The organism is Flagellimonas oceani (assembly GCF_011068285.1).
Classification (GTDB): Bacteria; Bacteroidota; Bacteroidia; order Flavobacteriales; family Flavobacteriaceae; genus Flagellimonas; species Flagellimonas oceani.
The window spans coordinates 3,466,030-3,523,700 of sequence record NZ_CP049616.1 but is presented as its reverse complement, the minus strand read 5'-3'; the positions used below and the strand labels follow the sequence as shown (position 1 = coordinate 3,523,700).

Here is a 57,671-nt window from a genome sequence, read left to right as displayed (position 1 = left end):
TGCAGGCAAAGACCTGCAAGGTGCAAGAGTAGGTCAAGGAATTGATCCAAACGCACATTTTTCACCAAGAGTAGGTTTTAATTGGGATGTAAAGGGAGATAGAACTACGCAGATAAGAGGTGGTTTGGGAATATTTACTTCCAGAGTTCCTTTGGTATGGCCAGGAGGAACATATAATAACAATGGTATTACTGCAGGATTCATCCAGCTTACAGGAGATGATGTTCCGGATTTCAACCCGGACCCTACAGGTCAATTGGCCATACCAGAACCAGGTACTGGATCTGTTGGTGGACAAATCGACCTATTTGCTCCTGATTTCAAGCTGCCTCAGGTTTTCAAAACAAATATTGCTGTTGACCAAAGATTGCCAGGTGATGTAATCTTTTCAGCGGACTTTATCTGGAATGATAATATTACAGCAGTTGCCTATGAAAACCTAAATCTTAGAGGTCCTCAGTTCATTACTACAGGAGCTGGATCAAGACCTAATTATGGTTATGCGTCTATAGACAACACTTATAGTGATATATATTTGGCCACCAATACAGGAGCAGGAAGTTCTTATAACATAACAGGTACATTGTCAAAGAACTTTTACAGTCCAAAATTGGATATTACTGCCCAGGCATCTTATTCCTACGGAGAAGCAGATGGGATTTTAGATGGTACTTCTTCCCAAAACAGTTCCCAATTTAGAAACTTGGAAACGGTTAATGGATCAAACAGACCTGATTTATCTATTTCGGATTTTTCTCCTGGACATCGTGTAATTGCAAATTCTACTTTTGAGTTTAAATGGTCAGATAACCTTAAGACAAGATTGGGCCTATTTTATGAAGGAGCTGAAGGATCGCCATTTAGCTATGTTTATAACGGAAGTGGTTTATTATCCGATACAGGATCATTCTCAGCTTTAATTTATGTGCCTGCCAATGAAGCAGAGGCCAATTTGATTGATTCTGATGACCTGAGTGCAGCACAACAATGGAGCGCATTAAATGCAGTTATTGAAGGAGATGATTACTTGAGCAGCAGAAGGGGAAAATTTGCAGAGCGTAATGCTGACCGTTCGGATTGGACCCACATCATTGATTTGAAATTTGCACAAGAATTTGGAATCAAATTTGGCGAGAACACCCATAAATTGGAATTTACTGCAGACATCTTCAACTTTACCAATTTATTGAACAAGGAATGGGGCGTAAGAACTTTTTCTAACTTTAACCAAGTACAATTGTTGAATTTTGAAGGTTTTGCCGATGACGGTACAACACCTCAGTTTACTTTTGACCCAGGTGTTGAAGAAACAAGAAATATTATTGATGATACTGGATTGCAATCATCAAGATGGCAGATGCAGTTAGGGCTTAGGTATAGCTTTAACTAGTATTCAATGATTTTCTATAAACCCTGCCATACGGCAGGGTTTTTTTATGCCCAAAATTCCGTATTTTTAGACCACACAAACTTTACCTAATGGAAATCATAAAGAACCTACACTCGTATTTGGCCTATGTGGTGCTGGCCGTTTTAGTAATTGCCGTAATCAACGCCATAGCTGGCTGGTTGGGCAAAAAGGACTTCACCCTACAAAAAGACCTTCGTATTAGCTTATTTGCGCTTATTTTAAGCCATATTCAATTGGTGGTAGGGCTACTGTTGTATTTTACTTCTGGTAATGGTTTTAAAGCAATTAAGACCTTGGGCATGGGCGGGTTGAATGCTCCTGCGCGTTTGTTGGCCGTGGAGCACCCCTTTATCAACATCATAGCTTTGGTTTTGATCACCATAGGTTGGTCCCGTCACAAAAAATTGATGGAAAGCGAGCGAAAGTTTAAGACCATCTCTATTTTTTATGGACTTGGATTGCTACTGATTTTAAGCCGTATTCCTTGGGGACAATGGTTTGCATAAAGTAATTCCCGCGGAGGCGGGAATCTTATACAGTTTACTAAGTAACTTTTCCTTAAATGGTCACGTAATTAACCTCCGAGATTATTATGTGATCTAGGAGATTTATTTTCATTATTGCAGCAGCTTTTTCCATACGTTCCGTAAATGCGATGTCCGCCTCACTTGGCTCTAATTTGCCAGAAGGATGGTTATGACAGAGAATTATCTTCTTGCATTTTTTGGAGACAGGCATGCTTAAAACATCTACAGGATCAACAATATTTCGGTTGCTTGTGCCAATGGTCACCAATTCGATGTACTCAATGTCATTTGCCACATTGAGCCCAATGGTCCAAAAATATTCTTTTTGCCTGTGGAGCTTGTTTTGTCGCCACAATACCTTCTGCCTAATACGGGCAATATCATCGGTGCCGGATATATGCTTGTCCTCGTCTTTGGGAAGTCGTACTGTCATGAGTTAAAGATAGAAAATGTTTTGTTTGTGCTGTCACTCCACCTCCTTCAACAAAAATAAATACGCAGGAAAGTGGTCGCTATACCCGGCCGTATAACTGCCGCCCGAGTAGGTACGCAAGGGATAGCCCTTAAAGCGTCCTTTGTCCGTTCGGATAAATTCAGGTGCAAAAATGCCCGCTTTCCAGAAGGAGAGGGTAGTTCTGTCTTCAGTCACCAAATTGGACGTCATAAATAGTTGGTCGAACAGGTTCCATTTGTCTTGGTAGGCCAATGAACCAATTCCTTTTTTGAACATCGCTTCCATAGGGTTGTACAGGCTGATACTATCCAACTGACGTTTTTTGCCCTTGGTTTTCAGGATTTTTTTCAAGCTGTCATCGATTGGGTCGTCGTTTAAATCGCCCATAGCTATGATTTTTGCATCCAAATCCAATTCTTGAATGGAATCTATGATACGTTTGTTCAGCAAAGCCGCCCTTACCCGCAATGGCGAACTCTTCGCAGCCCCGCCTCTTCGGGAGGGCCAATGGTTCACGATAAAATAGATGTTTTCACGGTCCATAGTGCCACCCACCACCAATTGATCACGGGTGTACTTCCTTTCGCTCATTTCATCAAACAATAATAGCCGATGACTTTTAAACGACGATGGGATAAACGCTGCCTTTTTGTAAAGTAGCGCCACATCAATGCCGCGCGCATCTGGGGAATCAAAATGGATGATACCATAATCCTTCTCCCTTAAATTGGGATGTTGCACTAAATCTTCAAGCACATCCAGATTTTCCACTTCACAAAGCCCCACAATGTCCGGTGAGGTTTTGGAGGTGTCTTCTCCAATTTTAGAGATGACGTTGGATAGGTTTTCAATTTTTTGAAGATATCGCTCCCGCGTCCAATGATAACTTCCCTCGGGAGTGCGATCATCATCAAAAGTGAGCGAATCGTTTACCGTGTCGAACAAGTTTTCACAGTTGTAAAAAGCAATCGTTCTTAAGGTGTATGTCTTGGACTTTTGTCCATAAAGTGAGGTCGATATTAATACAAGTAGGCATATTAATAATCGCATTTTATTTTGATTTTGTAGCTAAAATATGTAGAATTGTTCGCTTTTTCGCAGTTTGTACAGCAATTACAACCCCTTTTTTATTACTTAACCTACAATAAGCTATGAGGCTAGCCATAGTATTGGCCGCGCTTTGTTGTTGTAAATCGCTGTGTGGACAACAAAGTACCCGGATTACAGGGCAATTGATGGAAAAGGGCTCGAATGCCCCTATTTCAAATGCTACGATTACCCTTGAGAGTAGTTTGCAAGAATTCGCAACAGACTCCAATGGCGGGTTCGAAATCAATTTGACTTCAACCGGAGAGCAAATGCTCCAGATTTCCGCTCTGGATTTTGTTTCGAAGCGATTCTCGGTCTATTTGGACCGAAACCCGATTGATTTGGGAACCATTTATCTGGAAAGGGATATTGCTAGAGAACAAACGGATAATTTGATTTCACTGACGGATGGTGATCTTTCCGATGATTTTGAATCCATTTCCAGTTCGATGGGATTGTTGCAATCCACTAGGGACATATTTCTGAACCGTGCCGCTTTTGATTTTGGTCAGGCATTTTTTAAGATCCGTGGTTACGATTCGCGAAACGGTACCGTGTTGATCAACGGCGTTCCGATGAACAAATTTTTTGATGGCAGGCCACAATGGAACAATTGGGGAGGGCTGAACGACGTCGTCCGAAATCAGGAATTTACGAATAGTCTAACCTTGAACCCATACACTTTTGGTGGAATTTTGGGCAACACCAATATCAACACTCGACCTTCTGGAATGAGGCCTGGATTGCGTTTGTCCTCATCAATGTCCAACAGAACCTATCGCGGCAGGTTGATGGCGACTTACAATTCAGGGGAGAAACCAAGCGGGCTGGCCTATTCCGTATCCGCTTCGCGACGATGGGCCAAAGAAGGTTTTGTGGATGGCACTTTGTATGATGCCTACTCGGGTTTTGGAGCCATAGAGTACCAGTTCAACCCACAAAACAGCATCACTTTTACGGCGATATTGGCGCGAAACCGACGGGGACGTTCTTCCGCTCTTACCGAAGAGGTTTTTGATTTGATGGGTGGACAGTACAACCCGTATTGGGGCGAGCAAGACGGTAAAATTCGTAACTCTAGGGAGCGAGAGGTTTTTGAACCCCTGTTTCTGCTCAATTATTCACTGGAAAAAAAGAAATTCAATCTTAATGTAGGCCTGGCCTATCAAACAGGAATCAATTCCAGAAGCAGGCTAGGCTATTACAATGCGCCGAATCCCGACCCGACGTATTATCGCTATTTGCCCAGTTACCACATCAACAGTTCCATTGGAGCGGATTTTATCAATGCAAACTTGGCAAAAGAAGCCTTTTTGGAAAATCCACAGCTCGATTGGGGGCAACTGTACACGGCGAATGCCAACAATGGCGAAAAAGCAGCCTACTTACTTTATGATGATGTTGCCCAGAACACGACCATTTCAGGCGCGACTAACTTTAATTATGTGATGAGCGATTTCATCAAATTAGGGTTTGGCGGCAATTACAGAAGCACAACATCGGAGAACTATGCAGAGATTCAAGATTTGTTGGGAGCAACATATCACGAGGATATGGACACCTTCTCCAGCACCTTGAACGATGTTGACGGGGCACTACAGAAAACCGAAGGTGAAAAGTTCAATTACCATTACAATCTGGATGCCTCACAAATGGATGGCTTCGCTCAAATACAACTGACTTCCAACAAATGGGATGGATTTGTATCAGCTTCGTATTCCAGTTTCAATGTGCAGCGCAATGGACTCTTCAAAAACGAGCGCTATTTGGAAAATTCCTTTGGAACAGGAGAAAAAGTATCTTTTTCCAATCTGGCATATAAAGGTGGATTCACGTATTTTTTGACAGGAAGACATTGGTTTACGACCAATGCTGGAATGGTGGAACGACCACCCATTGTTCAGAACATATTCATCAATCCAAGGGAAAACAACGAAATAGTTCCCGAGCTTCAAAAAGAGGTGGTAAGCAGTGCGGATGTAAACTATTTTGTACGTCTACCTAGCTTAACGGGGCGAATCAGTGCATTTTACACGCGGTTTCAGCATACCACCGATATCAATTTCTTTTTTGTGGATTCAGGACTGGGGTCCGATTTTGTGCAGGAAGTGATTACAGGTTTGGACAGGCTTCACAAAGGCATCGAGTTCGGATTTGAATACGAAACATCTTCCAGCGTAAAATTGACTGCAGCAGGAAATGTGGGCCATTATGTATATGCAAGCGACCCATCCGTACAAATCAATTTTGATACGGCAGGTGCAGAGGAAGACCTCATTGCTGCCGAAGGAAACATAGATTTGGGCATTGCCACGCTCAAGGATTTAAAACTGGCCCAAGGGCCACAAACCGCCCTTGCATTGGGAGTTTCCTACAGAGCGCCAAAATATTGGTGGATAAGTGGGACCACCAATTACCTCACGAACAATTATAGCAACCTATCCACCATTACCAGAACCTCCAGTTTTCTGATGGATCCAGAAACGGGCGAACCCTTTCCTGATGCTTCGGTAGAGAATGTTTCCAAATTGCTCAAGCAAAACAAACTGGACGATATCTATTTGCTCAATCTGGTCGGGGGCAAATCTTGGCTGATTGATGGCAAGTACATCAGCTTCTTTGCCAGCATCAACAATGTTTTTGATACGGTTTTCCGCACAGGTGGCTACGAGCAGAGCAGAAATGGAAATTTTGGGCAATTGAAACAGGATAATCAAAGTGGTTCGCCCTCTTTCGCCCCAAAATATTGGTACAGCTACGGAAGAACCTACTTTTTGAATTTGGCCATTAGCTTTTAATCTACTTCTTATGAAAAATGTGATTTTTAAAATTTTGGGAACCGGTGTTGTGATGAGCCTTTTATGTTGTGTGGATGGAAGAGAGTTTGATGAAATTGAAGGAGATTGTACAACAGGAATGGAGGCAAACATCACTTTTGCCGAGTTGGATTCCTTGGTGCAAGATGACGTTATTCAGATTCAAGCAGATTTGATTTTGGAAGGCTACGTGATTTCATCCGACCGAGCGGGAAATTTTTTCGGGGTACTTTACCTGCAAGATGCATTGAGCAATCCTTCAAACGGAATTCAGCTGGAAATTGATTTGAGGGAATCACATTTGCAGTTCCCGGAGGGGAGCAAAATTTTGGTAAAACTGAAAGACCTTTATCTGGGCAAAAAAGGAAGCAACATCAGAATCGGCAGCGTTTTCTCGTCTTTTGGAAATCTTTCGATAGGAAGATTGCCTTCGGGCAAAGTGTTTGATCATCTTTTGGTTTCCTGTGATACCGCAGGGCCTACAGAACCATTGATTACCACCATATCCGAAATGGACAGTTTGCCATCGAACATATTGGTGCAATTGGAAAGTGTTGAATTTGTTGAAGAAATTTTGGGCGAAACCTATGCTGTTGCCCAAGAAGAAACGGAAAGAACACTAGTGGATTGCGAAGAAAACGGGATTACGCTTGTGAACAGCGGGTATGCCGATTTTCAAGCGGAAGCATTGCCCGAAGCAAACGGTACACTAATCGCGATTTTGACCAAAGATGGTAAAACGCAGCAACTAATAATTAGAACCTTGGAGGATGTAAACTTTACCGAAGAGCGTTGTCCGGAGATTATCACGGAATTCACTTCCAATCAGATTTTTATTTCAGAATTGGCCGACCCGGACAACAATGCCGGTGCCCGTTTTGTGGAGCTGTATAACGCATCATCCGAACCATTGGATTTAAACTTGTGGACGCTTCGCAGATATACCAACGATAATATTGAGGTAAGCTCCACAATTGATTTGTCAGGTTTCATTATCGGTGCCGAGAGTACGTTGGTAATTTCTCCCAATGCAGCGGAGTTTGAACTGGTCTATGGCTTTGCTCCCGATTTGGGTGTATCCACCAATAGCCCCGCAGATTCCAATGGGGATGATAATTTGGAGTTGGTGGACCCCTTCGGGACCGTAATCGATGTATTTGGTGTAATTGGAGAAGATGGTTCAGGAACCAATCACGAGTTCGAAGATGGACGTGCCATCCGTAATCCTAACATTTTGGAAGGAAATCCAGTGTACACTTTTAGTGAATGGAACATTTTTAACGATTCGGGTGAAGCTGGCACCACGGATTTACCCCAAAATGCCCCCGAGGATTTTACCCCAGGGGTTCGGGATTAAATTCTTAGAACGCTTTATACCCAAACTTCTGTCCACCTACCGAGGCATCGGCCATAAGACCTGCCTTGGGCAGTGCAAATACAGCCACGCCATCTTTGTATTTGGCATTGAATGCAATTCCAGATTTTAAAGCCACGGCAGAGGTTTCAGCAGCAAACTGGAACTTCTCGGTCTTAAAGCGTTCCAGGTCAACATCGGTTTCAAAGAAAATTACTTCAATGATGGCCTGTCCACCAGCTTGCAGGCCAATGTTCAGTTTTTTAAGGTCGGCCATGCCCACAGCGGTGCCATTTTCATAAACCACACCGTTACCGGAGGCACCACCAATGATAAAACCTCCTTTTCCGACATTGGGAAAAATTACGTAACCGGCAGAATTTTCAAAAAATCCATCCAAGTTGGGAGCGGCCTCCAAAAGTGTTGTTTTGGCCTTTTCGGCATCGGCCATTATTTTTTGGTCCTTTTTGTTTTGGGCTGATATGGAAATCGTCAACAAAAAAAGGGCAAGCGTTACAATAGATTTTATGCGTTTCATAGTGTCTCATTTTTTAGGTTATTCAAAATTAAAGAAAGAACCCCTTCCAATCTGGAAAGGGTTTGCTAATTAGTGTTAAGAAAAGCCTATAGTTTTCCCATCACATTTCGGGGAAATCCTCGTCTTCCATCACTTCTTCCATCTGTAGCACGTGCCTTTCCATATGCCCTGCGATAAAAACGATGAGCTGGGCGGCATCAACAGTGCCAAAAGGTAAAGTGGCGTAACGGTTTCTTAAATCATCATCCGTATTTTCTACATAGTCCATAAGTTCTTGGCGTATGGCAAGCAATGCAGCCAAAGTCTCCTCCGTGGAACCATACTGTCCGCTTGGTTCAAATGGTTCTGCGGTTTTAACCTTTTGACTCCTATCGGCTATCATGGGCATAATTTGGTCGTCCTTAAAAACAAGGGAATCTTTTAGTTCGGGTTTGGGGCCTTCGGCCACGCTTTTGTGAAGCGTTTCCACAAACATTTTTTCGGTCAGGGCAAGATGTTCCACGTTTTCGGCGATAGACCACGAAGTAGGGTCAGGCTTATAATCAAGCTGTTCATCAGAGAGTCCATCGAGTACCTGTTTCATGTGCTCCCGTGTCTCTGTCAAATGTTTCATGATCCATTCTCTGTCATTTTTATCGAGATTGGTTCCGGAATCCTTGGAAAAGCTAAATAATAAAAGAATAACTAGAGGAAAGATTAATTTTTTCATGTGCAGTTGTGTTTAATGTTTAGAATACAGTTTCCTAATGATTAGTGTTTTAAAGGTAATTTAAATACCAATATCAAAGAATATATTCCTGAATGCACCGAGAAATTATTAAATTTAGGAAAGCAAGTAAGTGCTTTTATACACGTAAGATTCAAATGGAACAAAATAGACTATAGCTATTATTTAATAGTATTTTAATATTGATTATCTATTGTTTAAAGCATCTATCTTATAACTTTACAGGAGATATTTATTAACACACAACTATAAGATCATGAGTAAAGAATTGGCTAACGGAGCAGACGAGGGCATGTGTCCTTTTTTGAACGGCGAACTAAAGCAAGTGGCAGGAAGCGGCACCCAAAATCAAGATTGGTGGCCCAATAGACTCAAGTTGGAGATTTTAGGACAGCATTCGAATAAAACAAACCCGTTTGGGGAGGAATTCAACTATGCGGAAGAATTCAAAAAATTGGATTATGCAGCATTGAAAAAAGACCTTCTGGAGGTAATGACCGATTCGAAGGATTGGTGGCCGGCAGATTTTGGAAGTTATGCCGGATTGTTCATTCGTATGGCCTGGCACAGTGCCGGTACCTATCGTGCCGGTGATGGACGCGGTGGAGGTGGACGTGGACAACAACGTTTTGCACCGCTGAATTCTTGGCCGGACAACGTTAGCTTGGACAAAGCACGTCGTTTGTTATGGCCCGTCAAACAAAAATATGGCAAGAAAATTTCTTGGTCAGACCTTATGATATTGGCCGGAAACGTGGCCTTGGAGTCCACAGGGTTCCGCACTTTTGGCTTTGCAGGAGGTCGTGAGGACGTCTGGGAGCCTGATCAGGATGTGTATTGGGGAAGCGAAACAGAATGGTTGGCCTTGAGTGACACTCCCAACAGCCGTTACTCGCACAACAAAGAGGAGCGTGATTTGGAAAACCCGCTTGCCGCCGTGCAAATGGGATTGATTTACGTAAACCCTGAGGGGCCTGACGCAAATCCCGACCCGATAGCTGCCGCACATGATATTAGAGAGACCTTTAAGCGCATGGCCATGAACGATGAGGAAACCGTGGCGCTGATAGCTGGTGGACATACCATAGGTAAGACCCATGGTAATGGAGACCCAGAGTTGGTAGGTGCAGATCCTGAATCTGAAGATTTGGCATTGCAAGGATTGGGATGGGTCAACAAAAATGGCTCAGGAAAAGGGGCACACGCATTTACTTCTGGATTGGAAGTCACCTGGACCTCTACTCCGGTACAATGGAGCAACGATTTCTTTAAGTTTCTGTTTAAATTCGAATGGGAATTGACGAAAAGTCCAGCAGGGGCACATCAATGGGTGGCCAAGGATGCCGATGCCATTATTCCCGATGCCCATGGCGGACCGAACAAGAAACCGACCATGTTGACTACCGACCTGTCGCTTCGTTTTGACCCTGAATACGAAAAAATTTCCCGTAGATTCCTAGAGGATCCTCAAGCCTTTGCAGATGCGTATGCCCGTGCTTGGTTTAAGTTGACGCACCGTGATATGGGACCACGTTCCCGTTATTTGGGTCCAGAGGTGCCAAAAGAAGAATTGGATTGGCAAGACCCTATTCCAGCTGTCGATTATACTTTGGTAGATGAAGCTGATGTAAAAGAGCTGAAGGAAAAAGTATTGTCATCTGGTCTATCCATTTCTGATTTGGTGTATACCGCTTGGGCATCCGCTTCCACTTTCCGTGGCGGTGATAAGCGTGGCGGAGCCAACGGAGCACGTATCAATTTAGAACCCATGAATGGTTGGGAAGTCAATAAAGACACTGGAAAAGTGATTTCTGCACTTGAAGGCATCAAGAATGAATTTAACAAAAATGCCGGTGGAGGAAAGAAAATTTCCTTGGCTGATATGATCGTGTTGGCCGGTAGTGCCGCTGTTGAAAAAGCGGCCAACGCTGCTGGTTCTTCGATTGAGGTGCCATTTAACCCTGGCCGTAATGATGCAAAACAGGAACAGACAGAAATTGAGTCCACCAACTATCTTGAGCCAAAATACGACGGGTTCCGCAACTACGTTAAGGAAGGAGTAAAGGTACAGGCAGAACACCTTTTGGTGGACAAAGCTCAATTGCTTACCCTTACTGTACCCGAAATGACGGCCCTGGTAGGAGGATTACGTGTGTTGGGCGCCAATTTTGATGGTTCAGAGAAAGGTGTGTTCACCGATAGAGTAGGCGTGTTGAGCAACGATTTCTTTGTAAACCTATTGGATATGGGTACCGAATGGAAAGCCATAAATGAGGAAAAATCATTGTACGAAGGAAGCGACCGTGAGTCCGGCGAAGTAAAATGGACCGGTACACGTGTGGACTTGGTATTTGGTTCCAACTCTATTTTGCGTGCCGTGGCCGAAGTGTATGCAGCAGAAGATGGAAAACAAAAATTTGTTGAAGACTTTGTAGCGGCATGGACCAAAGTAATGAACCTAGACCGCTTTGATTTGGATTAAACCGTTCAAGGCAAAAAATAGAAAAGGAAAATTAATTGCAAATGCTGCCATGGCCCGTTCGGTTATGGCAGTTTTTTTATAACTTTCAATCACCTATGAGCAATAAGGAAGAACTCTTCGACAACATACGCAACGGTAATCTGAAAACCGTTGTCAACCTATTGGAAAACAATCCAAAACTTTTGGAAACCAAAGACCAGAGAGGCTCTACCCCATTGTTGTTGGCCGCCTATTATGGGCATGATGACATGGTGGAATTTTTGTTGGACCACGGAGCCACAGTGGATGCCTTGGATGGATCTGGAAACACGGCCTTAATGGGCGTTTGCTTTAAAGGTTACACCGATATTGCAAAAAAATTGATAGATGCCGGGGCCAATGTCAGTCAAAAAAATGCCATGGGCGCCACCTGTCTTATCTATGCCGTAACCTTTAACCGTAAGGAGATTGCAGAAATGCTTTTAAAACATGGAGCGGATACCTCCATAAAAGACAATAGGGGAAAAACCGCAATGGATCTTGTTTTGGAACAGGGGAACACAGAATTGGAAGAACTTTTAAAAAAATACTAGATGTCCACCACCTTGAAACTTGCTTTGATTCAGACCGATTTGTACTGGGAAGACCCGGTCAGCAACCGAAAAATGTTTGAAGAAAAGATAGAGGGCATTTCAAGCGATGTGGATTTGATCGTATTGCCCGAAATGTTCACCACAGGTTTTACCATGAAGCCAGAGAAGATTTTACTTTCCGAAAGCAAGGGAACATTCGATTGGATGAAAAAGATCGCCCAACAAAGCAACACGGCTCTAATTGGGAGCATTATCTTTCAAGAAAACGGAAAGTTCTTCAACCGGTTGTTCTTTGTATCACCGGACGGAACAGTTGAAGCCTACGATAAAAAGCACACATTTACGCTGGCAGGCGAAGATGAAGTGTACGAGGCAGGTAGTGAAAAACTCATTTTTGAATACAAAGGATTCAAAATTTGTCCAATGATCTGTTATGATCTTAGATTCCCGGTCTGGTCCAGAAATGTGGAAGACTACGATGTGCTGATCTATGTGGCCAACTGGCCAAGCAAAAGAATCAATGCTTGGGATACACTGCTTAAGGCAAGGGCCATCGAGAATATGGCGTACTGTGTTGGGGTAAACCGGACCGGTACGGACGGTTTGGATTACGAATATCCGGGGCATTCAGGAATTTACGATGTGCTCGGCGAACCATTGGCCTTCTCCAAAGACGAAGAAATTCTGTATGCCACCCTGAACAAAGAGCATGTGACATCCACCAGAAAGCAACTACGATTTTTAGAAGACCGGGACCGCTTTAGTTTGATAGGATAAAGGTTTCCTCCTTTTCCCAGTTGGCCCTGATTTCGATTGTTCCAGGATAATAGCTAATGTCCTCTGGCTGTCTTTTTTCAAGATAATTTCCCGTATCCAATTTGCCGTTCCCGTTTTCATCAAAAATAACACGGGCCACATAATTACCCGGATTCAAGTTGTTGAACTCGAAAGGTTGGGGCTCTGTTGCAAAAATCTCACGTTGTACCTCACCTTTTTCGTTGGTCAGCTGAACAATTACGGGAAAGTTGACATCACCGCTCAAGATCATTCTCAAATTCCCATAATCTGCAAAGCTGCTGGTGGATAGATTATAGGCCAAAGTATCGTTTTGGATACCAAAAAAATCCGTGATCGAACCCGGTAAAAGCGAAAAGGAATACTTTTGGTTGGGCTCGGTTTCAAAATCAAAATCTATTTTGTTTTGAAGGGTGTCCAGTTCGTAGGTATAGGCTGCAGGAATGGAGTCGCTCACCATTAACGAGATATTGCTGGTGTCCAATGCAGTAATTGGCGTATTGGCCAAAATACTGAAAGTATCCTCAAAATTGAATTTTCCGTTCACGGAGGCCGATAATTTTAAGGAATCCATGGGCAAGTTCCGCATTTTCACAGTAAACGTATCCAAAACCTGAACTTTATCGTTTCTGATGGTAAAAATGATGGAGTCCAAATCTGTAGGGGTAAACCAATAATTTAGGGTATCCTTGTTTCTTTCCTTTAAAAGTGTAGTATTTACCGTGTCCGGCAAGGTCGTCAAGGTTTCGATCACCATGTCCCTATAATCGCCTTGATACCCAAATATAATCTTGTTCTTGGCTGCCAGACTTGGCACAGAAGGTTTGTAATTTAATTGTTCACGGAACAGGTTGAGCCCATAAATGGAATCAGTTGGCAGCGTAATGGTGTCCTCAATAAAACCAATTTTATCCTGGCCCTGGTCGAACATGTTGTTTTTGTTCACGTCCTTCAACCCGAACAGGGCATACTTTCCGGCCTTTAGGTTCCTCAGCTCAAAAAAGGGAAGGCTATCTCCGGTATTGGTAATGTACAAGGGCGGCTGTTTGTAAATGGTGGAATCGGTGTAGGCACTATCAATTTCATACAGCATTACACTTATAAACTCATCTGCCTTTCTGTTGATCGCATCTTTTACCGCACCGCTCAAGGTAAGGGAATCCAGATAATCCCCGGTAGAGAAAACGTAGCTCAAAAAGCTATTGGGATTGCCCTCGTTGTTATCCACGATACTTTGCCCAAAATTAATGGTGTAGGTAGTGTTTTCCCGTAGTGTGTCCTTTATCACCACCTCAATATATTTGCTCGGAGCGCCCATAGGAGTTATGGTAGCGGGGTTCTTAAACGGAGGGGAGACCACCAACTGGTTCTGTACATCTTCCAATTTGATGAGCTCATCAAAATAGAGACGTATTTTTTTCGCCTTAAAATTTGTGCTGAAGTTTTCCGGTTCCGCCCGTACCAATTTAGGGGGTGTAATATCTTTGGGGCCACCGCTCGGGGAACCCCGTTTGGCACATTGCCATAGGGCTAGGACCATAAAGGCAACAAAAAGAAATCCCAACAGTTTTTTTAAGTACACCATGCCTAAAAATAATGTGGGACAAAGAAACAACTAATTTGAAAAACGGGATGCCGCATTGGCAAAATTTAACCCTCTGGCACCATGGCCATGCTCAACACGGAGACGGTTATGTTTTTTTGACGCAAAAGTGTTTGTGCACACGATTCTATTGTGGCGCCAGTGGTGATCACATCGTCCACCAAGAGTACGTGCTTAAAATCTCGGCGGTTTGATGCATTGAGCTCAAAAGCATCTTTGGAGCTTTCCCAACGGCTCTGTCTACCTTTTTTGGTCTGTGTTTTTATGTTCTTTGTTTTGATCAACCAATCATCGCAATAGGCCGCGCCGATTTGTTCCGCAATGGTTTTGGCAAAAAGGGCCACTTGGTTGTATCCCCGTTTTTTTAACTTTTTTGGGTGAAGTGGAACAGGCACCACCACATCAATGTCTTTTAATTGCCCATTTTCCATTAAAAGGGTGCCGCACCATTCACCCAAAAAGCCTCCTATCTGTTCCTGATTTTTGTATTTGAGCCAGTGCAATAAATTTTTAACAAGGCCATTTTTTGAGAAGAAAACAAAAGATGCGGCCTTTTTTATCGGAATTCTACCATAAAATATGCGGTCCACTGCGTTTTCTTCCAGATAGTTATGATCGGTGAGTGGCACATCATGTCGACAAACGGCACACAAAATATGCTCTTCCCTAAATAATTGGGCATTACATCCAAAACATACCCTTGGCAATAGGATGTTGTTAATCTCGTTTATTATCTTAGCCAACCTTTTTGGTGTCAAATCTTATACAATTTTAGCGTAGTCTGTCAACCCCATGAACTCCCAAGATAATAATTTCAACTACAAAATTATCTTTGCCGCAATGGCAGCGGTCATCGTGGGTATACTTATCGCCTTTTATTACAGCTATGCACAGTCCAAAAACCAAATGATCTATTTGGAAGAGGAGAAGTCACTTTTGGTAAAGGATTTGACATTGATGCGAACAGAGGTGGATCGGCTGTCCGGATTGAACGAGGTAAACGAAATTGAACTGCAAACCTCACGTTTTCGGGTACAGCAACTATTGGACTCCGTGGGAAGGTTGAATTTTAGTATCACCAAACTGAAGGATACCAGAAAGGAACTTCGGAAACTCGAATTGCGATTTGACAGTCTTAAGCTAAAGAACAACTTTTTGCGCTACAATAATAGTTTGTTGGCCAGCAAATACGATGAAACCATCAAGCAGTTGGAAGAACTCCGGGGCAAGGCCAGCAATATGCAGCGCACGGAATCGTTGCTTCGCGAGACCAACAAGGAGCTCACTAGGGAGCTTCGTATCAAAAGCTACCTGAAACTCCAAGATGCCGAGGGAAGCGGATTTCGATTAAGGGCGGGCAGGCCCATTAAAACCAACAAGGCTTCCGTAATCGAAAAATTGAGAGGGTGCGTTACCATTTTGAGCGACGCCAGCTCCAGAGGGGACATTAAGGTGCTCTACCTACAGTTTTTGGACCCGAATATGGCCATTATCGAGGATAACGCCAATACCATTTCCGTAAGTGGCAACACATACAGCAAAAAGGTAGAGATCGTTTATACCGGAAAGGAAATCAGTATTTGTGATGCCATCACCGTTCCAGAGGGCTCTTTGGTCGAGGGAATTTATACCCTAAATGTGTTCGAGGACGAAAGATTGTTGGCCTCGACGGAATTTCAGCTGAAATAGCATACTACTTTTTGGGTAAAATTCTATTTTTGCCCAATGGCAAATCAGGAAGACATTTTTAAGAAGGTTATCTCCCACGCAAAGGAGTACGGTTATGTATTTCAATCCAGTGAGATCTATGATGGACTCAGTGCAGTTTACGACTACGGTCAAAACGGTGCCGAGCTAAAGAAAAACATTCGCGAATATTGGTGGAAGGCCATGGTGCAGCTCAATGAGAACATCGTGGGCATCGATGCCGCTATATTTATGCACCCCACCACTTGGAAGGCCTCTGGCCACGTGGATGCCTTCAACGATCCATTGATAGATAACAAAGATTCCAAAAAACGATACCGGGCCGACGTTCTCATCGAAGATTATGTGGCCAAAATTGAGGCCAAAATCGATAAGGAGGTTGCCAAAGCCGAAAAACGTTTTGGCGATAGCTTTGATAAAGAGCAGTTCTTGGCGACCAATCAACGTGTTATGGACTATCAGGAAAAAGCCGATAGTATCCTAAAGCGTATGGGACAATCCCTTGCCAAAGAGGATTTGGCAGATGTAAAGGCGTTGATCGAGGAATTGGAGATTGCCTGCCCACTTTCAGGGTCTAAAAACTGGACCGATGTAAAACAGTTCAACCTGATGTTCGGCACCAAACTCGGAGCTTCTGCCGACAGTGCCATGGATCTGTACCTTCGTCCCGAAACCGCACAAGGTATATTTGTCAACTTTTTGAACGTACAAAAAACAGGAAGGATGAAGATTCCGTTTGGAATTGCCCAAACAGGAAAAGCCTTCCGTAATGAGATTGTTGCCCGTCAGTTTATATTCCGAATGCGAGAATTTGAACAGATGGAGATGCAATTCTTTATAAAACCGGGTACCCAAATGGAATGGTACGAAGCCTGGAAGGAAAAACGGATGAAATGGCATCTTTCCCTTGGAATGGGTGCGGACAACTATCGTTTCCACGACCACGAAAAATTGGCCCACTACGCGGATGCTGCCGCGGATATCGAATTTAAGTTTCCCTTCGGTTTCAAAGAATTGGAAGGAATCCATTCCCGTACCGATTTTGATTTGGGCAAACACGAGGAATACTCCGGTAAAAAATTGCAATATTTCGACCACGAAGAAAATAAAAGCTACACTCCTTACGTATTGGAGACTTCCATAGGATTGGATCGTATGTTCTTGGCCGTTTTCTCCAATGCATTGCAGGAAGAAGAGTTGGAAAACGGTTCCACACGTACCGTACTTAAGATTCCGGCCGTGTTGGCTCCGAACAAAGTGGCGGTTTTACCTTTGTTGAAGCGTGACGGATTACCGGAAGTGGCTCAAAAATTGGTGGACGAACTGAAATGGGATTTCAATGTAGAGTATGATGAGAAGGATGCCGTAGGCCGTCGTTACCGTCGCCAAGACGCGGCAGGAACACCGTTCTGTGTAACCGTGGACCATCAAACTTTGGAAGACGATACGGTGACCATTCGCCATAGGGACACTATGGACCAAAAACGTGTAAAACTTTCAGAGGTGAAGGAAATCATCTCCAAAGAGGTGGATATGCGCTATTGGTTGCAGAAAATATAAGGATCAGAACAAGCCTGTAATTTCACCATCATCATTGATGTCGATTCCTTCGGATGAAGGATGTGCCGGCAATCCGGGCATACGCATTATGTCCCCCGTAATCGGAATCAAAAACCCTGCTCCCGCTGCAATTTCAATCTCTCGCACCGTGATGATGAAATCCTTGGGTCTGCCCAATAATTTTGGGTTGTCCGATAACGATTTTTGTGTTTTTGCTATGCACACGGGGAAATCATCCAAACCAAGGTCGGTGATTTTTCTCAAATCGGCTTTAGCTTTGGCAGTATAGTCCACGTGTTCCGCACCATATATTTCGGTGGCGATTTTGGCGATTTTATCTTTTACGCTGGATTTCCAATCATAAAGTGGCTTGAATTCTGAAGCTTTAGATTCCACGATATCAATGACAGCCTTGGCCAAGTCTTCCGCTCCCTCTCCACCTTTGGCCCATACATTGGCAACGGCTACACGAACACCTTTGGACACCGCCAATGCTTTGATGACGGCAATTTCTTCCTCCGTGTCCGATACGAACTTGTTGATGGCAATTACCGGAACAACCTTGAATTTGGCAATGTTTTCCAAATGCTTTTCCAAATTGGGAAGGCCTTTTTTCAACGCTTCCACGTTGGGCTTTGTCAAGGATTTTAAATCTGCACCTCCGTGATATTTTAACGCGCGGATGGTTGTTGTGAGCACAACGGCCTTTGGCTTCAAGTTGGCACTTTGACATTTGATGTCGAAAAATTTCTCAGCTCCGAGGTCAAAACCAAATCCCGCTTCGGTAACCGTGTAGTCCGAATGCGTCATTCCCATTAAAGTAGCGATTACCGAATTGGTTCCTTGTGCAATATTGGCAAAAGGCCCACCGTGAATAATCGCGGGATTGCCCTCAATCGTCTGAACTAAATTGGGTTTTATGGCATCTTTTAATAAAGCGGCCATAGCGCTTTCGGCTTTCAAATCTTTGGCGTAAATCGGTTTTTTGTCGAAAGTATACCCCACAAAAATGTTTCCCAACCGTTTTTTTAGGTCGCTCAGACTTTCCGCCAAGCAGAGGATGGCCATAATCTCTGAAGCTGCCGTAATATCAAAACCGGTTTCCCTTGGCACACCCGAAGTTGTCCCGCCAAGTCCCACGATGATGTGGCGCAGAGAGCGGTCGTTCATATCCATAACACGTTTCCAACCTATGGTTCTTGGGTCTAAAAGCAACGAATTGGTCTTGCTCTGGATATTGTTGTCGATAATGGCCGATAATAGGTTGTGCGCTTTTTCAATGGCGGCAAAATCCCCTGTAAAATGCAGGTTGATGTCCTCCATGGGCATCACTTGGGAGTATCCGCCTCCGGTGGCGCCCCCTTTTATTCCAAAGACAGGGCCTAAGGAAGGTTCCCGCAAAACCACCGTTGATTTTTTGCCCAATCGGTTGAGTCCTTCGGAAAGTCCTATGGACATTGTGGTTTTTCCTTCTCCTGCGGGCGTAGGTGAGATTGCCGATACCAGAACAAGATTACTTTCCTTGGCTTTTTCTCGGTCTATGGCTTTTAAGGGAAGTTTGGCCTTGTATTTTCCGAACATTTCTATGTGTTCGGGGTCGATTCCAAATTTTTCTGCAATGGTGGCGATGTGCTGTAAAGAAACATCTTTGGCGATTTGTAAATCGGTCATAGTGTTGTTTTTTATGCTTACGGGAAAGCATCATTTTTTCCTAAAAGTGATATACAAGATACTATAATCGGGCGATTAAAACTATGACAATTGCAAGACCGACAATGTCATTCCACTCGTTTGCCTTCGGTGGTAAAGGATAGGCCTTGCGATCCCGAAGTGGAAATCATCACCCCTTCAAAATAGGGTTCGTGGGAATCTGGTTTTATGGACCAATCAAAAAGAAAGTTGGCACCCGTTCCGCCCGATCGGTCTTTCTCATCGATCACAATTTCCACGGTTTCCATAGGTCTGATGTAGATGGGTTCATCAAAATAGGTTCTTATGGGATTGCCCTTGGTATCAAAATATTCCGCTTTAGTGATGTAAATGGTATCCTTCAGGTTGGTATTGCGCATACTTATGGTACTGGTAAGGTTGTGTGTACGGTGTTCCGTTTCGCTATAAATCTCGGAATATACGGAGAGATAGGAGGTACCGGTCATCAAGGAATCTGTTGGGGAAATAGCGGCCACCCTGTTGTTCCAATTTACGGGATCGATAGAACTCACCCCTTTCTTGGTTTTTTCAGTACATGAAAAAATCAATAGTAAAAAAGCAAAAGGAACCCACTTACTTAGCATATATCTTGAAATATGAATAACTAAGATACGGATTACTCACCAACTCATTCAAAGCTTTTTTTGACGAACTAGACTTTTTTCTTTTTAAACAACAGATAAGAATAGACGACAGGAACCAATACCATTATTGCGACTAAGGTCATAAAAATGATAAAATTGGTCTGTTCATTAAAAATTAGGCTGGATAGAATGATAAGCAAACCGCCAGCGAACCAGATTTTGCCTCCCAATTTGTGGGTTTCTTTCCAAACAACTTCGTTTTCCAAAGTCCAAGGCGTTCGGATACCAATGAAATAATTGGCTTTGATTGTTTTGAAATAGTTGCCAAATATGATGAAAAGGACTCCGCATAGCAACAAAATGTAATTGGGGTTGGCAACGGATTGATTTTTTGCCGTATAAATGATGAACAAGGCCAAAACGGACATAAAAGTGGTAATAATCCATTTTAAGGTATCGTATTTCTTGCCCATTTTTTGAATCTGTTTTTTTGGATCGATATGGGGCACCGCCAAGAAAATCACATAAATCAACAAGGAAGTTAAAATGGGGATAAGGATAAGCTCCGATTTGTCCCCGTAACGGTCCACTTCCCCCTTGATATTCCAGTGCAAGGGAACTTCGGTGGGCAATTGGTTCCAAACGTAGGCCAAATAGAGAAAGGGCAGCAATACAATCCCGATGAGCGGCAATTCTTTTTTAAGGTTCATAATTTATTTTTTAAGGGTTAGTATCCAGTTGAGCAAATCTTCTAAAATGGTGGTGTTCAGGGAATATTCCACAAACTGTCCCTTTTTTTCGCTGGTGACGAGGTCTGCCTGTTTTAAAATATCCAGGTGATGCGAAATACTTGGCTTGGAAATATGGAACCGTTCGGCAATTTCTCCCGCATTCATATCTTTTTCCTTGAGCAGTTCCACAATCTGTCGGCGCGTTTCATCATTAAGGGCTTTGAACAACGAATTCATGCTTGTTGTTTAGTTATTTAGATAAATGTCTAAATAAAAAATGATATTTCAAAGTAATGTGATTCTAGCACTAAAGATTACCTACTGTTCAGCATTGATGGGAACCCAAAACTCCTCCTCGGATTCGGGGTGTTCTCCTTTATATTTAGCCCCCATCAATGCAAAATAGGGTCTGTGATCCATTGCATATCCCGAATTGGGGAGCCATTCGGAATAGATATATTTGAAGGTTTCCATAGCCTCACTCGGTTTTCCTTTGTAGGAGAACACGGCGTACAATCCTTCGGGAAGGGTCAAGCTTTGCATTTCCTCGGGTATTTCTTCCACTTGGGAAACGGCAATGGCCGCCCATTTTTCAAATACTTGGGTGGGGTTGAAATTTTGAAAAAAGGAAGTGCTGGGATAAATCTCAACGGAATAGAGATTATCATTGATGGAATGCTTGATTTCCTTTTTTCTTGGTGAAAAGCTGTGCCATAGCTCAAACGTATTGTTGTCTGCGAAGGAGGTGATTGATTTTTTGCCGACCAACAAGGTTGTGGGTAGGGTTTGTATTCTTGGGGTCATTAAATTTTAGTTTAGGTTAGCATTCTCCTCAACTCTAAACCTAACAATTTGTTCGATGAGTTCAAAAGGGATGGGTTGGTTCAAAGGAAACTGCACAGAACCCTTTCCTTGTTTGTATTTTGAAAGCTCTTTTTGAAACGTTTCATGTCCAGACGGAGTCGCATAAAAACCGATATGACTTTTGTACGCTGCAAAGTAGACAAGCGGCTTTCCATTGGTTTTGTAACCGGGCATTCCATAGGCCATTTGTTCCGTGGCCATCGGAGCTGTTTTCTTAATGATGGTTCTAATTTCTTGAAGATGCAGTTGCACCTCTTTCGGAAATTTTGAAATGTATTCTTCTATTTTCCCCACGGTCAGTATGTTTAATTTAAAGATAGTCTATTCTGCATCTAGCATATAACTAAAAAACATAATTCAATTGCACCCCGCCAAAATAATTGCGGTCATTGCCCGGATAATAAAACCGTGGTTGGGCTCCGCCAAAACCTACGGCATTGATCAAAACAGATTGTGCATAATTGGCATCAAAAATATTGTTGACCCCCGCGTTCAGTCCCAAACTGATATTCTGCGAAAGTGAAGTGCGGAAACCCAACTTGGCATGGAACACATTAAAGGCATCGCTGTTTAAGGAATTGGCGTCGGTTAATGGAATCTCGTCCACAAACTGATGGGTCAAATTTAATCGTAGGCCATTGGCATGCCTAAAATCTATTCCAGAGCTCAATCTGTTTTTAGGGACACCGGTGAGCGGATTGCCCGAATAATCGTTGTCATTGTCCACAAAGTCCACAAAACTATGGTCGTTCAAGGTATAGCTGAGATAGGGGGAAAAGCTGAGGGATCGAGACAATCTACCTCGATACTGCAAGTCCAGTTCCAAACCTTGATGGCGGGTTTCCCCCGCATTTCTGCCAACATATTGGTCCTCACCGACACGTTGGGCAACCAGAAGGTTTTTTACATCCATACGGTACAGGACCATATTGGCGGACAATTTTTTGTTGAACAGCATCCATTCGGTCCCCAATTCGTAGTTGGTTCCCGTTTCCTGTGCTATGTCCGGGTTGATGACACCTCCCGGGGTAAGTGTTTCTTCCAAACTGGGATTGGAAAAACCCCTGCCTACGTTGGCATAGATGTTTCCGTTTTTCAATTGATAGCTCAGTCCAAGGTTTGGCAACACTATTGCATCAAAATCACGCTCTGCGGAAGCGTTTTCCGCTCCTTGATTGAACAAATCCCTGAAATCGTAATTCGTCTTGTTCAAATTGAGGCCCAATTGGGCGGAAAACTTGGTTGTGATGGGGTAGGTAAGCGTCCCAAAAAGATTGAATTGCCTTCTAAACTCGATGTTTTCGCTCAGTTGAGTGCCTTGCAAGCTGCCGTTGCCGTCATTTTCTTCATAAAGGTTTTCAAAAGTGCCCCAGTGGTATTCATCATTATAGAATTCGCCTCCAAAACTGAAATCCGCTTTGCCCCAATTACCTGTGAATCGACTTCGTAGGCCAAATCCGTTGGTAAATTCATCCAGAATATTAAAAGGCCTCGGTTCGTAGTGGTCCAGATAGGTGTAGAAAATGCTGGTAGTGTTCTGCAGTTGTTCCGAAAATTGATATGTGTGTGACAGACCTGTCAAAATATATTTGTTTGCTTCGTATCCCTGGGACTCCAACCAGTTTGATGGCGCCCTTGTAGGATCTTCCTCAAAATCGGTTTGGTTGATGGAACTTGGGATATGTGCCGTGTAGTCGATATAGTTCACTAAAAGTGCCATGCTACTTTTTTGGCCTGTTCGGAACTTTGTGTTCAGCAGCAGGCCATCACGCTGGAACTGGCTGTTCTGTCGGTAGCCATCGGTTTCCAAGTGGTTGTAGCTAAGGGAAATATCAAGGCCATCTTCCGAATGGGAGAATGTCAGGTTGTCCTTCAGCATATTGAACGAGCCGATCGTGAACGAATTGATAAGCTGCGTTCTGTCTTCGACCGATGCCTTGGTGTCCAATAAGATCGCACCGCCTAGATTCGCCCCGAAAGCCGTGCCTTTGGGCCCTTTTATGACTTCTACCGCACCCAAATTCTCAAAATCGTAAGCCTCGATGGTCGAAGAACCAGTGCCATTGGTAACGGGGATACCGTTAAAGTACATCCGTAATTTGTTGGTGCCGTAGGGCGTTCTTGCCCCAATGCCCCGAATAGTAATCCTGTTGGTGTTGATGGTCCCGGATAGAATGTAAACTCCGGAAATCTGGTTGATGGCTGATGGGATGTCCGTAGGATTGAAACGCTCAAAGGTCTGTCCCGCTATTTTTGATGAGGCCGTGATGCCCGTGGCCTTTTTGGGAATGGCATCCTGGGTCAGTACCACCTCGTCCAAACGGGTGATGGAATCTTTTTGGGTGTCCTGTGCCAATAATTGTGGTATGGAACAAATGATAAAAAGTAAGGGCAGTCCTTTTTGTATAAAATTCATTAAAATGATTTATCAAGTTCATCAATCAAGGTTTGGGTATCCTTGATCGTGGCAAATTCATCTTTTAAGTTGGCCAATTCTGAATGAAAAATAACCTCGGCACTGTATCTATTGCCATCGTACCCTATTTTATCAAAAGCAGCTGTAGCGTCGGATACCAAAATCACATTGAAGCCCAAATTGGAGGCCATGCGTACCGAAGTGGAAATACAATGCTCGATAGTGAGTCCGGCGACGACCAGATCGGTAATTCCCTTAACTTTTAGACTGTGTTCTAAATTGGTGCCGATAAAAGCACTGTTTACACTTTTTTCAAAAACGGGTTCACTGATCAATGGGCGTACCTCTGGGCGAAAATCGTTTCCTATTTTGTTGGGATAAAGAGGGGAATCGATATTTGTGGAATTGTGCTTTACATGGAAAATGGGCCATTGTTTTTTTCTGAATGATCGTAATAATTTGCCACAATTTTTTTCAGCATCCAAATTGTTTCGCTCCGTGCCATAAAACGATGTCTCTTCCAGCCCTTTTTGGATATCGATGAGTACGAGTGCGGTCATGGGGTTGATTTTGATCTAAAATTACGGGAAAACTTTAAGAAAGGAGGTCTTGATTCCAAATGTTGATGCAGCCATTGGCAAAATCAATTTTAGGCATCCGCCCACAATAGCTATTTTTGAACAAATTTGATCAAATGAAAATCGCATCGTACAATGTCAACGGAATCCGCGCCGCAATGAACAAAGGTTTTGTGGATTGGTTGCAAGCCGTATCCCCGGATATTATTTGTCTTCAGGAAACCAAGGCCATGGAAGAACAGGTGGACACCCAACTTTTTGAGGAAGCGGGCTATCCTTATCACTACTGGTTCAGTGCCCAAAAAAAAGGGTACAGCGGTGTTGCCCTGTTGTGCAAAAAGCAGCCGGACCATGTGGAGTTTGGAACGGGAATCGATTATATGGATTTTGAGGGAAGAAACATTCGTGCCGATTATGGGGACCTGTCCATTATGAGCATGTATTTGCCATCCGGGACCAATCTGGCACGTTTGGACCACAAGCTGATGTACATGGCGGACTTTCAGAAATACGCCGATGAGCTCAGAAAAGAACGTCCCAATCTGATTGTTTTAGGAGATTACAACATTTGTCATGAGGCCATAGATATCCACGATCCTGTCCGAAATAAAAATGTATCAGGATTTTTACCTGTGGAACGAGAATGGATAGGAAGTTTTATGGACAGTGGGTTTATCGATAGCTTCAGACACTTCAACAAAGAGCCGGACAACTATACTTGGTGGAGCTACAGGGCCAATGCAAGGGCCAACAACAAGGGATGGCGTTTGGATTATGGCATGGTGGCCGAACCATTAAAGGATAGGCTAAAGCGTTCCGTGATCTTGTCGGAGGCAAAGCACAGTGATCACTGCCCCATTTTATTGGAGGTGGATTAATAACAATCGCATAATGTCCGATATTTCCGTTTGACTATCTTTAAGCGTCCTAAAACTTGTAAGAAATGAAATATACCAGAATTCCACATACCGATATCCGAATTTCCAAAATTTGCTTGGGCACCATGACCTGGGGACGTCAGAACAACGAGGATGATGCCCACGAACAGATGGATTATGCTCTGGATGAAGGAGTGAATTTCTTCGATACTGCAGAACTATACCCAGTTCCCGCAAAGAAGGAACTGTATGCGGTAACCGAAGAGCTTATCGGAAATTGGTTCAAAAAAACAGGAAATCGGGACAAAGTAGTGCTGGGTTCCAAAATAGCGGGACCTGGTCATGCAGCAAAACATATACGCAGTACGGGATTCAGCAAGGAATCCATTATCAGCGCGGTGGAGGGCAGTTTAAAGCGTTTGCAAACAGATTATATCGATTTGTACCAACTCCATTGGCCGGAGCGGAACACCAATTATTTTGGACAACGGGGGTACAATGCCCATGCCGTGGATGTTTGGGATGATAATATCCATCAAGTATTGGAAACGCTCCGCGATTTGATTGCCGAAGGGAAAATTCGCCATGTAGGACTGTCCAACGAGACGCCTTGGGGCGCTATGAGGTATTTGGAAGAGAGCAAAGTACATCAGTCATTGCCTCGAATGAAGACCATTCAAAACCCATACAACCTCTTGAACCGTTTGTTTGAAGTGGGTCTGTCGGAGATTTCCATGCGGGAACAGATTGGTTTGTTGGCCTATTCGCCACTTGGCTTTGGTGTGTTGAGCGGAAAATACCTTACGGAAGTTCCTCCTAGAAAAGGACGAATCACATTGTTTCCAAATTACAACAGATATAGCGGAGATACCGCTGTGCAAGCCACGGAAATGTATGCACAATTGGCACAGGAGCATGGTCTTAGCATGGCGCAGATGGCCTTGGCCTTTGTAAACACCCGGCCCTTCCTTACCAGTAACATTATTGGGGCAACCACTATGGAACAGCTCAAGGAAAACATTGAAAGTATCCATGTGGACCTTTCCGATGAGGTTTTGGAAGGCATTGAGGAAATCCACAACGCTATTCCGAATCCGGCGCCTTAACTATTCCAAAGCATAGGCACGGTACTCATCATCCGAAGGTGTGCCCATTTTGCCACCCCCACAAGAGATAACCAAATATTGCCTCCCATCAATTTGATAGGTAATGGGTGTGGCATACCCCCCAGCTGGCAGTTGGTCTTCCCAGAGTTGCTTGCCTGTTTGCATATGGAACGCACGGATTTTTTCATCTTTGGTGGCCGCAATAAAAAGCACACCACCTTTGGTTATGACAGGCCCACCATAATTTTCCAAGCCTGAAACAGGAACATTGGGGTCTTGTAAACTTTCTTCGTGTCCCAGAGGAACAGTCCACAGATATTCGCCCGTGTTTAGGTCGATGGCGTTCAAGGTGCCCCACGGCGGTTTTATCACGGGATAACCCCTATCATCTTTAAACCTTGCAAAACTTGAAATGGAATAGGGGACATCGATTTTTGTTTTTTCCACTCTATGATCTTTTGCTTCTTCGATATCCATTAAAAAATTGGTGATGGCATTGGTTTCTTCTTCGGACAGATTTGGCATGCCGGGCATGGCGCCTCGCCCTTTTTGGATGATGCTTTTTATGGAATCGGTTTCCAGTCGCAACTTCACGTTTTGAAGCTCAGGAATTCCGTTCAAGCCTTGCAAATCCCCACCGTGACATCTGGCACAATGGATTTGAGCCAAACTTTGCCCCACACTTGCACCCTCTTCATCTCCTCCAACCTCTGTCATTTTTATGATCCATGCCATTTCATTGGCATTAACGTACATCACCCCGTGCCGTGGGTCGACTGCTGCTCCACCCCATTCGGCACCACCATCGGCCCCTGGGAATAGAATCACTCCAGTGGTGTCCATAGGTATAAATTGCCCTTGTGAGGTAATGGAGTTGAATTTTTCCAATACGGTTGGATTGCCTTCATTTTCATTCCCTTGTACCAAATCATCAACAAAAGCAGTTCGATTGGGAGCGTATAGATCATCTTCCGTCAAAATTTGACGTGCAAACGGCCTAGGCTTTAAGGGCAAGGGCTGGGTTTCAAATGCTTTTTCTCCAATTAATGTGGAACTCGGATACGATTTTTCCTCAATGGGGAACAGTGGCTCTCCAGTAATTCGGTTGAATACAAATACATGGCCACTTTTGGTCACCTGTGCCACGGCAGGAATAGTTTGTCCATCCCTAACAATGTCAACTATGTTGGGTGGTGCCGGTAAATCTCGGTCCCAAATATCGTGGTGCACCATTTGAAAATGCCAAATTCGCTCCCCGGTATTGGCATTCAAAGCCAATAGGGAATTGGCAAACAGGTTGGACCCTTCGCGGTCACCGCCATACCAATCAAATGCTGCCGAACCTGTGGGGATGTAAACAATGCCTTGCTCGTTGTCCAATGCCATACCGGGCCAACTATTGGCACCACCCACTTTTTTGTATGCTTCGGCAGGCCAAGTTTCATAACCAAATTCTCCTGGCTGTGGAATGGTATGGAACGTCCAGAGAATTTCACCTGTGAGCACATTGAAGGCTCGGATGTGCCCTGGGGAAGAACCGGGACCTTCGCCAACTCGGGTGCCTTGAATCAGTATGTTTTTAAAAACCGCCCCCGGCGTATTGGAGACCACGGATAATTTGTTCGGGTCCCTGCCCAGACCATCTCGAAGGTCGATACTTCCGTTGTTGCCAAAAGCACTAATGGGCTGGCCCGTTTTAAGATTGATGGCATACAATCTTGGGCCTGATGAAAAAAAGATGCGACTCGGAGCAGAACCCTCGGATTTCCAATAATTCAAGCCCCGGTTGAGCCCCAAGCCCGATTCATCCTTGGTTTTTGGTGAAAACTTCCAGATTTCTTCTCCTGTTTTCGCGTTGATGGCAAACAGTTCGATGGCTGCATTTACCCCGTAAAGCACATTTTCAATCATTAAAGGGCTTGTCTGAATCTGTGTGGTTCTTCCTTCTTGCAGACCCCCACTCTTATAGCTCCAAGCGAGTTTCAATTGGGAAACATTGGTGGTGTCGATTTGATCAAGATTGGAGAAATGTGTTCGTTCGGGGTCGCCCAAATAATGTTCCCAAGTAGTGAAATAAGCTTTGTCGGCCGTATTTATTTTTGGTTCGGAGCAAGAAAAAATCAAGGCTAAAACGAGCAGGGGTAAAATTTTGTTCATGTGCAGTTTGAAAGTTTCCTAAATATAGAAAGAAACCATCAAAACGTAATTTTACCCAAATAGGTGTGCGACGACATCCTCAATCTTGGATACTTTTTGAATCTGTATGCCCGATTGCTTTAATGCAATCTTATTGTTTTTGGAGACAAATATTTTGGAGAAGCCCAATTTTTCGGCTTCAAGGATGCGTTGTTCCACGCGTTGCACGGGCCTGATTTCCCCTGCAAGCCCTACCTCTGCGGCAAAACAGATACCTTTTTCAATGGCGATGTCCGAATTGCTGGATAGGATGGCGGCCATAACGGCCAAATCGATGGCGGGATCATCCACGGAGATTCCTCCAGTGATGTTCAAGAAAACATCCTTTGCACCCAATTTAAAACCTGCACGTTTTTCCAAAACGGCCAAGAGCATATTCAATCTTTTGGCATTGAATCCTGTGGCAGAACGTTGCGGTGTTCCATACACGGCGGTGCTTACCAAAGCTTGAATTTCAATGAGCAAGGGCCGCATACCCTCCACGGTGGCTGCAATCGCGGTACCGCTGAGGTCTTCGTCATTTTTGGAGATCAACACTTCTGAAGGGTTGTTCACTTCGCGCAATCCACTTCCCTGCATTTCGTAAATGCCCAGTTCGGCAGTGGAGCCGAATCGGTTTTTGAGCGAACGAAGAATACGGTACACATAGTTTCTGTCGCCTTCAAATTGAAGGACGGTATCCACCATATGTTCCAGAATCTTGGGGCCTGCTATGGTGCCATCTTTGGTAATGTGACCCACCAAAATAACGGGGGTGTGGCTTTCCTTTGCGAATTTGATGAGCTCGGCAGTGCTTTCTCGGATTTGTGAAATGCTCCCCGCAGCGGATTCGATATAATCGGTGTGCAATGTTTGAATGGAATCGATGACGACCAAATCGGGTTCAATGGTTGAAATCTGCTGAAAAATATTCTGTGTTTTGGTCTCGGTAAGGATGTAGCAATTTTCACTGTTGGGCTGAATACGGTCGGCACGCATTTTTATCTGCCTTTGACTTTCCTCGCCTGAAACATATAGGATTTTATAGGGTAGCTTCAAGGCAATCTGAAGCAACAGCGTACTTTTTCCGATGCCCGGTTCCCCGCCCAGCAAGGTCAGTGAGCCCGGTACCAGTCCGCCGCCCAATACGCGGTTGAACTCTTGGTCCTTGGTGTCCAATCGGAGTTCTTTTTCTTGGGTAATTTCGGAAACACGTAGGGGTTTGTTGGCCTGTTTGGCAACCTTATCGGTTTTCCAATTTTTCTTGTCCTCTTTTTGGACCACTTCTTCCACAATTGTGTTCCATTCCTTGCAAGAGGAACATTGCCCGACCCATTTTGGAAATTGGGTTCCACAGTTTTGACAAAAAAATGCTGTTTTGGTCTTGGCCATTCAAAATAAATGAGGGGCCTAAAGATATGGAATTAGACGTTGGATTGGATATTTGGATGGTTAGATAGTTGGAATTTTAGAGGAAAATCATCTAACAATCCAATAATCTGGGAATCCATCCAGCTAGTACCCGAAGTCTGCTTTTAGTGCATCGATTTTTTCGAGGGCCATGTCCTTGGTCAGAAAGTCGATTTCTTCCATTTGGAAGGCTTTTTCGAAGGTTTTGAACGCTTTTTTGGGCTCTCCGATAAACTCATAGTGTTCTGCTTCAAAATAAAAGCCCATCATGGTTTCCGGGAATTGTTTTTTGCAGAGTTCGGCCAATGGCTTTAACGATTCGTAGTCTTGTTTTTTCAGGCAGGCGGCATAAATGGCCATAATATCGTTGAGTTCCACAGGCTTTTCAAACCCGAACAGGTTTTCTATGGTCTGATATCTGTTTTCCAAATAATTGAACACGGGTTCTTCGGATGTCAAAATATCCGACTTGTACTCAGCAGGGGTAATGGGTCTGTAAATACTGAAAACGTTATCAAAAGCTTTGCTTATGCCATAGGCTGCTATAGAGGTGTGGTCGGCATTTTCATATTCATCAAAAAAGTAATGCAGGGATTCTTTGGTAATAGAGCTGATGCTGGTATTCATTTGAAGCACACGTTGCCTATCATCCGTAGGTTGCTTTTCTACGATCAGATTGTAAAAGATGGTCTGGTCCAGCTCGGACAAACGGGCGGGAACCCTGCTCTCCATTTCGGTGGCCAATACGGGCGAAATACTGATATAGGAATTAAAGAAGGATTGGTCTTTGAACAAAAAGTAGTTGCCAAAATTGGCCGTGATATCATACCCCACAAACATTTTAAAGGGTGCAATGTTGTATGTGGTGGCCAAGTAGGGAATCAATTCCGTTCCCAAAAATTCGTAGAACATTTTGCCTTTTTCCGTGGGCAGTCCAGAGACTTCTTCGTAGGCACAATCTTCCCAGCGAAGATCGTTTTGGAGTTGGTGAACCCCGACCACGATGGCTTCGGGCATGCGATCGAACCTGCTTTGGAACTTTACATTGGCCACAACAAGGTCGAACAAGTATTCGGCATCCAAAACCACGATCAATGGATATGTTTTTTCATCGGAATAATCTTCGGGAAAATAGTAGGAGACATCTCTGCGCTCTTGCAGTTTGAAGGATTCAAATATCTCCTTTTTTACTTGAGCGCTAAGGTTCAAGCAAGTAAAGCCTATCAGTAGAAATAGACATTTTTTCATTGGTTAAGATTTAGGCGGTCGGGGTTTACCGATTTCTATTCAATAACGGCAATACTAGGAAGGATATTGTACCGAAAACTACGACCATAAACGTCTGGGCGATCCACATGATCCACCCAAATGCGTCCCCGGAAACGGAGCTGATGCCATAAATGCTCAGTGCAGCACTTACTGCAATAGGGTAAAGACCTATTCCGCCATTGGTTGTGGACATGGCGAAGGCTCCGGCCACAAAGGCGACCAACAATTCGCCAAGGGATAGGGGAATGGTTTCTTCCACGGTGTATTTTATGACCCAGAACATGCCAAAATAGGCTGCCCAGATAAACAAAGTGTGGAAAATAAATGGCCACTTGTTTTTCATTTTGAAGAGGCTGAGCACGCCTTCTTTTAGACCGTTGAGGAATCCCTTGAGTTTGATGGCCAAGGGCGATTTGGATTTTCGGATGATGTACGATCCCAAAAAGAGTCCGACAATACCCACAAGCAGTATTCCGATGGCGCCTATGATATTCACGCCTCTTTCTTCCATAAAACCGAGAATAAAATCGGTTTGAAGCATTAAAGTGACCATGATTATGGTCAAAAGCATTAACAAATCGATTACTCTTTCGGTAACTATGGTCCCAAATCCTTTTTCAAAAGGGACCTTCTCGTAAGTGGTGAGTGCGGTGGCCCTTAAAATTTCACCTGAACGGGGTATTCCCAAGTTGGCAAAATAGGAAATGAGGACAATAAATATGGTGTTGACGGTTTTGGGGCGATACCCCAAGGGTTCCAAAAGGTATTTCCATCGAATGGCCCGTGAAATGTGGCTCAATATTCCAATAATAATGGAAATGGTCACCCATAATGGGCTGGCATTGGAAATATAATGAATGATTTGCTTTCTTTCCTCTGGCGTGGTGGAATTGTAGGAGTACCAAACCAAAAACAGCCCGAAGGCAATGGGCACGAATATTTTAAGGAATTTTTTGAGGGATCTGCCCAAAATTTATTGGAGTAGATTGGTTTCCTCATTGGGGAAAACCAATGCTGGATTAAATGTTTTTGCCTCTTCGATATCCATCCAAGCGTAGGTGATCAGGATCAATACGTCTCCCACGGCCACCTTTCTGGCTGCGGCACCGTTCAATGTTAGTTCCCCGGAGTTTCTCGGTCCTGGGATGGCATAAGTTTCCAATCGTTCACCGTTGTTGTTGTTCACGATCTGCACTTTTTCGCCCCTAATAATATTGGCGGCATCCATAAGATCTTCGTCTATGGTGATGCTACCTATATAGTTAAGGTCTGCCCCGGTAACTTTTACTCGGTGTATTTTAGATTTTACGACTTCTACTTGCATGGTGCAAAATTATCAATTCAATCTTAGATTATCAATTAAGCGAACACCGTCTGCGTAAACGGCGATAAATGCCCTATATTTTTGGTTGTCCTGAATTTTTAAGGCTGGGGTCAATGTGTTCTCGTCAGCGATTTCAAAATATTCGAGGTCAAACAAAGGGTGTTGGTCAAACTCTGACTTTACCCAATCCACAATACTTATTGCACTTTTCGTGCCAAAATCGGCTTTGGCAGTTTGCAGCGTAGTGTGAATAAAACCGGCCTCTTCACGGGTTTCTTTTGACAGTCTTTCGTTTCGGGAGCTCATGGCAAGACCGTTCGGTTCACGTTCAATGGGGCAGCCAATAATTTGAAAAGGCAAATTTTTTATTTCGGCCATTTTTCGGATAATCTGTAACTGCTGAAAATCTTTTTCGCCAAAATAAGCTCTATCGGGAGCCACGGTCCTTAGAAAAAGTTCCACAATGGTGCCTACACCGTCAAAATGTCCAGTTCGGAACTCCCCTTCCATTACTTTGTCCAACCCATCGAACTCGTAAGATTGGGAAGTAACGTTTTCCCCGTAAATTTCATCAACGGTGGGGGCAAATACCACAATATTGTCCGAAACCTGTTTCAAAAGCTCAATATCTTTCTCGAATGTTCTAGGGTATTTATCCAGATCATCTTTTTTGTCGAACTGGGTAGGGTTCACAAAAATGCTCACTACCACCAAGTCGTTTTCCGAAAGTGCTTTTTTTACCAAGGAGATATGACCCGTGTGAAGCGCACCCATGGTGGGTACAAGACCAATGCTACAGTCTTTTTTTCGCTGCTCTTGGGTAAAGGCGTTCAGTTCTTTTTTAAGGTCGAATATCTTCATATACAGGTACAAAAGGGTGCAAAAATACTATAAATACAGCTAATCAGCATAATTTTTGTACTTTTGCAGCTATGTTTTTCGGATAAACAAAAGAAAGCGTTTATGAATGGTAAAAAGGTATTGTTTGTATCTTCTGAATTAGTTCCCTACCTCCCAGAGAATCCAGTTTCCTTAATGTCGTATGAAGCACCAAGAATGGTGAACAGCAATGGTGGCCAGATCCGCATTTTTATGCCAAGGTACGGAAACATCAACGAAAGGAGGCATCAATTACATGAGGTAATACGTTTATCGGGGATGAACCTGGTGATCAACGACATGGATATGCCCTTGATCATAAAGGTGGCTTCCATACCCAAGGAAAGAATACAAGTCTACTTTATAGATAACGACGAATATTTTAAAAGGAAGGCCACATTTGCCGATTCTGATGGAAATTTGTTCCCCGATAATGATGAGCGCGCCATTTTCTTCGCGAAAGGAGTTGTGGAAACGGTGAAAAAATTAAACTGGTCCCCGGATATTATCCACGTACATGGTTGGATGGCTTCCATGGTGCCGCTTTACCTGAGAAAATATTATGCCGATGAGCCATTGTTCTCCGAGAGTAGAATTGTTACCTCCGTATATGGTAAGGATTTTGAAGGGGAGTTGGATGCAACAATGATCGATAAAATCGCTTTTGACGGTATAGACAAAAAAGAAATTTCGGCGCTGTCCACGCCCGAGTATAATAATTTGTTAAAGGTTGCCGTAGATCATTCCGATGCCGTTATTTTAGCCGCGGATGATTTGTCCGATGACCTAAAAAGCCATATCGACAATCTTTCCGTGCCCGTATTGCCGTACGTTTCCCTTCAGGAAGCCGAAGAGGCATACACAAATTTCTATAATACAGAGGTTTTAAAATAGATTGAATGAGATTTTCCAATATTTTCAAGGTTTCGGCGCTGGTTGGAACTTTGTTTTTACTAATAGTCTCTTGTGAAGAGGAACTTGATACCATAGGTGAAGGTGTAATTGGAGGAGAACCTTTTACCACAGGTAAAGTAGCATACGATGTTTTTGCCTTTAACAAGGGAATCACTGCTGTACAGACCAATAGATTGCCCCTATACCAACTAGGAACTTTCAATGACCCCATTTATGGGCAAAGAAAGGCAAGCATCATATCCCAGTTGCAGTTATCGACCACCTCCCCAACATTTGGTGATATCTCGCAGGCAGATGAGGATGACCCGGATAACGACCAAGAAAATGAAACGGTAAAGGAAGTATATCTGAACATTCCTTTTTTAACCGCCCCCTCACCCGACAGGGATGGAGACGGTGTGCCGGATGAGTTCGAAAATGGCGACGATGCCGATGATCCCAATTCTGATTTGGACGGTGATGGGGTTTCCGATAACCAAGAGCGAATAATAGGTTCAAACCCATTTGATCCTGACGAGGATGGAACGGAAGATAATTTTACGCCGAACATATATCCCAACAGATTTGATTTGGACAGTATTTATGGTGACAGGAACCAAACCTTCGATTTGGTGGTCTCAAGATCCAATTACTTTCTTAGGGATTTGGATCCGAACTCAAACTTCCAAGAAGCACAAGAATATTATTCCAATCAGGATTTCTCTAGCTTTATTGGTGAAGAGCTTACCATTTCAGGTCAAAACACCGTGATAATTGATGATATTGAGACAGTTGTAATGGCCGAAGACGATCCCGATACAGAAGATGTGGACGAGTCTCAAACCCTTGTAGATGATAGAATACCACCAGGTATCCGCATTCCCTTGAACCCGGATTTTTTCCAACAAAATATCTTGGACAAAGAAGGTCAGTCCGAGCTTTTGAGCGATTCCAACTTTAAGAATTTCCTACGGGGCGTTCACTTGACCGGCAGTGATATGGAAGAGCTGATGTTTTTGTTGGATCTTACCCGCGCGAACATTACCATTACCTATACTTACGATGATTATGATGCCGAGGCAGAAGAAACCGTTACGGCGGAAAAGGACTTTGTCCTGAATTTTTTGGAGAGTTCGCAACAAACAGGAGTAACCGGGAATGCCGTCAATGTTTTTGAAAACGAGATATTGCCGACTGAAGCTTTAAATGCCATGGACAACGGCGAAAATGCCTCTAGAATTTATGTAAAGGGAGGTGCTACATTGGCCGAAATTCGTTTGTTTGACGAGACGGCCAACGGCGGCTCTGGAATAATCAACCAGATAAAACAGAACAATTGGGTGATCAATGAGGCAAACTTGGTGTTCTACGTAGATCGTGAAGCAGTGGGCGAAACGGTTGTAGAGCCACTACGACTTTATTTGTACAATGCCGAGACCAATCGTCCCCTTTTCGATGCATCCAACGAGAGTCCTAATGGCAATTCAGGGCCAAACCCGTTACAATATTTCCTGAATCATGGTGGTATATTGGAGCAAGAAAATAATCGGGGAGTAAAATATAAAATCCGTATCACGGAACATATCAATAACATTATAGTTCGGGATTCAACCAATGCCAAGTTAGGGTTAACTTTAACACCCAATATAAACATTATTGGACTTCGGGAAGCAATTGGAAGTGATATGCAGGGAATCGATTATCCCGTAGCAGCTACGGTGAGCCCATTGGGCACTGTTCTGTATGGGAGCAATGTGCCCAGCGAGCTTGAGGATAAAAAACTGAAATTGGAAATCTTCTACACCGAGGCCAACTAAATAGGATAAATTTACCGTGGTTTTTTGAACGTTCATCGTTTTAACTAATCAGGATATCCAATTTTAATGTATACCTTTTAATTTTGATGACTAACCCCCAAATGGTTATTAACTAAAAAAAAAGCTTATGTGTGGAATAGTTGGTTACATTGGTCATAGAGACGCTTACCCCATAATTATTAAAGGCTTGCAAAGACTTGAATATAGAGGGTACGATAGTGCCGGGGTTACCCTTTTTGATGGAGAGAACATCCATTTGGCCAAAACAAAGGGGAAGGTCGAGGATTTAAAAACCAAGGCCGAAACTACTATCCCTACCAAAGGAAAGTTGGGACTGGGTCATACAAGATGGGCCACCCATGGGGTCCCAAATGACGTAAACTCCCATCCTCATTATTCCAACTCAGGAGAATTGGTAATCATCCACAACGGGATTATAGAAAACTATGAATCCATAAAACAGGCACTTATAAAACGGGGGTACACCTTTCACTCCGATACCGATACCGAGGTGCTTGTCAACTTGATAGAGGAAGTTAAGAAAAAGGAAGGGGTAAAACTGGGGAAAGCGGTACAGATCGCATTGAACCAAGTAGTTGGTGCCTATGCCATAGCCGTTTTTGATAAAAATAAGCCCGACGAAATCGTAGTGGCAAAATTGGGAAGTCCGTTGGCCATAGGAATCGGTGATAATGAATACTTTATCGCTTCGGATGCCTCACCATTTATTGAATTTACCAACAACGCCGTTTACCTTGAGGACGAGGAAATGGCGATTGTAAGAATAGGAAAGGAAATAAAAATGCGCAAGATTAAGGACGATGCGATTGCCTATCCTAACATTTTAGAACTACAGCTCAATCTCGAAGAAATTGAAAAAGGAGGTTATGATCATTTCATGCTCAAGGAAATCTATGAGCAGCCCAAGGCCATACAAGATACATACCGTGGACGTTTGTTGGCGGATAAGGGAATCATTAAAATGGCCGGCATAGACCAAAATCTTGAAAAATTCCTTAACGCCAATAGGATTATAATAGTTGCCTGTGGAACTTCTTGGCACGCTGGTTTGGTGGCCGAGTATATTTTTGAGGACATGGCAAGGATACCGGTGGAGGTAGAATATGCTTCAGAGTTCAGGTACCGTAACCCGGTTATAACCGAAAAAGATGTATTGATAGCCATTTCCCAATCCGGCGAAACCGCCGATACATTGGCAGCGATCAAATTGGCCAAAGAAAAGGGCGCATTTGTTTTTGGAGTCTGCAACGTGGTAGGTTCATCCATTGCAAGGGAGACCCATGCCGGGGCCTACACTCACGCAGGACCCGAAATCGGCGTAGCTTCCACCAAGGCATTTACGACCCAGATTACTGTGCTAACCTTGATCGCATTAAAATTGGCGCAAGAAAAAGGCACCTTGTCCCAATCCAAATTCCATGAATATTTGGCAGAATTGGAAGCTGTTCCAGCAAAAGTTGAAAAGGCATTGTTGTCCAATCCTTTGGTAGAGGAAATATCCCAGACCTATAAGGATTCATCAAACTGTTTGTATTTGGGAAGGGGATATAACTTCCCCGTTGCCTTGGAGGGAGCGTTAAAGTTGAAGGAAATCAGTTATATCCATGCCGAAGGGTATCCTGCTGCAGAAATGAAACATGGCCCCATCGCACTTATCGATGAGCAAATGCCCGTTGTCGTGATTGCAACAAGAAAAGGACACTACGAGAAAGTGGTAAGTAACATTCAGGAAATCAAATCCAGAAAAGGAAAGATCATTGCGGTTGTGACCGAGGGGGATGAAACCGTAAAAGAGTTGGCGGACCACGTAATAGAGGTCCCGGATACTTCAGAGAGTCTATCGCCACTGCTCACAACCATACCGTTACAACTCTTATCGTACCATATAGCGGTAATGAGGGGATGTAACGTGGATCAGCCTAGAAATTTGGCAAAATCCGTAACGGTAGAATAAACCACAAAACATCTGAAAGAAAACAAAAAGGCGCTGGAAACAGTGCCTTTTTTGTTGAAACCGTACATTTGAGCAGGAATTTTTGCCAAAAAAGTATTATGCATGCATAATTTTTTTCAAATTTGTATAATTGGAATAAAAAAAAATGTATCTTCCCGATTGATACTTAACATGCACATAAACTAAATTAACTCTAATCCATAGCAAATGAAAAAACTTATGTTTGTTTCCCTAATGCTTTTGAGTTTGGTAACCTATGGCCAAACAACAGTACAGGGAAAAGTAGTTGATGAAAACAATGATCCCATACCGGGCGCCAATGTGGTTTTGGTAGGGAAAGCAGAAGGAACCACTACGGACTTTGATGGAAATTTTACCTTTAACACCAATGAAGCACCCCCATTTCAACTTCAGTTTTCCAGTATTGGTTTCTCGGATTTTACAGCAAATGTCACGTCAAACAATCAAACGCTTACAATTACCCTTTCGGAAGCCAACACCATGTTGGACGAGATTGTGATTTCAGCTTCAAGAACGCCCGAGCGTATTTTTGAATCACCCGTATCGGTTGAACGGTTTGGTCTAAAGGAAATCAAGAATACCACTGCAGAATCTTTTTATGGAGGACTTCAAAATTTGAAGGGAGTGGACATCAACACCAACAGTTTAACGTTCCAGTCCATAAACACCAGGGGTTTTGCCACTTTTGCCAACAACCGATTTTTGCAGTTGGTGGATGGTATGGACAATACCGCCCCCGGTCTAAACTTCGTTTTGGGTAACTTGGTAGGTATGTCCGAACTGGATGTACAGAGCGTGGAAATTTTGCCGGGAGCTTCTTCTGCATTATATGGAGCAGGTGCGTTTAACGGTATTTTGTTCATGACCAGTAAAAACCCTTTCGATTTTCAAGGGATAAGTGCCTATGCCAAAGGTGGGGTAACCACCCAAGATGCTGCTGGAAGCAATTTTTATAAGGATTTTGGTGTGCGTGCCGCCCATGCCTTTAGTGATAAAATAGCGGTAAAGGCCAACCTCTCCGTTTTGACAGGGGAAGATTGGCACGCCAATAGTCGGATGGATTTGAACAACCCAGGTGCTGACCGCTCCAATCCAGGATACGATGGGTTGAATGTATATGGTGATGAGGTGTCTGATTTAATAAATTTTGATGATTTTGCTGATTTGCCAAGTGGAACCATTGGTTCTGCAGTAGTTTCAAGAACAGGGTATGATGAAGCGGATTTAGCCAACTATAATGCTGAAAGTGTTAAGGCTGACTTTGCCTTGCATTACAGGCCCTTTGCGGATGATTTGGAAGTGATTCTTAACAGTAGGATCGGTAGAGGTACCACCATTTATCAAGGGGCCAACCGTTATGCAGTAGCTGGATTTACCATGCAGCAGCACCGTTTGGAAATCAAAAATGACAACTTCTTTATTAGGGGTTATATTGTCTCCGAAAATTCAGGGGATGCCTACGATACCCGTTTTGCAGCTATTAACGTAAATAGAGCCTGGAAGCGTGACACACCAAACCCAAATAACCCAGCAGAGAGGTCATGGTTTGGTGATTATATAGGAACTTATATACCAACGTTTTTAGGACTTTTCCAACAGGGGACTCCTCGTGAAGAGGCTTCTGTCCAAGCTCATGCAGCAGCCAGAGAGGTCGCTGATGAAGGGAGATTGATTCCCGGCACACCGGAGTTTGAGAGTGCCTTTAATAAGGTGATCAACGACGGAGATTTGACCACAGGTGCAAAGTTCATTGACAAAACAAAATTCCGTCATGTGAACGGTAACTACAATATTGCCCACTTGATCGATGATTGGGCCGACATTCAAGTAGGAGGTTCTTTCAGGGAGTATGAATTGAATTCCCAAGGAACCATCTTCACGGATATCGATGGTCCCATCACATACAACGAATACGGAGCCTATCTCCAAGTACAGAAGAAATTTTTGGACGACCGTTTAAAATTCACAGGATCGGCACGTTACGATAAAAATGAATTTTTTGATGGCTTCCTTTCACCAAGAGTATCTTTCGCTTATACTTTGGGTGAGGAAAGAAATCATAACCTTAGGGTTTCCGTACAGCAAGGTTTCCGTAACCCGACCACTCAAGATTTGTTTATTGGATTGGATGCTGGACGAGCCATTTTGGTAGGTTCTGCACCCGATAACTTGGATAGAGACGTGCGAACTCTGGGGGTTAGTCAACCAGGACAGGATGCTGGACAACCTGCAACGGTTGAGATTACGGGACGTGCCGCCTACGAGAATGCTTTCACACAGAGTTCGATTGGTCAATTTCAGGCAACTGGAGACCCTTCAGTTTTGGAAGAAGCGAACCCCAGTCTTGTTCAGCCAGAGGAAATCATTGCTTTCGAGGCCGGGTATAGGGCCCAAGTGGGTAGGTTTACCATTGATTTGAGCGGATACTATAACAGTTATTCCAATTTCATAGGAAATGAAGTTACCATTGTGCCTCTTTATGGTACCGTGGGTGATGGAAGTTTGTCATTGTCCGCACTTCAGAATGGAGATGTTCAAGCATACCAAACGTACACCAATTCCGAAGCAGATATCAATTCCTACGGAGCTACTCTTGGAGTGGATACCAAACTTGGAAACTTTGATTTGGGTGTAAACTATACCTTTGCCGAATTGGATATTGATGAAGGTAGATATCCCGACCTTAGGACCAATTTTAACACACCAAAGCACAAGGTAAAAGCCTCATTTGGTAATGCGGCACTTTTCAAAAATTTTGGTTTCAACGTAAACTACCGCTGGAGTGATAGTTACTTCTGGGAAGCCTCTTTTGCAGATGGCGATATTCCGGCATATACCGTTTTGGATGCTCAGGTCAACTACTCCGTACCATCCATTAAATCTATTTTCAAACTGGGAGGATCTAATCTGTTGGGCGATGAGTACTACACTGCAATCGGTACAGGATTCATAGGTTCCATTTACTATTTGTCCTGGACCATAAATCCTTAATTGACAGTAAAAAAGCAAAACTGAAGGCGTTGGAATTTCCAGCGCCTTTTTTCTTTAAAAAAAAGCTGAAATCGGTTTCTGAATAAAAATGTAAAAGCATATCTTTGCAGCCGAAAAAACAGCGGTCAATTTCCGCGTATTCAATTATAAATAAACATACTAATGTCTAAAGTAACAGGTAAGGTTGCCCAAATTATAGGCCCGGTCATTGATGTTGAGTTTGAATCAGGGGTAGAGATCCCAAGAATTTATGACTCTCTTGAAATCGCTAAAGCTGATGGCTCAAGATTGGTTTTGGAAGTACAATCACATATTGGTGAAAATACCGTAAGAACCATTTCTATGGACTCTACCGATGGATTGAGTAGGGGAGTTGAGGTAGTAGCTACCGGTAACCCGATTCAAATGCCGATCGGGGAGGATGTTTACGGACGTCTTTTCAATGTGATCGGTGATGCCATCGATGGTTTGGAGGAACTGCCTAAAACTGGAGACAATGGACTTCCAATTCACCGTGAAGCACCAAAATTCGAAGACCTTTCCACTTCCACTGAAGTACTTTTTACAGGTATCAAGGTAATCGACCTTATCGAGCCTTACGCAAAGGGTGGTAAGATTGGATTGTTCGGTGGTGCCGGGGTAGGTAAGACCGTATTGATTCAGGAGTTGATCAACAACATTGCAAAAGGCCACGGTGGTTTGTCCGTGTTCGCAGGTGTTGGAGAGCGTACCCGTGAAGGAAACGATTTGCTTCGTGAGATGTTGGAGTCCGGTATTATAAAATATGGCGACGATTTCTTGCACTCCATGGAACAAGGAGGATGGGATTTGTCCAAAGTAGATAAAAAAGCGATGAAGGAGTCCAAAGCTACCTTCGTGTTCGGACAGATGAACGAACCACCGGGAGCACGTGCCCGTGTGGCATTGTCCGGTTTGACCATTGCTGAGTACTTCCGTGATGGTTCTGGAGAAGGCCAAGGAAAGGACGTACTTTTCTTCGTAGATAACATTTTCCGTTTCACCCAAGCAGGTTCCGAGGTATCCGCACTTTTGGGTCGTATGCCATCTGCCGTGGGTTACCAACCTACATTGGCAACAGAAATGGGTGCCATGCAGGAAAGGATTACATCAACAAAAAGAGGTTCCATTACATCGGTACAGGCGGTCTACGTTCCTGCGGATGACTTAACGGATCCTGCACCGGCGACAACATTTGCTCACTTGGATGCGACTACCGTACTTTCCCGTAAAATTGCCGAGTTGGGTATCTATCCTGCTGTGGATCCTTTGGATTCAACTTCTAGGATTTTGACTCCTGAGATTTTGGGTAAGGAGCACTACGACTGTGCGCAACGTGTAAAAGAGTTGTTGCAACGTTACAAAGAGCTTCAGGATATTATCGCCATCTTGGGTATGGAAGAACTTTCCGAAGAAGATAAATTGGCGGTAGGTCGAGCAAGACGGGTACAGCGTTTCTTGTCCCAACCCTTCCACGTAGCTGAGCAGTTTACTGGTATTCCAGGGGTATTGGTCGATATTAAAGAGACCATCAAAGGATTTAACATGATCATGAACGGTGAATTGGATCACCTGCCAGAATCTGCGTTCAATCTTAAAGGAACTATCGAAGAGGCTATCGAGGCTGGAGAGAAAATGTTGGCGGAAGCGTAAACCAGTTAAGAGTTAAGAGTGTGGAGTTCAGAGTAACTCATAACTCATAACTAAAAACTCATAACTAGATAACATGTATTTAGAAATAGTATCACCCGAAGCTACTTTATTCTCAGGCGAGGTATCCTCCGTTACCGTACCGGGAGTAAATGGAGAATTTCAGATGTTGGAGAACCACGCACCTATCGTGTCTCTTTTGCAAGCAGGGAAAGTAAAAGTAAAGGGCAATATCACCATTGATGAAGCCTTTGCCAACAAATTTTCCAAAGGAAGCAATGGAGAAACTATCTTGGCCATCTCAAGTGGCACGGTCGAAATGAAAGACAACAAAGTGATTGTTTTGGCCGACTAGGGTAAATGAACCGATTCAAAATAAAAAAGCCGCTCCTAGGAGCGGCTTTTTTATTGGAAGACCATGATATTTAGATATCCTTGGTGTATAATTAGCCGTTTTTGGACATCCATCTGTTAGGAGCTCTTTTTACGATTTATCTTTTCCCAAAGATATTTTATAGTCATTAATGTTTCCATGAATCTTTAGATTCAGATATCGTATTTTTTTATTGGGGTCAACCTCAATGATCTTATCATCTGTGGGAATGGAATCTTTGTTCTTTTTATTTCCAAATAACTTATAGACCGCTGCTCTCTTAACGGTTTTCCACGGAATCTTAAAATAGTATTCAATATTGTGTTCCAAATCTTGGCTACCGGAAAGTTCCATATGTCCTAAAGTGGATTCAACGGTCATCTTGGGGATGTTCATTTTTCCGTTGACAATGTCCAAACGGTTTTGAAGGGTGTCAAATCGAACATTTTCTAGATTTTTGTCACCCATATAGTCCGATAGCATCGACATTGGTTTATAATTCACCAACCGACCATTTAATACCTCAACGGCCATATGTATTTCTGATTCGTCCAAATTGGGCACCAAGTCAGGATAAACTCTTATTTTTCCCTTGATTTGGGAAGAAACCTTTCCATGCAAATTTTCTGACACCAAATGATCTTGTCCGAAGTTCTCAAATTTGAACAACAATTGGTCTATATCTACCCTTGTAAGGGTTAAATTAGGGCTTAGATAAATGTGCTTAGGGTCACTACCATTAAAGTAACCTGACATATTTAAATGTCCGCCAGCAGCATCCATGCTAAGGGTGTCCACATACACATAATGATTTTGTGTTGTGCGTAAACGGGCATTTATATTCTTGAAATCGATACGATTACGAATAAAATGGTCCACCTGGATATCAAATTGCATATCGGTAAAGGGCAGTTCGTAAATATTGAAAGCTTTCTCGTGCTCCGTCACATTGCTAGAATCAATTTCCAAGGCATTTTTTGGTGTTGAAGGTTTTGCGTTGAAACTAAAAAGTTGATCATAATCAATATAGTTCGCGTTCAATGCAAAACTGTTATCACGCTTTTTAATGCTTTGGTCTTCTCCTAGATAATAATTCAGGTTAAGGTCAAAAACAGTTCTTCCAATCTTTCCTTGTAGGTTTTCAACAACAAGATGTTTATCCTCATAATGTATTCTACCATTGAAATCCTGAAATCGCATAGGGTGAAGGTGCATTTTGGTGTCAAGCCTATCCATGTCTAGGTCTATGGAATGTAAAGCAGAATCTTTGTAATGCATTCTAGAATTCACGTGCAAGGTCAATTTTTCAAACTCTTCGTGACGATATTGTTCAGGAACATAATTTTCGCCCTTATAGGAAAATATGTCTTCCAAACGAAGTAAATCCGAGGCCAAGGTGATTTCTAAATCCACATTTCCATTTAGCGTATCCTTCATCCAGAACCTATAATCATGGGCCAATCCATTCAAGTGAAAGTCGGAATCGTCAATCTGGCCCATAAAATCCACTATTTTCAAGTCTTTGTCATCTATAAGGATGTCTGCATGAAAATCATGTAGTTGATGAGGGTAGTGTTTGAGTTTCGCATACAAACTATCCACAAAAAATTCTCCTTTGGGCAAATATTGGGATTCGGTAAAGTCTTTGGCAGAAGCAATAAAAGAGAACCCCGCGCTTAAATCGGTTATCTGTTCATTTACACCTTTCTTTTCCGTTGTTGAATACCGTGTCAACTCGGCGAGGTCCAAAACATTCGATTGAATATCCAAGTGTACGTTCACAGGTGTTTCTGTATGGTGGAAAATTGCGGGAAGGTCTGACACATATCCTGTTATGGAAAGGTCTGATTTGCCCATTTTTATATTGAAGGTGTCCAATGTAGCTTGTTTGCCGTTCATTAAAAGTTGCATATCAAGCTGTTCCAAGGGTGCTGGCATATCCGATGAAGCAATACTGAGGTTGGAAACTTTAAGCTCACTGAAATAGGCCTTGTTCAAGTCGCTAAGAGCATTTTCGGGGTTGTCCAAATCAATAATGTCATGAAAATTCATCTTTAGCGATACATTCCCTGATGCATTCTCGATATCGGTAATATTTAAAAACTTGGTCATGAACGCTAAATTGAAATCTACATCCAATTGCATGTCCACTTCGGGTTCTTCAAAATTTTCGACCATAATAGAACCTGAAAAATTTCCGGACTCCAACTTGGCATTCATATTGGCAAGTGTAAACTTCATAGTTTTCATACTACGGGCCTCTCCATTTGTGAAGTGCCCATTGAAGCCCATTTGATTGATGCGTTTTCTTTCTTTGGTGTTTTCCAAATAGGCCTCGCTTGCGCCGAAGTCAGCTTCAATAAAGGGCATTCTCCCATCTTTTAGCGGTCCTTGTACTACTCCGTTAAGATATATTTTCCCTTGATTTTTGTAACGTTCCAAGACAGGGATGAGATTTTCTGGTGCAAAGGCGATGAACATATCAAAGTTTGGTTTGGACCCTTTGATCCTAAGGTCAATGTTCATGTCGTTCCTGGTATCAAGGGAGCCATCAAGTTCAAAATCACCATGCTCCATGGTAATTCGGGAAGGCTTTATATCAAGTATTCCTGTGTTTTTATTAAATGAAATATCGGTGCTAAGCTCAAAATTTTTGTGATGCACATATGTTTGTTTTCCATTGTCAAAGACATTCAATTGAAAATTCGTTTCAACATGTGCCGTAATGGAATCTTCACTCAATTTGAATCCGCCATTTGCCTCGTGGATAAAGGTCTCAATATCCATATTGGTGGCTTCGTCCAATTTATGGATGTCTAGATTTTGTAGTTTGATTTTTTTAAGGTGGAAGTTGAAAGGTTCATCTTCTTCGGTTTCCCCAGTGCCCTTGAGTGCGTTTTGGAGATTGTTGGTCCCATCTTTATGAAGCACCATATTGAAGGTTCCTTCTTTGGCTCGCAGTGACTGAATGTCGTATTTACCTTTTGTAATGTCCCAAAGGTTCAAGCCAACATAGAGGTTGTCAATATTGATGATCAGAGGTGCATTATCCGCTTTACTCTCATAAATTTGTAAATCGTATAATTTCATTGAGATGTACGGAAAGTTGCCGAAGAGGGATAATTTGGAATCTGCTAACACAATGAGTCCTTTGTGTTGTTGGTTGAGAGCGCTTATTTCATCTGCTATGATATCTTTTTGTGCATTATGGATATAAAACAACAGCGTCCCAAAAAGAGATATAGGTAAAACGAACGTAATAGCAACGAACCGCCACCAGAACTTTCGCTTTTTTAAGAATATGAGTTTCATGGTCTTTAATAAAGTTATAAACCAACATTCAAATTTAAACTGTGACCGATAATAGCTTAGGGGTCAATAAGTAAAGGTTGAGGATGTTTGTTCTCTAAAAAAATTTAGATTGAGTGTGTCGTCTCTTCAAGTAATAACTTATCTCTGTAATAAATTATTGTTTCTATGGGCTAAATAAGTTTTTGATAAAAGAACCCCCCATAGGAGCGGCTTTTTTATTTCTTATCCGAATACTCCAATATATCACCAGGTTGGCAATCCAAAGCTTCACAAATAGCCTCTAAAGTGGTAAATCGAATTGCTTTGGCTTTTCCTGTTTTTAGGATGGATAAATTTGCTGTCGTTATACCAATTTTTTCTGCGAGTTCGTTGCTTTTCATCTCGCGTTTGGCAAGCATAAGGTCCAAGTTGATTAAAATAGCCATACTAAATGGTAAGGTCGTTTTCTTGTTTTAAATGATAGCCATCCTGAATCAAATCAGCTAAAATCAAAATAAATATTCCTATTACCAGAAGAGGTATTCTGCCCCCGATAAGCTCTCCCAAATGGTACCCTAAACTGTAACCTAAATTATAGGCGCTTGGGTTATCGTTAATTCCTACGTTTTCAGCGTAAAGCTCCAGTATCCTGACTATAAAAATGGCGATGGAGTAGTAAATGATACCCATACCAACGCTTTGAAATATCAACTTGTTTTGTTTGGAAAATAGGGATGATGCTTTCGAATTATATACGGTCTTTCTGAGTTTCAAGAGTAACCATCCCATGTAAATCAATAGCATAAAATTGATAGTAAGTAGAATGATGTCCAAACTACTGAAATTGGTGGGAACGTATTGATGAATCAAATCCAACTTCGCTAAAATAATCAAGGGGAATTTACACCCCTTTAAAATAATTTCGAGTGTAATGGCAATCAATAAGAAGTTGACGATGTATTTTAAGTAGGTGGTTGATTTTTTCATGAAAATTATTGTTATTCGATAACAAACATAAATAAAATTATCGAAAAACAATAATATTTACTGTAATATGATGATAACCCACTCTTTGTCCAAGGTATGGTATCTCTTCAATTCTTGGAACCCAATGGCCGTATGCGCGGCCAAAGACCTCTTGTTTTTGCCATCCACTTCGGTGATTATGGTATCAAAACCCTCTGGGAGTTTCTCTTTCATGGTGTGATAGAGTTTTCGGAAAAGTCCTTGCCCCCTATGACTTTTGGCCACGCAAATCTGCCCCATGGCCATATAGTTGACCTGCCCTTCAATAGTTTTATCGATTTCTTGGAACATAGGGCGAAGCACCTCAATATCGTTGGCAAATTTTGGATGCATGCAAAGCGCATAACCTACCACCTGATCATCATCCACCGCAATAATGTGCCCGCACACATCGTTCATGGATTTTAGAAGGTCCAAGGTGTGCTCCACGGTCACAAAACCCTCTTTTGTACTTTCTTCCGCGCTTATGTTTTTGGGTAGGTTACGCTGCTGAAGATCCAGAATCTGCTCCAGTTCCTTCAAAGTATCTGCTTGTTTGTAAACGACCATTTATTCCACCTTAAGCCATTCTTTACGTTGCTCCAGCATCTTTTTGGATGGTTTGTCTTCCTTATCCTCCATAAGACTAAACGTGTAATCTGGACTTGGGGTCAGAACCATTTCCGTATTTTTTTCTTCCCCGAACCTAGTAAATTTCACTTTTAATGTTTCACCCAAGCTGAACTGTTTCAAATACTCATCGAACGATTGTCCTTCCGTGAAAGGTTTGTTGTTGATGCTCAAAATTGTATCCCCATTGTCCAAGCCAGCCTTGTAAGCCGGACTGTCCATCAGGGTATTTCTGAGTACCATATAACCTGATGCATCGGGACTCATGGAAACATAGGCCCCAAAATAGGGAGTTCCTTCGGGTTGTTCCAAAAGTACGCCTACCGAATCCATGAGTGATGTATAATCGGGCATATTGCTTTTATAGATGTAATTGTTGAAGAAATCGTCTCCAAATGAGTCACCAGCGTATTCTCTCAACGAATCATGAAGGTCTTCAACAGTGTAAGGGATTTCCGTTTTACCGTATTTTTTCCATACAAGTTTCATATAATCATCAAGGTTCAACCCATTTTTCCGCAAGGACAAATCCAAAGCCAAACCCAATACACTTCCATAAGAGTAGTATGAAACAAACGTATTCTCACGGTTCACTGGATCAACAGAAGTAGCAGCATCCACAAAGGGCGCTTGGAAACTCATTTCAATCGGATTGAAGAATTGTCTTGCCGGTGAGTTCCACACATAATTGAACGTTCCCGCCAGCCCCTCAACATATTCCTTTGGGGAAATAAGTCCTGCCCTGCATAAAATAAGATTGGTATAGTAGCTGGTAAACCCTTCCGCAAACCAAAGGGCCCCGCTCATGTTGGCTTCTTCAAAATTAAAAGGTTCCAATGTTTTGGGACGGATGCGCTCCACGTTCCACGCATGGAAAAATTCGTGAGATACCGTTCCGATATTACGCTCCATACCACCGTTGGCCAAGCTTCGGGTGCTTGTTAAAATAGTAGAATTTCGGTGTTCCATACCATCACCGGAGGCATTGGGAATGTAGCAGGCCAAAAAGGTGTAGCTTCCATAATCAAAATCCGGAAGTTCACCGTAAACCTCTTTTTCGGCAAGAACCACTTTTTTTACTTTTTCGAAATATTCATCGGCCTCTGCTTCCGTACCGTTGTGGTGCAAGGCAAGGTTGATGGTCTTGCCGTCCACTTCAAAAGAACGAAGCATGTAGTTGCTGATTTCCGTAGGGCTGTCCATAAAATAATAAAGGTTCGGCGCTGAATAGGTATTACCGGAAACCTTTGGAAGCTGCGTGGCCACTTTCCAATCCAAATCTTCGCGCACATTAAAGGTCACCTCTAGTTTTCGCTCGCCCAGCTTGGGGGCGAACATAAAAGTTGCGGGAATGTTCAAATGGGCATGTGTTTCATCCACTTGTGAATACGTTCCGTCACCTCGGTTGGCAAACAAAATATATTTGATGTTGATGGTGCCATCGTGTCCGCTCACATGCCAAGCATAGGGGTCGGGACGGGTAACGGCCAACGGGTTTCCTTTACTATCGGTAGCTTCAAATCCATACACGTTTTTGGCAAATTCGTGAAGTGCGTAGCGTCCGGGGGACGTTCTGCTCATTCGAAACTCCACCGTATCCGAGGTTAAATCGGGAAAAGTAGCTTGGATGACCGCTTCGTGATGGACGGCATTATCAAAAGAAATTTCATAGGTATTGGTCTGGGCGGTCATTAATAGCCCTGTGAACATCGCTAAAATGGAAAGAGTAAATCTCATTTTAAGTTAGGTTTAAGATTGACTAAGATACTGTTTAATCGCGGTAAGTGCTACATTTGTGTTATGGGGAAATATAACGAGTTTTGCAATTGCTGAAGAATTATTTAACTGCATGAAAAAGGAGTTCCACACTTTGGGTACATTTGAGTTTCCCGCGGATGCCGTGGTCATTAAAGGTAAGCTCGAAGCAGAAGGAATTCCTGTGTTCTTAAAGGATGAGAATACCATTAACTCCTATTCAATGGTCAGCAATGCCATGGGAGGCGTTAGGCTTCAGGTCTATTCCTCGGATATGGAAAGGGCCAAGGAAATTTTTGATGAAGTCAGAAGTTATGCCACCGATGATTCAGGAAACCCGATTATATGTCCAAATTGCAAAGCCGCTCGGTCGGAAATCTATTATTCCCGCAAGAACATTTTCTTTAAACTTTTTCCATTTTTTGAATCCACCAAGTACAGGTGCATGCAGTGCAATTTTATTACGAGGCCCGCTCAATAAAGTTAATTGTAACTGGGGATTATTCTAAACGTTGGTAAATGAGTCCTCTTCCCACGGTGGCCTTCAACTTGTAATGTTTTTCCAGGTACCCATCAATATACGTATTGAAATCCACCAGCTTTTTATCAAAAATCTTTTTGCCGCTTCTCGCTACCAAAGTTTTGGGCCGGATGACCTCCATAATATATTTGAGTTCTTCGACCCCCGTTTTTCTTGGGTTATCCATAAACGGGAACAGCTCTTCCCGGGTTATGTTGCTGGGGTGCGTTGCGGGTTTGGTGGGAGGAATCTCATCCAAAACCCAGTAACCTATATGGTACTCTGTAAAAAAGATGTTTTTGGTCTCCAAGCCATTTCCTTCAATATATTTGGGAACATCTATGCCTTCCCCATTGTAAAATGATCCTTTTTTTATATTGTTGGATATAATATTGCCATACTCCAGATAAGATTCCATGGGAATCAAAATCAAAAGCATGATCAATACGGTCCTGTATTTGCTTTTGATTGGGGGAAGTTTTGCCATCGCGATGCCCACGGGAATCAATATAAACGGGTATAGTTGAATGAGATAGTGCCCATTGACTTTGCCCGATTGTACGTAAGAGATTAAAATCCCAACCACAACAATCGTTAATAGCTGGATGTTTTTTGATCTCCTATCGATCAATCTAAAATAGAAACCTATACCTAAAAGTAGGGCAATGGTTCCCACATACGGCAATGTTCTCCATGGTGAGTGGAATTTACCTTCGGAGTAGGCCAAAGGTGCTTCAAAAATGGATTCCCAGAAAATTTGGATATCGCCCTGAAGGTAATACGGTAAGGCGGTGAAACCAATAGTCACGAAAAAACCTATGCCCATAAAAACTAAGTTTTTAATGTTTTTTAAAGCATGGTCAGCTTGAAACCCTTCCCACAAAAAGTAGAGTCCCAAACAAAAAACGGGGTAGGCCATGTTCAACTTGGTCATAACCGATAAACCTAACAACAGTCCAGAGGTAAAGAACCATTTTGCATCAATTTTATAAGTGATGGCGTATAGTGCCGCCACAAAGAACAGTGTGCCAATATGTTCGGACATCACCCCCTGTAAACTTCCGAACAGGCTCTGGAAAAAAACACAGAAGATGGCCACCCAAAACGCAACTTTCTTGGAAGTGGTCCTCACGGCAATGCCATATGTGAACAAACTTGTCAATGCCACCATAATGGCGCCAAAAAATCGTATGGCAAAAAAGCTTTTCCCAAATAGCTTGATGATGATGGCAAAATACAGAAAAGTAATCGGAGGTTTTAGATCCCACAATTGGGTGTAAGGCAAATTTCCGTTCACCCAAGATTGTCCCATTAGTATAAAAGTACTTTCATCGCGATCCACATAATCCCTAAAAAAGAAAGGAAAACGGATAAAGACAGCGACTATGACCAAAACAAAGAGGACCGTTTTCCAGTCCAAATCTTGATACCTTGGAGAACGTAATTTTTTAAGCACGGCGGTATTCAGATTTTTGGTCGTTGATTATCATATTTGCAATATATAAATTTGAATGTTTAAACAGCCAACAATTGTAGGTACGCTTGTTTTAACTTTTCCATTACTATTTTAAGTTCTTCCTCGTTTAAATGTCCATAACCAAAACGTATGGCACAGGTATTTTTATCTTGATAGAGAATGGTTTTTGGCAGGAACAGATCCAGTTTTTCAGCTTTTTCGGCCAGTTTAACCAAGGATATTGGATTTTTAAATCGCAACCATATGGCCAGTCCTCCAGAAGGTATTTGCCAATCAAGTATGTTGTTGAAATATTCTTTTAAAAAGGAGCATAAAGCGTCTCTGCGCTGTTTGTAGGTTACAATATTTTTTTTCTTGAGCCGGTATATTTCACCTTCGGATATCAGTTCGGAAAGCATTTGTTCCTGAATCAGGTCCCCTTGGGTATCCAATAATTGCAAGTAATTATTGGCTTCGGTAATTACCTGTTCCGGAGCCACGACAAAGCCTGTGTGAAAACTCGGGAATAAAGACTGTCCCAGTTTGCCTAAGTAGATCATATTCCCATGGGCATCTGCACTGGCCATGGGCATCATGGAAGAGCCTTCAAACTGAAAATCATGGTCGAAATCGTCCTCGATTATGGCAAAGCCATGGATTTTCGCCAATTCCAATAATTGTAGCCTTCTTTTGGTGCTTAATGTTGTGGTCGTAGGATAGTCCCTGTTGGAGCAAACATAAATACATCGAATGTTCCCGTGTATAAAATGCTTTTTTATATAACCAATATCCAATCCCCCATCATCTACTGGAACTGTTTTTATCTTTGCCCCAGCTTGTTGAAATATCATATTGGCCACATAATTGCTTAGTTGTCCAACCAACACCAAATCCCCCGGATTTATCAGTACCTGCGAAACTATATACAGACTCATTTCCGTACTTCGGGTATTCAATAAATTGAGTGGTTTTATATGGAAGCCCCTAGTGACATTTAGGTAGTTGCAAAGTTGTGTGCTAAAAATTGAAGGAACCAAGGCACTGGTTTTATTCCATTTGTTGATTAACGGCTTTCGTTTCATTGCAGCGCTATACCATCTGGAAAACTGGTGCACGGGATGTAATCTTAAATCGGGCTTACCATCATTTATGGAATATTTGGCCGAGGTCTCCTCTTTGGTAGATGCTAGGTTAAAGGATTGTTGGAACGGGAATCCTGGAGTTGTGGGATACTCGTAAACTTGATTGATGTGCTGTGTACTTGCCTTAATTTTTGCTTTGGAATCTTCCGGGACCACCACAAAAGTTCCCTTGTTGGGTATAATGTTTACCCACCCTTGCGAAGATAATTCATCGTAGATGGCCACGGCAGTATTGCGATGAACGTTCAATAACTTGCTCAATGCCCTTGTTCCGGGCAGCTTACTGCCTTTTTCCAAATAGCCTCGTTGTATGGCGTTCATGATTTGCTGTGCCACTTGCACGTATGCAGGTTGCACGATCGACTTGTCTATGGATATTAGCTGGACCAACAAATCAAAAACCGGACTATTCATTGTTTTAAAACTGGACTAGTTTAATCGTCCGGAAAGTTAGGACTTTTGCAGCATTAAATTAACTGACTTAAAAACATACCTTACAAGTTCAAAATAATGAAGAAATCAATTTTATCTTTTGCGATTTTAATAGCCGTTGCTTTTCAAGTACAAGCACAACAGGACGATGCTGTTAAGGTAGATTCGCTGAGCGAAGTTGTGGTGACCGCAAACCGAATTAACCTTCCTTTCAAGGAAAATTCAAGAACGATAAATATCATCACTTCCAATGATATTAAAAATAGTGCCGCTATAAATGTGGCAGATTTGTTGCAACAAGTTGCTGGCGTGGATATAAGAAGACGCGGTACCGGTGGCAGCCAAGCAGATTTGTACATAAGAGGTGGTGGTTTTGACCAAACCTTGTTGTTGATAGACGGCGTTAAAATGGACGATGCGCAAACAGGGCACCATACCATGAACGCGGCTTTGCCATTAGAGGTCATAGAAAGAATAGAAATTATAAAAGGTCCCGCAGCTCGGGTTTTTGGACAAAACGCCTTTTCTGGGGCCATCAATATCATTACAAAAAAGAATTTGGACAATTCCGTTTCCTTAAATGTAGAGGCGGGTTCTTTTGGACAATTAAACGGCAGTGCAACCGCTGGTGTGGATAAGGAAAACTCGACTCATATCATACATGTGGGAAGAATGACATCCGAGGGCTATAGAAATAACTCGGATTACGATAATGGCAATTACTTTCTAAAAAGCATTTTCAATAAAAATGCACAGCCTATTGTAATGACAGCTTCTTTCTTGGAGCGCAATTTTGGGGCTGAGAACTTTTACACCACCAATCCCACTTTTAACGAGTACGAAGAAACCCAAAACAGCCTTTTGGCGTTTTCTACCACCTTTAAGAAGAACAAACTGAGAATACAGCCAAGAATTTATTGGAAACGTAATCAAGATTTATTTCTATTAAGAAGAAACGAACCAAGTTTTTACCGGAACATGCATATTTCCAACAAGATCGGGGTAGAAACCAATGCTTCTTATGCCTCTAAATTGGGAATCACGGGTTTTGGGGTAGAGTTTTCTAAAATCTACCTTAGGAGCAACAACTTGGGCAATCGAAACCGTTTCATGTCCAATGTGTTTTTAGAACATCGTTTTAGCATTGCGGACAACAAACTGGACATTACTCCCGGCGTAGCATTGACCTATTTTTCAGATTTTAAGTTTCGTGCTTTTCCAGGATTGGATATAGGTTATAGCCTTACCAATAGTTTTAAAGTATATGGTAATATTGGTTATACCTACCGCATACCAACGTATACAGATTTGTTCTACAACGATCCGGTTACAACTGGTAACGAAGATTTGGAACCGGAAGAAGCTTTTGCCCAAGAATTGGGGTTAAAGTACACCACACCCAAGTTTAATGCCAGCGTTGCCGTTTTTAATCGCGACGCAGACAATCTAATAGATTTTATTAGAAACGATGTTTCTGAAGATGTATTTGTGGCAACCAATATTACGGAAGTCAATACTAAGGGCCTAGAGTTGGATGCTGCTTATAATTTTAAGTTGAAAGAATTTACACAAACCTTAAGTGTAGGCTATGCATTTTTGGATGACAATATTTTAGACCAGAACGAAGAATTGTCCCGTTACTCTTTAAACACGCTAAAACACCAATATACCACACGTTTAAGCACGCAATTGTTCAAAAACGTACGTCAGAATATAATCTATAAATATGCAGAACGTACTACAGGACAAACATATAATGTTTGGGATGCATCATTGGCTGTTAGGGTAAAACAGGCGGAGTTTACCATTACCGCAAATAATATTTTCGATGCAGATTATATAGAATCCGGCTTTATACCTATGCCGCCGAGCAATGTTCTATTTGGTTTGCGATATAGTTTTAAATAAGCGCAACAACCCATGGAGGGCCAAAAACCAGTTGGCGTGGATACATCTCGATTTACACCACAAGCTGAAAACCCAAAATGGTCTCGTCCTGGGCACACAATCAAAAGAAACGAAGTTGCGAAAGCGAAAGGCAAACTGGTTTCCAAGGAATAGATTATTAAACATTTAAAAACCTTTTAGTAATTTAGCGATTTCAAATTCCTTGAAATTTTGAAGCTGAACCTTGAACAGATACCTCGGGAGAAGACCCTTTCGAAGAAAGAGTTTATCCAAAAATATTTCAAGCCCCAAAAGCCTGTTGTAATCGAACGCTTTATTGAGGATTGGCCGGCTTATTCCAAGTGGAGCCTTGACTATATGAAGGAAATTGCGGGCGACAAGGAGGTTCCATTATATGATGACCGTCCCGTTAAGCACGACGAAGGCTTCAACGAGCCACATGCCAAAATGAAGATGGCCGATTATGTGGACCTGCTCAAAAGTGGGCCTACCAAATACCGTATTTTTCTCTGGAACATTTTAAAAGAAGTTCCCGAGCTGCAAAAGGATTTTTCGTATCCCGATTTTGGGCTGCGGCTTATGAAAGGTTTGCCCATGCTATTTTTTGGCGGGCAGGATTCCCATACATTTATGCACTACGACATTGATTTGGCAAACATATTCCACTTTCATTTTGAGGGAAAAAAGCAATGCATTCTATTCAGTCAGGACGAGACCAAGTTTCTGTACAAGATTCCACACTCCTTGATTACACGGGAGGATATCGATTTTGCCGCCCCCGATTTGGACAAATGGCCTGCACTACAGCACGCCAAAGGGCATGTTGCCCAGTTGGAGCATGGTAATGTGCTGTACATACCCGAGGGGTATTGGCACCACATGAAATACATAACCCCCGGTTTCTCTATGAGTTTAAGGGCAATTGCCCGAAAGCCCAAAAATTTGAGCAAGGCAGTGTACAACATTTTTGTGATGAGACATTTTGATAACCTGATGCGCAAACTTAAAGGGCAACAATGGATTGACTGGAAAAACAAAAAGGCCGTGGAACGGACACAAAAATTATTGTTACAGGATTGATCTATTTGATGAGCTCGTTCGCTTTTTCGTATACCAAATGACTTTCCCAGCCGCGGTAAAGAAGGTAGTCGGCTAATTTCTTTTTTTTCTTGAAAGGGTTCTTCTCCGTTATTTGGCTCAATCGTTTTTTGGCAAGCTCATCAAAGGTTTTCAAATAATCTTCATTCTGTATTTCGGCCAACGCACTTTTAATGTTGTAGAGGGAGATGTCCCTGAACTTCAATTCCCTCACGATTCTATTGGCTCCCCATTTTTTGATGCTGAACTTGCCTCTGGCAAAGGCTTTGGCAAAACGCTCTTCGTTAAGGTAGTTTTCCTGTATCAGATGGCCCATTATTTGATCTATGGCCACCGGAATCATGTTCATCCCCTTTAATTTTTCCATAACCTCTTTGTGGCAGCGCTCTTGGTAAGCGCAGTAGCTTTCCATCTTTTTGGTGGCCTCGTCCAAGGTGTAGGTTTTGGTATGGTTCATATATCAAAAGTACATAAAACAAAAAAAGCGACCCCATTTCTGGAGTCGCTTCTTATTATATTTGAATTTTCTTGCCGTCTTTGTCCTTGAAACTATATTCAAGGTACTTGTAAGCATCCCTGGGTTGAATTTTAACCCACTTTTTATGGGTTTTGAACCACTTGGAACGAATAGATGGGAATCCTTTGGTAAGGTAGGCCGCAATAAATGGATGTATGTTCAATACAAGTCCGTTTATTTTTTGGTTTCGCTTAAGGATACGCTCCAAATCCACTTGGATCTTGTCTATCAAGACAATGGGAGCTTCCACCTCGGCACCCGATAGGTTCGGGTTTTCCTCACTGGTTTTGATATTCATTTCCGGACGTACGCGCTGTCTTGTAATCTGTACAAGTCCAAACTTACTGGGCGGCAAAATCTTGTGCTTGGCCCTGTCGTCCTTCATTTCGTCCCTAAGGTGGTCGAACAACTTTCGTCTGTGGTCACCTTTGGTCATATCAATAAAATCAATGACAATAATTCCGCCCATGTCGCGCAGTCTTAATTGTCTTGCAATTTCGGTTGCGGCCAAAAGGTTTACTTCCAGGGCGGTATCCTCTTGATTTTTGGCCTTGTTGGAGCGATTGCCACTGTTTACGTCTATTACGTGTAACGCTTCGGTATGCTCAATAACAAGGTA

General features: G+C 42.8%; 49 protein-coding genes (2 of these 49 only partly in view). 20 read left to right on the top strand and 29 right to left on the bottom strand.

Going from position 1 to position 57,671, the window contains the following annotated elements; translation table 11 throughout:
- Together GVT53_RS15930 and GVT53_RS15925 are read left to right on the top strand one after the other, a co-directional pair.
- A protein-coding gene (locus GVT53_RS15930) for a TonB-dependent receptor (protein ID WP_166249482.1) crosses the window boundary here: on the top strand, nt 1-1,390 show its final stretch. The gene continues 1,817 nt to the left of window position 1, outside the view; the window shows 1,390 of its 3,207 coding nt (coding positions 1,818-3,207); the start codon falls outside the window, past its left edge; the stop codon is at nt 1,388-1,390.
- A gap of 89 nt (nt 1,391-1,479) precedes the next feature.
- A complete protein-coding gene (locus tag GVT53_RS15925) occupies nt 1,480-1,917 on the top strand; it encodes a hypothetical protein (protein WP_166249481.1) in 438 nt (145 codons plus the stop codon).
- Between the two features lie 52 nt (nt 1,918-1,969).
- Here GVT53_RS15925 and GVT53_RS15920 read toward each other — a convergent pair whose 3' ends face one another.
- Both GVT53_RS15920 and GVT53_RS15915 read right to left on the bottom strand, forming a co-directional pair.
- Nucleotides 1,970-2,371: a JAB domain-containing protein gene (locus tag GVT53_RS15920; protein WP_166249480.1), complete on the bottom strand. Its 402-nt coding sequence runs from the start codon at nt 2,369-2,371 to the stop codon at nt 1,970-1,972.
- 33 nt (nt 2,372-2,404) lie between these two features.
- Nucleotides 2,405-3,442 carry an endonuclease/exonuclease/phosphatase family protein gene (locus GVT53_RS15915; protein WP_166249479.1) on the bottom strand — a complete coding sequence of 346 codons (1,038 nt, stop codon included), beginning with the start codon at nt 3,440-3,442 and terminating at the stop codon, nt 2,405-2,407.
- 101 nt (nt 3,443-3,543) lie between these two features.
- On the opposite strand from GVT53_RS15915, the gene GVT53_RS15910 reads away from it, so the two are divergent.
- A complete protein-coding gene (locus GVT53_RS15910; RefSeq protein ID WP_166249478.1) occupies nt 3,544-6,279 on the top strand; it encodes a TonB-dependent receptor in 2,736 nt (911 codons plus the stop codon).
- A gap of 10 nt (nt 6,280-6,289) precedes the next feature.
- Entirely contained in the window at nt 6,290-7,654 is a 1,365-nt protein-coding gene (locus GVT53_RS15905) for a DUF5689 domain-containing protein (protein ID WP_166249477.1), read from the top strand.
- Nucleotides 7,655-7,658: 4 nt separating this feature from the next.
- Here GVT53_RS15905 and GVT53_RS15900 read toward each other — a convergent pair whose 3' ends face one another.
- Both GVT53_RS15900 and GVT53_RS15895 read right to left on the bottom strand, forming a co-directional pair.
- The gene (locus GVT53_RS15900) at nt 7,659-8,189 is read right to left on the bottom strand and encodes a lipid-binding SYLF domain-containing protein (RefSeq protein WP_166249476.1); all 531 of its coding nucleotides are present in this window, start codon (nt 8,187-8,189) and stop codon (nt 7,659-7,661) included.
- 100 nt (nt 8,190-8,289) lie between these two features.
- A complete protein-coding gene (locus tag GVT53_RS15895; RefSeq protein WP_166249475.1) occupies nt 8,290-8,898 on the bottom strand; it encodes a DinB family protein in 609 nt (202 codons plus the stop codon).
- Between the two features lie 274 nt (nt 8,899-9,172).
- On the opposite strand from GVT53_RS15895, the gene katG reads away from it, so the two are divergent.
- The 3 genes from katG (at nt 9,173) to GVT53_RS15880 (ending at nt 12,747) form a co-directional block, all read left to right on the top strand.
- Nucleotides 9,173-11,398 carry a catalase/peroxidase HPI gene (gene katG / locus GVT53_RS15890; protein ID WP_205791735.1) on the top strand — a complete coding sequence of 742 codons (2,226 nt, stop codon included), beginning with the start codon at nt 9,173-9,175 and terminating at the stop codon, nt 11,396-11,398.
- Nucleotides 11,399-11,493: 95 nt separating this feature from the next.
- On the top strand, nt 11,494-11,970 hold the full coding sequence (locus GVT53_RS15885) for an ankyrin repeat domain-containing protein (RefSeq protein WP_166249474.1): 477 nt from the start codon (nt 11,494-11,496) through the stop codon (nt 11,968-11,970).
- Nucleotides 11,971-12,747: an amidohydrolase gene (locus GVT53_RS15880; RefSeq protein ID WP_166249473.1), complete on the top strand. Its 777-nt coding sequence runs from the start codon at nt 11,971-11,973 to the stop codon at nt 12,745-12,747.
- On the opposite strand, the gene GVT53_RS15875 is transcribed toward GVT53_RS15880, so the two are convergent.
- The gene (locus GVT53_RS15875; RefSeq protein WP_166249472.1) at nt 12,731-14,350 is read right to left on the bottom strand and encodes an Ig-like domain-containing domain; all 1,620 of its coding nucleotides are present in this window, start codon (nt 14,348-14,350) and stop codon (nt 12,731-12,733) included. The two genes, GVT53_RS15880 and GVT53_RS15875, sit on opposite strands and share 17 nt — an antisense overlap.
- A gap of 65 nt (nt 14,351-14,415) precedes the next feature.
- Entirely contained in the window at nt 14,416-15,111 is a 696-nt protein-coding gene (locus GVT53_RS15870; RefSeq protein WP_240905051.1) for a ComF family protein, read from the bottom strand.
- Between the two features lie 49 nt (nt 15,112-15,160).
- On the opposite strand from GVT53_RS15870, the gene GVT53_RS15865 reads away from it, so the two are divergent.
- Nucleotides 15,161-16,057, top strand: coding sequence for a hypothetical protein (locus GVT53_RS15865; RefSeq protein WP_166249470.1), 897 nt, complete (start codon nt 15,161-15,163; stop codon nt 16,055-16,057).
- A 36-nt stretch (nt 16,058-16,093) separates the two neighbouring features.
- Nucleotides 16,094-17,635 (top strand): glycine--tRNA ligase, encoded by a 1,542-nt coding sequence (locus tag GVT53_RS15860; RefSeq protein ID WP_166249469.1) that lies wholly within the window; start codon nt 16,094-16,096, stop codon nt 17,633-17,635.
- Between the two features lie 3 nt (nt 17,636-17,638).
- On the opposite strand, the gene GVT53_RS15855 is transcribed toward GVT53_RS15860, so the two are convergent.
- From GVT53_RS15855 to GVT53_RS15820, 8 genes are all read right to left on the bottom strand, one after another.
- Complete coding sequence (locus GVT53_RS15855) at nt 17,639-19,306, bottom strand: formate--tetrahydrofolate ligase (protein WP_166249468.1); 1,668 nt, start codon at nt 19,304-19,306, stop codon at nt 17,639-17,641.
- Nucleotides 19,307-19,413: 107 nt separating this feature from the next.
- Entirely contained in the window at nt 19,414-19,929 is a 516-nt protein-coding gene (locus GVT53_RS15850) for a DUF3124 domain-containing protein (RefSeq protein WP_166249467.1), read from the bottom strand.
- A gap of 68 nt (nt 19,930-19,997) precedes the next feature.
- Nucleotides 19,998-20,639, bottom strand: a complete 642-nt coding sequence (locus GVT53_RS15845) for an SdpI family protein (RefSeq protein WP_166249466.1) — start codon at nt 20,637-20,639, stop codon at nt 19,998-20,000.
- Nucleotides 20,640-20,642: 3 nt separating this feature from the next.
- Complete coding sequence (locus GVT53_RS15840) at nt 20,643-20,897, bottom strand: autorepressor SdpR family transcription factor (RefSeq protein ID WP_166249465.1); 255 nt, start codon at nt 20,895-20,897, stop codon at nt 20,643-20,645.
- An 81-nt stretch (nt 20,898-20,978) separates the two neighbouring features.
- A complete protein-coding gene (locus tag GVT53_RS15835) occupies nt 20,979-21,464 on the bottom strand; it encodes a GyrI-like domain-containing protein (RefSeq protein ID WP_166249464.1) in 486 nt (161 codons plus the stop codon).
- A gap of 6 nt (nt 21,465-21,470) precedes the next feature.
- Nucleotides 21,471-21,818: an iron chaperone gene (locus GVT53_RS15830; protein WP_166249463.1), complete on the bottom strand. Its 348-nt coding sequence runs from the start codon at nt 21,816-21,818 to the stop codon at nt 21,471-21,473.
- Between the two features lie 49 nt (nt 21,819-21,867).
- Nucleotides 21,868-23,940 carry a TonB-dependent receptor family protein gene (locus tag GVT53_RS15825; protein ID WP_166249462.1) on the bottom strand — a complete coding sequence of 691 codons (2,073 nt, stop codon included), beginning with the start codon at nt 23,938-23,940 and terminating at the stop codon, nt 21,868-21,870.
- Nucleotides 23,940-24,500, bottom strand: coding sequence for a cysteine hydrolase family protein (locus GVT53_RS15820; protein ID WP_166249461.1), 561 nt, complete (start codon nt 24,498-24,500; stop codon nt 23,940-23,942). The genes GVT53_RS15825 and GVT53_RS15820 overlap by 1 nt, the downstream gene beginning before the upstream one ends.
- A gap of 134 nt (nt 24,501-24,634) precedes the next feature.
- Between GVT53_RS15820 and GVT53_RS15815 the strand changes: the two genes are divergently transcribed.
- Nucleotides 24,635-25,396, top strand: coding sequence for an exodeoxyribonuclease III (locus tag GVT53_RS15815; RefSeq protein WP_166249460.1), 762 nt, complete (start codon nt 24,635-24,637; stop codon nt 25,394-25,396).
- A gap of 65 nt (nt 25,397-25,461) precedes the next feature.
- Nucleotides 25,462-26,502 (top strand): NADP(H)-dependent aldo-keto reductase, encoded by a 1,041-nt coding sequence (locus tag GVT53_RS15810; protein WP_166249459.1) that lies wholly within the window; start codon nt 25,462-25,464, stop codon nt 26,500-26,502.
- Here GVT53_RS15810 and GVT53_RS15805 read toward each other — a convergent pair whose 3' ends face one another.
- From GVT53_RS15805 to panC, 6 genes are all read right to left on the bottom strand, one after another.
- Nucleotides 26,503-28,659 (bottom strand): outer membrane protein assembly factor BamB family protein, encoded by a 2,157-nt coding sequence (locus GVT53_RS15805; RefSeq protein ID WP_166249458.1) that lies wholly within the window; start codon nt 28,657-28,659, stop codon nt 26,503-26,505.
- 51 nt (nt 28,660-28,710) lie between these two features.
- On the bottom strand, nt 28,711-30,069 hold the full coding sequence (radA, locus tag GVT53_RS15800; protein ID WP_166249457.1) for a DNA repair protein RadA: 1,359 nt from the start codon (nt 30,067-30,069) through the stop codon (nt 28,711-28,713).
- 123 nt (nt 30,070-30,192) lie between these two features.
- Nucleotides 30,193-31,335 carry an alpha/beta hydrolase gene (locus tag GVT53_RS15795; protein ID WP_166249456.1) on the bottom strand — a complete coding sequence of 381 codons (1,143 nt, stop codon included), beginning with the start codon at nt 31,333-31,335 and terminating at the stop codon, nt 30,193-30,195.
- Nucleotides 31,336-31,360: 25 nt separating this feature from the next.
- The gene (locus tag GVT53_RS15790; RefSeq protein ID WP_166249455.1) at nt 31,361-32,326 is read right to left on the bottom strand and encodes a lysylphosphatidylglycerol synthase transmembrane domain-containing protein; all 966 of its coding nucleotides are present in this window, start codon (nt 32,324-32,326) and stop codon (nt 31,361-31,363) included.
- Between the two features lie 3 nt (nt 32,327-32,329).
- A complete protein-coding gene (gene panD / locus GVT53_RS15785; protein WP_108245838.1) occupies nt 32,330-32,680 on the bottom strand; it encodes an aspartate 1-decarboxylase in 351 nt (116 codons plus the stop codon).
- Between the two features lie 12 nt (nt 32,681-32,692).
- Nucleotides 32,693-33,541 carry a pantoate--beta-alanine ligase gene (panC, locus tag GVT53_RS15780; RefSeq protein ID WP_166249454.1) on the bottom strand — a complete coding sequence of 283 codons (849 nt, stop codon included), beginning with the start codon at nt 33,539-33,541 and terminating at the stop codon, nt 32,693-32,695.
- A 102-nt stretch (nt 33,542-33,643) separates the two neighbouring features.
- Here panC and GVT53_RS15775 point away from each other — a divergent pair, with 102 nt between their 5' ends.
- The 6 genes from GVT53_RS15775 (at nt 33,644) to GVT53_RS15750 (ending at nt 43,280) form a co-directional block, all read left to right on the top strand.
- Nucleotides 33,644-34,453 (top strand): glycogen/starch synthase, encoded by an 810-nt coding sequence (locus GVT53_RS15775; protein WP_166249453.1) that lies wholly within the window; start codon nt 33,644-33,646, stop codon nt 34,451-34,453.
- 5 nt (nt 34,454-34,458) lie between these two features.
- Nucleotides 34,459-36,270 carry a DUF4270 domain-containing protein gene (locus GVT53_RS15770; RefSeq protein ID WP_166249452.1) on the top strand — a complete coding sequence of 604 codons (1,812 nt, stop codon included), beginning with the start codon at nt 34,459-34,461 and terminating at the stop codon, nt 36,268-36,270.
- A gap of 127 nt (nt 36,271-36,397) precedes the next feature.
- On the top strand, nt 36,398-38,245 hold the full coding sequence (glmS, locus tag GVT53_RS15765; protein ID WP_166249451.1) for a glutamine--fructose-6-phosphate transaminase (isomerizing): 1,848 nt from the start codon (nt 36,398-36,400) through the stop codon (nt 38,243-38,245).
- A gap of 207 nt (nt 38,246-38,452) precedes the next feature.
- The gene (locus GVT53_RS15760) at nt 38,453-41,257 is read left to right on the top strand and encodes a TonB-dependent receptor (RefSeq protein WP_166249450.1); all 2,805 of its coding nucleotides are present in this window, start codon (nt 38,453-38,455) and stop codon (nt 41,255-41,257) included.
- 162 nt (nt 41,258-41,419) lie between these two features.
- The gene (atpD, locus tag GVT53_RS15755; RefSeq protein ID WP_166249449.1) at nt 41,420-42,928 is read left to right on the top strand and encodes a F0F1 ATP synthase subunit beta; all 1,509 of its coding nucleotides are present in this window, start codon (nt 41,420-41,422) and stop codon (nt 42,926-42,928) included.
- 73 nt (nt 42,929-43,001) lie between these two features.
- Nucleotides 43,002-43,280 (top strand): F0F1 ATP synthase subunit delta/epsilon, encoded by a 279-nt coding sequence (locus GVT53_RS15750; protein ID WP_166249448.1) that lies wholly within the window; start codon nt 43,002-43,004, stop codon nt 43,278-43,280.
- 129 nt (nt 43,281-43,409) lie between these two features.
- On the opposite strand, the gene GVT53_RS15745 is transcribed toward GVT53_RS15750, so the two are convergent.
- The 5 genes from GVT53_RS15745 to GVT53_RS15725 all read right to left on the bottom strand — a co-directional run bounded on the left by GVT53_RS15745 (nt 43,410) and on the right by GVT53_RS15725 (nt 49,961).
- Nucleotides 43,410-46,610, bottom strand: coding sequence for an AsmA-like C-terminal region-containing protein (locus GVT53_RS15745; protein WP_166249447.1), 3,201 nt, complete (start codon nt 46,608-46,610; stop codon nt 43,410-43,412).
- 215 nt (nt 46,611-46,825) lie between these two features.
- A complete protein-coding gene (locus GVT53_RS15740; protein WP_166249446.1) occupies nt 46,826-47,035 on the bottom strand; it encodes a helix-turn-helix domain-containing protein in 210 nt (69 codons plus the stop codon).
- Between the two features lies 1 nt (nt 47,036).
- Entirely contained in the window at nt 47,037-47,576 is a 540-nt protein-coding gene (locus tag GVT53_RS15735) for a DUF2975 domain-containing protein (RefSeq protein ID WP_166249445.1), read from the bottom strand.
- Between the two features lie 57 nt (nt 47,577-47,633).
- The gene (locus GVT53_RS15730; protein ID WP_166249444.1) at nt 47,634-48,164 is read right to left on the bottom strand and encodes a GNAT family N-acetyltransferase; all 531 of its coding nucleotides are present in this window, start codon (nt 48,162-48,164) and stop codon (nt 47,634-47,636) included.
- Nucleotides 48,165-49,961: a M61 family metallopeptidase gene (locus GVT53_RS15725; protein WP_166249443.1), complete on the bottom strand. Its 1,797-nt coding sequence runs from the start codon at nt 49,959-49,961 to the stop codon at nt 48,165-48,167.
- A 112-nt stretch (nt 49,962-50,073) separates the two neighbouring features.
- Between GVT53_RS15725 and GVT53_RS15720 the strand changes: the two genes are divergently transcribed.
- Entirely contained in the window at nt 50,074-50,460 is a 387-nt protein-coding gene (locus GVT53_RS15720) for a putative signal transducing protein (protein WP_166249442.1), read from the top strand.
- A 19-nt stretch (nt 50,461-50,479) separates the two neighbouring features.
- On the opposite strand, the gene GVT53_RS15715 is transcribed toward GVT53_RS15720, so the two are convergent.
- Together GVT53_RS15715 and GVT53_RS15710 are read right to left on the bottom strand one after the other, a co-directional pair.
- Nucleotides 50,480-51,955: an ArnT family glycosyltransferase gene (locus GVT53_RS15715; RefSeq protein WP_240905049.1), complete on the bottom strand. Its 1,476-nt coding sequence runs from the start codon at nt 51,953-51,955 to the stop codon at nt 50,480-50,482.
- A 59-nt stretch (nt 51,956-52,014) separates the two neighbouring features.
- Nucleotides 52,015-53,511 (bottom strand): aminotransferase-like domain-containing protein, encoded by a 1,497-nt coding sequence (locus tag GVT53_RS15710; protein WP_166249441.1) that lies wholly within the window; start codon nt 53,509-53,511, stop codon nt 52,015-52,017.
- A gap of 96 nt (nt 53,512-53,607) precedes the next feature.
- On the opposite strand from GVT53_RS15710, the gene GVT53_RS15705 reads away from it, so the two are divergent.
- Nucleotides 53,608-55,437 carry a TonB-dependent receptor plug domain-containing protein gene (locus GVT53_RS15705; RefSeq protein ID WP_166249440.1) on the top strand — a complete coding sequence of 610 codons (1,830 nt, stop codon included), beginning with the start codon at nt 53,608-53,610 and terminating at the stop codon, nt 55,435-55,437.
- Nucleotides 55,438-55,647: 210 nt separating this feature from the next.
- A complete protein-coding gene (locus GVT53_RS15700) occupies nt 55,648-56,517 on the top strand; it encodes a cupin-like domain-containing protein (protein WP_166249439.1) in 870 nt (289 codons plus the stop codon).
- 1 nt (nt 56,518) lies between these two features.
- On the opposite strand, the gene GVT53_RS15695 is transcribed toward GVT53_RS15700, so the two are convergent.
- Together GVT53_RS15695 and GVT53_RS15690 are read right to left on the bottom strand one after the other, a co-directional pair.
- Nucleotides 56,519-56,992: a regulatory protein RecX gene (locus tag GVT53_RS15695; RefSeq protein WP_166249438.1), complete on the bottom strand. Its 474-nt coding sequence runs from the start codon at nt 56,990-56,992 to the stop codon at nt 56,519-56,521.
- 55 nt (nt 56,993-57,047) lie between these two features.
- A protein-coding gene (locus GVT53_RS15690) for an Rne/Rng family ribonuclease (RefSeq protein WP_166249437.1) crosses the window boundary here: on the bottom strand, nt 57,048-57,671 show its final stretch. Its footprint extends 927 nt past the window's final position; 624 of the gene's 1,551 nt are visible here — the last part of the coding sequence; the start codon falls outside the window, past its right edge; its stop codon occupies nt 57,048-57,050.

Coding starts and splice junctions, on each gene's coding strand:
- GVT53_RS15695 (WP_166249438.1), bottom strand. CDS start 56,992: ATGAACCATACCAAAACCTACACCTTGGACGAGGCCACCAAAAAGATG.
- GVT53_RS15900 (WP_166249476.1), bottom strand. CDS start 8,189: ATGAAACGCATAAAATCTATTGTAACGCTTGCCCTTTTTTTGTTGACG.
- GVT53_RS15880 (WP_166249473.1), top strand. CDS start 11,971: ATGTCCACCACCTTGAAACTTGCTTTGATTCAGACCGATTTGTACTGG.
- GVT53_RS15775 (WP_166249453.1), top strand. CDS start 33,644: ATGAATGGTAAAAAGGTATTGTTTGTATCTTCTGAATTAGTTCCCTAC.
- atpD (WP_166249449.1), top strand. CDS start 41,420: ATGTCTAAAGTAACAGGTAAGGTTGCCCAAATTATAGGCCCGGTCATT.
- GVT53_RS15750 (WP_166249448.1), top strand. CDS start 43,002: ATGTATTTAGAAATAGTATCACCCGAAGCTACTTTATTCTCAGGCGAG.
- panC (WP_166249454.1), bottom strand. CDS start 33,541: ATGAAGATATTCGACCTTAAAAAAGAACTGAACGCCTTTACCCAAGAG.
- GVT53_RS15820 (WP_166249461.1), bottom strand. CDS start 24,500: ATGACCGCACTCGTACTCATCGATATCCAAAAAGGGCTGGAAGAGACA.
- GVT53_RS15710 (WP_166249441.1), bottom strand. CDS start 53,511: ATGAATAGTCCGGTTTTTGATTTGTTGGTCCAGCTAATATCCATAGAC.
- GVT53_RS15850 (WP_166249467.1), bottom strand. CDS start 19,929: ATGCTAAGTAAGTGGGTTCCTTTTGCTTTTTTACTATTGATTTTTTCA.
- GVT53_RS15915 (WP_166249479.1), bottom strand. CDS start 3,442: ATGCGATTATTAATATGCCTACTTGTATTAATATCGACCTCACTTTAT.
- GVT53_RS15840 (WP_166249465.1), bottom strand. CDS start 20,897: ATGAATTCGTTGTTCAAAGCCCTTAATGATGAAACGCGCCGACAGATT.
- GVT53_RS15745 (WP_166249447.1), bottom strand. CDS start 46,610: ATGAAACTCATATTCTTAAAAAAGCGAAAGTTCTGGTGGCGGTTCGTT.
- GVT53_RS15920 (WP_166249480.1), bottom strand. CDS start 2,371: ATGACAGTACGACTTCCCAAAGACGAGGACAAGCATATATCCGGCACC.
- GVT53_RS15815 (WP_166249460.1), top strand. CDS start 24,635: ATGAAAATCGCATCGTACAATGTCAACGGAATCCGCGCCGCAATGAAC.
- GVT53_RS15860 (WP_166249469.1), top strand. CDS start 16,094: ATGGCAAATCAGGAAGACATTTTTAAGAAGGTTATCTCCCACGCAAAG.
- GVT53_RS15875 (WP_166249472.1), bottom strand. CDS start 14,350: ATGGTGTACTTAAAAAAACTGTTGGGATTTCTTTTTGTTGCCTTTATG.
- GVT53_RS15730 (WP_166249444.1), bottom strand. CDS start 48,164: ATGGTCGTTTACAAACAAGCAGATACTTTGAAGGAACTGGAGCAGATT.
- GVT53_RS15825 (WP_166249462.1), bottom strand. CDS start 23,940: ATGAATTTTATACAAAAAGGACTGCCCTTACTTTTTATCATTTGTTCC.
- radA (WP_166249457.1), bottom strand. CDS start 30,069: ATGGCCAAGACCAAAACAGCATTTTTTTGTCAAAACTGTGGAACCCAA.
- GVT53_RS15725 (WP_166249443.1), bottom strand. CDS start 49,961: ATGAGATTTACTCTTTCCATTTTAGCGATGTTCACAGGGCTATTAATG.
- GVT53_RS15835 (WP_166249464.1), bottom strand. CDS start 21,464: ATGACCCCAAGAATACAAACCCTACCCACAACCTTGTTGGTCGGCAAA.
- GVT53_RS15740 (WP_166249446.1), bottom strand. CDS start 47,035: ATGGCTATTTTAATCAACTTGGACCTTATGCTTGCCAAACGCGAGATG.
- GVT53_RS15720 (WP_166249442.1), top strand. CDS start 50,074: ATGAAAAAGGAGTTCCACACTTTGGGTACATTTGAGTTTCCCGCGGAT.
- GVT53_RS15865 (WP_166249470.1), top strand. CDS start 15,161: ATGAACTCCCAAGATAATAATTTCAACTACAAAATTATCTTTGCCGCA.
- GVT53_RS15735 (WP_166249445.1), bottom strand. CDS start 47,576: ATGAAAAAATCAACCACCTACTTAAAATACATCGTCAACTTCTTATTG.
- GVT53_RS15905 (WP_166249477.1), top strand. CDS start 6,290: ATGAAAAATGTGATTTTTAAAATTTTGGGAACCGGTGTTGTGATGAGC.
- GVT53_RS15885 (WP_166249474.1), top strand. CDS start 11,494: ATGAGCAATAAGGAAGAACTCTTCGACAACATACGCAACGGTAATCTG.
- GVT53_RS15810 (WP_166249459.1), top strand. CDS start 25,462: ATGAAATATACCAGAATTCCACATACCGATATCCGAATTTCCAAAATT.
- GVT53_RS15855 (WP_166249468.1), bottom strand. CDS start 19,306: ATGACCGATTTACAAATCGCCAAAGATGTTTCTTTACAGCACATCGCC.
- GVT53_RS15845 (WP_166249466.1), bottom strand. CDS start 20,639: ATGAACCTTAAAAAAGAATTGCCGCTCATCGGGATTGTATTGCTGCCC.
- panD (WP_108245838.1), bottom strand. CDS start 32,680: ATGCAAGTAGAAGTCGTAAAATCTAAAATACACCGAGTAAAAGTTACC.
- katG (WP_205791735.1), top strand. CDS start 9,173: ATGAGTAAAGAATTGGCTAACGGAGCAGACGAGGGCATGTGTCCTTTT.
- GVT53_RS15770 (WP_166249452.1), top strand. CDS start 34,459: ATGAGATTTTCCAATATTTTCAAGGTTTCGGCGCTGGTTGGAACTTTG.
- GVT53_RS15760 (WP_166249450.1), top strand. CDS start 38,453: ATGAAAAAACTTATGTTTGTTTCCCTAATGCTTTTGAGTTTGGTAACC.
- glmS (WP_166249451.1), top strand. CDS start 36,398: ATGTGTGGAATAGTTGGTTACATTGGTCATAGAGACGCTTACCCCATA.
- GVT53_RS15805 (WP_166249458.1), bottom strand. CDS start 28,659: ATGAACAAAATTTTACCCCTGCTCGTTTTAGCCTTGATTTTTTCTTGC.
- GVT53_RS15795 (WP_166249456.1), bottom strand. CDS start 31,335: ATGAAAAAATGTCTATTTCTACTGATAGGCTTTACTTGCTTGAACCTT.
- GVT53_RS15895 (WP_166249475.1), bottom strand. CDS start 8,898: ATGAAAAAATTAATCTTTCCTCTAGTTATTCTTTTATTATTTAGCTTT.
- GVT53_RS15910 (WP_166249478.1), top strand. CDS start 3,544: ATGAGGCTAGCCATAGTATTGGCCGCGCTTTGTTGTTGTAAATCGCTG.
- GVT53_RS15705 (WP_166249440.1), top strand. CDS start 53,608: ATGAAGAAATCAATTTTATCTTTTGCGATTTTAATAGCCGTTGCTTTT.
- GVT53_RS15925 (WP_166249481.1), top strand. CDS start 1,480: ATGGAAATCATAAAGAACCTACACTCGTATTTGGCCTATGTGGTGCTG.